The sequence below is a fragment of the Veillonella intestinalis genome, assembly GCF_943193155.1.
GTDB classification, from domain to species: domain Bacteria; phylum Bacillota; class Negativicutes; order Veillonellales; family Veillonellaceae; genus Veillonella_A; species Veillonella_A intestinalis.
Genome location: NZ_CALPDB010000006.1, coordinates 1 through 57,671, shown reverse-complemented (window position 1 = coordinate 57,671; position 57,671 = coordinate 1). Strand labels below are relative to the sequence as shown.

60 protein-coding genes (1 of these 60 running past the window's edge) are annotated in these 57,671 nt (G+C 38.8%); 54 read left to right on the top strand and 6 right to left on the bottom strand.

Annotated features, from left to right (window positions below):
* The 31 genes from lpxB to NFR44_RS07870 form a co-directional block, all read left to right on the top strand.
* Positions 1–991: the 3' portion of a lipid-A-disaccharide synthase gene (gene lpxB, locus NFR44_RS08020; RefSeq protein ID WP_251443444.1), read on the top strand. The gene continues 173 nt to the left of window position 1, outside the view; the window shows 991 of its 1,164 coding nt (coding positions 174–1,164); its start codon lies off the left edge, out of view; it ends in the stop codon at positions 989–991.
* Positions 978–2,708, top strand: coding sequence for a lipid A export permease/ATP-binding protein MsbA (msbA, locus tag NFR44_RS08015; protein ID WP_251443441.1), 1,731 nt, complete (start codon positions 978–980; stop codon positions 2,706–2,708). The genes lpxB and msbA overlap by 14 nt, the downstream gene beginning before the upstream one ends.
* Before the next feature lie 2 nt (positions 2,709–2,710).
* A complete protein-coding gene (locus NFR44_RS08010; RefSeq protein WP_251443438.1) occupies positions 2,711–4,015 on the top strand; it encodes a 3-deoxy-D-manno-octulosonic acid transferase in 1,305 nt (434 codons plus the stop codon).
* 48 nt (positions 4,016–4,063) lie between these two features.
* Positions 4,064–5,200: a tetraacyldisaccharide 4'-kinase gene (gene lpxK / locus NFR44_RS08005; RefSeq protein ID WP_251443435.1), complete on the top strand. Its 1,137-nt coding sequence runs from the start codon at positions 4,064–4,066 to the stop codon at positions 5,198–5,200.
* Positions 5,197–5,931 (top strand): 3-deoxy-manno-octulosonate cytidylyltransferase, encoded by a 735-nt coding sequence (gene kdsB / locus NFR44_RS08000; protein WP_251443432.1) that lies wholly within the window; start codon positions 5,197–5,199, stop codon positions 5,929–5,931. Before lpxK ends, kdsB begins: the two co-directional genes overlap by 4 nt.
* A 40-nt stretch (positions 5,932–5,971) precedes the next feature.
* Positions 5,972–6,790 carry a 3-deoxy-8-phosphooctulonate synthase gene (kdsA, locus tag NFR44_RS07995; protein WP_251443429.1) on the top strand — a complete coding sequence of 273 codons (819 nt, stop codon included), beginning with the start codon at positions 5,972–5,974 and terminating at the stop codon, positions 6,788–6,790.
* A gap of 27 nt (positions 6,791–6,817) precedes the next feature.
* The gene (locus tag NFR44_RS07990; RefSeq protein ID WP_251443426.1) at positions 6,818–7,789 is read left to right on the top strand and encodes a KpsF/GutQ family sugar-phosphate isomerase; all 972 of its coding nucleotides are present in this window, start codon (positions 6,818–6,820) and stop codon (positions 7,787–7,789) included.
* On the top strand, positions 7,789–8,310 hold the full coding sequence (locus NFR44_RS07985; RefSeq protein ID WP_251443423.1) for a KdsC family phosphatase: 522 nt from the start codon (positions 7,789–7,791) through the stop codon (positions 8,308–8,310). Before NFR44_RS07990 ends, NFR44_RS07985 begins: the two co-directional genes overlap by 1 nt.
* 20 nt (positions 8,311–8,330) lie before the next feature.
* Positions 8,331–9,266: a lysophospholipid acyltransferase family protein gene (locus tag NFR44_RS07980; RefSeq protein ID WP_251443420.1), complete on the top strand. Its 936-nt coding sequence runs from the start codon at positions 8,331–8,333 to the stop codon at positions 9,264–9,266.
* Complete coding sequence (gene lptC, locus NFR44_RS07975) at positions 9,253–9,792, top strand: LPS export ABC transporter periplasmic protein LptC (protein WP_251443417.1); 540 nt, start codon at positions 9,253–9,255, stop codon at positions 9,790–9,792. Before NFR44_RS07980 ends, lptC begins: the two co-directional genes overlap by 14 nt.
* A 16-nt stretch (positions 9,793–9,808) precedes the next feature.
* On the top strand, positions 9,809–10,522 hold the full coding sequence (locus NFR44_RS07970; RefSeq protein ID WP_251443414.1) for an LptA/OstA family protein: 714 nt from the start codon (positions 9,809–9,811) through the stop codon (positions 10,520–10,522).
* 12 nt (positions 10,523–10,534) lie between these two features.
* Complete coding sequence (lptB, locus tag NFR44_RS07965) at positions 10,535–11,254, top strand: LPS export ABC transporter ATP-binding protein (RefSeq protein ID WP_251443411.1); 720 nt, start codon at positions 10,535–10,537, stop codon at positions 11,252–11,254.
* 18 nt (positions 11,255–11,272) lie between these two features.
* A complete protein-coding gene (locus NFR44_RS07960; protein ID WP_251443408.1) occupies positions 11,273–12,364 on the top strand; it encodes an LptF/LptG family permease in 1,092 nt (363 codons plus the stop codon).
* A gap of 194 nt (positions 12,365–12,558) precedes the next feature.
* A complete protein-coding gene (locus NFR44_RS07955) occupies positions 12,559–13,734 on the top strand; it encodes a DUF3084 family protein (protein ID WP_251443405.1) in 1,176 nt (391 codons plus the stop codon).
* 245 nt (positions 13,735–13,979) lie between these two features.
* Positions 13,980–14,438, top strand: coding sequence for a hypothetical protein (locus tag NFR44_RS07950; protein ID WP_251443403.1), 459 nt, complete (start codon positions 13,980–13,982; stop codon positions 14,436–14,438).
* A gap of 51 nt (positions 14,439–14,489) precedes the next feature.
* The gene (locus NFR44_RS07945) at positions 14,490–15,362 is read left to right on the top strand and encodes a YitT family protein (protein ID WP_251443399.1); all 873 of its coding nucleotides are present in this window, start codon (positions 14,490–14,492) and stop codon (positions 15,360–15,362) included.
* 89 nt (positions 15,363–15,451) lie between these two features.
* The gene (lepB, locus tag NFR44_RS07940; RefSeq protein WP_251443396.1) at positions 15,452–16,048 is read left to right on the top strand and encodes a signal peptidase I; all 597 of its coding nucleotides are present in this window, start codon (positions 15,452–15,454) and stop codon (positions 16,046–16,048) included.
* Between the two features lie 198 nt (positions 16,049–16,246).
* Positions 16,247–17,233 carry a glycosyltransferase family 2 protein gene (locus tag NFR44_RS07935; protein WP_251443987.1) on the top strand — a complete coding sequence of 329 codons (987 nt, stop codon included), beginning with the start codon at positions 16,247–16,249 and terminating at the stop codon, positions 17,231–17,233.
* A gap of 145 nt (positions 17,234–17,378) precedes the next feature.
* Positions 17,379–18,308: a C40 family peptidase gene (locus NFR44_RS07930; protein ID WP_251443393.1), complete on the top strand. Its 930-nt coding sequence runs from the start codon at positions 17,379–17,381 to the stop codon at positions 18,306–18,308.
* Between the two features lie 63 nt (positions 18,309–18,371).
* A complete protein-coding gene (locus tag NFR44_RS07925; RefSeq protein WP_251443390.1) occupies positions 18,372–19,082 on the top strand; it encodes a metal ABC transporter ATP-binding protein in 711 nt (236 codons plus the stop codon).
* A gap of 1 nt (position 19,083) precedes the next feature.
* Complete coding sequence (locus NFR44_RS07920) at positions 19,084–19,881, top strand: metal ABC transporter permease (protein ID WP_251443387.1); 798 nt, start codon at positions 19,084–19,086, stop codon at positions 19,879–19,881.
* A gap of 62 nt (positions 19,882–19,943) precedes the next feature.
* The gene (alaS, locus tag NFR44_RS07915; RefSeq protein WP_251443384.1) at positions 19,944–22,553 is read left to right on the top strand and encodes an alanine--tRNA ligase; all 2,610 of its coding nucleotides are present in this window, start codon (positions 19,944–19,946) and stop codon (positions 22,551–22,553) included.
* Between the two features lie 96 nt (positions 22,554–22,649).
* Entirely contained in the window at positions 22,650–22,907 is a 258-nt protein-coding gene (locus NFR44_RS07910) for an IreB family regulatory phosphoprotein (RefSeq protein WP_115310002.1), read from the top strand.
* Between the two features lies 1 nt (position 22,908).
* Positions 22,909–23,328, top strand: a complete 420-nt coding sequence (gene ruvX / locus NFR44_RS07905) for a Holliday junction resolvase RuvX (protein ID WP_251443381.1) — start codon at positions 22,909–22,911, stop codon at positions 23,326–23,328.
* A gap of 88 nt (positions 23,329–23,416) precedes the next feature.
* Positions 23,417–23,710 (top strand): DUF1292 domain-containing protein, encoded by a 294-nt coding sequence (locus NFR44_RS07900; protein WP_251443379.1) that lies wholly within the window; start codon positions 23,417–23,419, stop codon positions 23,708–23,710.
* Between the two features lie 109 nt (positions 23,711–23,819).
* On the top strand, positions 23,820–24,827 hold the full coding sequence (gene mltG / locus NFR44_RS07895) for an endolytic transglycosylase MltG (RefSeq protein ID WP_251443376.1): 1,008 nt from the start codon (positions 23,820–23,822) through the stop codon (positions 24,825–24,827).
* Complete coding sequence (locus NFR44_RS07890; RefSeq protein ID WP_251443373.1) at positions 24,817–25,419, top strand: O-methyltransferase; 603 nt, start codon at positions 24,817–24,819, stop codon at positions 25,417–25,419. Before mltG ends, NFR44_RS07890 begins: the two co-directional genes overlap by 11 nt.
* A 3-nt stretch (positions 25,420–25,422) precedes the next feature.
* Positions 25,423–26,658, top strand: coding sequence for a peptidase U32 family protein (locus NFR44_RS07885; protein WP_251443370.1), 1,236 nt, complete (start codon positions 25,423–25,425; stop codon positions 26,656–26,658).
* A 38-nt stretch (positions 26,659–26,696) separates the two neighbouring features.
* Entirely contained in the window at positions 26,697–26,924 is a 228-nt protein-coding gene (locus NFR44_RS07880) for a DUF4911 domain-containing protein (RefSeq protein ID WP_251443367.1), read from the top strand.
* Positions 26,925–27,530: 606 nt separating this feature from the next.
* Complete coding sequence (gene thrS / locus NFR44_RS07875; RefSeq protein ID WP_251443364.1) at positions 27,531–29,441, top strand: threonine--tRNA ligase; 1,911 nt, start codon at positions 27,531–27,533, stop codon at positions 29,439–29,441.
* Positions 29,442–29,692: 251 nt separating this feature from the next.
* Positions 29,693–31,078 carry an amino acid permease gene (locus NFR44_RS07870; RefSeq protein ID WP_251443361.1) on the top strand — a complete coding sequence of 462 codons (1,386 nt, stop codon included), beginning with the start codon at positions 29,693–29,695 and terminating at the stop codon, positions 31,076–31,078.
* A gap of 47 nt (positions 31,079–31,125) precedes the next feature.
* Here NFR44_RS07870 and NFR44_RS07865 read toward each other — a convergent pair whose 3' ends face one another.
* The 3 genes from NFR44_RS07865 to NFR44_RS07855 all read right to left on the bottom strand — a co-directional run bounded on the left by NFR44_RS07865 (position 31,126) and on the right by NFR44_RS07855 (position 33,302).
* The gene (locus NFR44_RS07865; RefSeq protein WP_251443359.1) at positions 31,126–31,401 is read right to left on the bottom strand and encodes a glutaredoxin; all 276 of its coding nucleotides are present in this window, start codon (positions 31,399–31,401) and stop codon (positions 31,126–31,128) included.
* 156 nt (positions 31,402–31,557) lie between these two features.
* Positions 31,558–32,448, bottom strand: coding sequence for a LysR family transcriptional regulator (locus NFR44_RS07860; protein WP_251443356.1), 891 nt, complete (start codon positions 32,446–32,448; stop codon positions 31,558–31,560).
* A gap of 221 nt (positions 32,449–32,669) precedes the next feature.
* Positions 32,670–33,302 (bottom strand): YigZ family protein, encoded by a 633-nt coding sequence (locus NFR44_RS07855; RefSeq protein ID WP_251443354.1) that lies wholly within the window; start codon positions 33,300–33,302, stop codon positions 32,670–32,672.
* A gap of 353 nt (positions 33,303–33,655) precedes the next feature.
* On the opposite strand from NFR44_RS07855, the gene NFR44_RS07850 reads away from it, so the two are divergent.
* The 10 genes from NFR44_RS07850 (at position 33,656) to NFR44_RS07805 (ending at position 41,669) form a co-directional block, all read left to right on the top strand.
* Positions 33,656–33,925 (top strand): metal-sensitive transcriptional regulator, encoded by a 270-nt coding sequence (locus NFR44_RS07850; protein WP_251443350.1) that lies wholly within the window; start codon positions 33,656–33,658, stop codon positions 33,923–33,925.
* A 113-nt stretch (positions 33,926–34,038) separates the two neighbouring features.
* Complete coding sequence (locus NFR44_RS07845; protein WP_251443339.1) at positions 34,039–36,207, top strand: heavy metal translocating P-type ATPase; 2,169 nt, start codon at positions 34,039–34,041, stop codon at positions 36,205–36,207.
* A 476-nt stretch (positions 36,208–36,683) separates the two neighbouring features.
* Positions 36,684–37,034: a putative DNA-binding protein gene (locus NFR44_RS07840; protein ID WP_251443337.1), complete on the top strand. Its 351-nt coding sequence runs from the start codon at positions 36,684–36,686 to the stop codon at positions 37,032–37,034.
* Position 37,035: 1 nt separating this feature from the next.
* Positions 37,036–38,394, top strand: coding sequence for a signal recognition particle protein (gene ffh, locus NFR44_RS07835; protein WP_251443335.1), 1,359 nt, complete (start codon positions 37,036–37,038; stop codon positions 38,392–38,394).
* 36 nt (positions 38,395–38,430) lie between these two features.
* Positions 38,431–38,694 carry a 30S ribosomal protein S16 gene (rpsP, locus tag NFR44_RS07830; RefSeq protein WP_251443333.1) on the top strand — a complete coding sequence of 88 codons (264 nt, stop codon included), beginning with the start codon at positions 38,431–38,433 and terminating at the stop codon, positions 38,692–38,694.
* Between the two features lie 21 nt (positions 38,695–38,715).
* Positions 38,716–38,943: a KH domain-containing protein gene (locus NFR44_RS07825; protein WP_006556455.1), complete on the top strand. Its 228-nt coding sequence runs from the start codon at positions 38,716–38,718 to the stop codon at positions 38,941–38,943.
* Between the two features lie 13 nt (positions 38,944–38,956).
* Positions 38,957–39,364, top strand: a complete 408-nt coding sequence (locus NFR44_RS07820; RefSeq protein ID WP_251443332.1) for a YlqD family protein — start codon at positions 38,957–38,959, stop codon at positions 39,362–39,364.
* The gene (gene rimM / locus NFR44_RS07815; RefSeq protein WP_251443329.1) at positions 39,364–39,861 is read left to right on the top strand and encodes a ribosome maturation factor RimM; all 498 of its coding nucleotides are present in this window, start codon (positions 39,364–39,366) and stop codon (positions 39,859–39,861) included. Before NFR44_RS07820 ends, rimM begins: the two co-directional genes overlap by 1 nt.
* Before the next feature lie 97 nt (positions 39,862–39,958).
* Complete coding sequence (trmD, locus tag NFR44_RS07810; RefSeq protein WP_251443326.1) at positions 39,959–40,840, top strand: tRNA (guanosine(37)-N1)-methyltransferase TrmD; 882 nt, start codon at positions 39,959–39,961, stop codon at positions 40,838–40,840.
* 103 nt (positions 40,841–40,943) lie between these two features.
* Positions 40,944–41,669: a gamma-glutamyl-gamma-aminobutyrate hydrolase family protein gene (locus NFR44_RS07805; RefSeq protein WP_251443323.1), complete on the top strand. Its 726-nt coding sequence runs from the start codon at positions 40,944–40,946 to the stop codon at positions 41,667–41,669.
* Positions 41,670–41,813: 144 nt separating this feature from the next.
* Here the strand turns inward: NFR44_RS07805 and NFR44_RS07800 are convergent, their stop codons facing one another.
* From NFR44_RS07800 to NFR44_RS07790, 3 genes are read right to left on the bottom strand one after another with little or no spacing between them, the layout of a single operon-like run.
* The gene (locus tag NFR44_RS07800; RefSeq protein WP_251443320.1) at positions 41,814–42,158 is read right to left on the bottom strand and encodes a hypothetical protein; all 345 of its coding nucleotides are present in this window, start codon (positions 42,156–42,158) and stop codon (positions 41,814–41,816) included.
* Entirely contained in the window at positions 42,155–42,736 is a 582-nt protein-coding gene (locus NFR44_RS07795; RefSeq protein WP_251443317.1) for a DUF1700 domain-containing protein, read from the bottom strand. The genes NFR44_RS07800 and NFR44_RS07795 overlap by 4 nt, the downstream gene beginning before the upstream one ends.
* Positions 42,729–43,052 carry a PadR family transcriptional regulator gene (locus NFR44_RS07790; protein ID WP_251443314.1) on the bottom strand — a complete coding sequence of 108 codons (324 nt, stop codon included), beginning with the start codon at positions 43,050–43,052 and terminating at the stop codon, positions 42,729–42,731. The genes NFR44_RS07795 and NFR44_RS07790 overlap by 8 nt, the downstream gene beginning before the upstream one ends.
* A 245-nt stretch (positions 43,053–43,297) precedes the next feature.
* Here NFR44_RS07790 and ruvC point away from each other — a divergent pair, with 245 nt between their 5' ends.
* The 13 genes from ruvC (at position 43,298) to pepT (ending at position 57,040) form a co-directional block, all read left to right on the top strand.
* Entirely contained in the window at positions 43,298–43,798 is a 501-nt protein-coding gene (gene ruvC, locus NFR44_RS07785) for a crossover junction endodeoxyribonuclease RuvC (protein ID WP_251443310.1), read from the top strand.
* A gap of 140 nt (positions 43,799–43,938) precedes the next feature.
* Positions 43,939–44,547: a Holliday junction branch migration protein RuvA gene (gene ruvA / locus NFR44_RS07780; protein WP_251443305.1), complete on the top strand. Its 609-nt coding sequence runs from the start codon at positions 43,939–43,941 to the stop codon at positions 44,545–44,547.
* Between the two features lie 2 nt (positions 44,548–44,549).
* Complete coding sequence (gene ruvB, locus NFR44_RS07775; protein ID WP_371875196.1) at positions 44,550–45,596, top strand: Holliday junction branch migration DNA helicase RuvB; 1,047 nt, start codon at positions 44,550–44,552, stop codon at positions 45,594–45,596.
* Positions 45,593–47,101: a SpoIID/LytB domain-containing protein gene (locus NFR44_RS07770; RefSeq protein WP_251443302.1), complete on the top strand. Its 1,509-nt coding sequence runs from the start codon at positions 45,593–45,595 to the stop codon at positions 47,099–47,101. Before ruvB ends, NFR44_RS07770 begins: the two co-directional genes overlap by 4 nt.
* Positions 47,102–47,140: 39 nt before the next feature.
* The gene (gene queA, locus NFR44_RS07765; RefSeq protein ID WP_251443300.1) at positions 47,141–48,163 is read left to right on the top strand and encodes a tRNA preQ1(34) S-adenosylmethionine ribosyltransferase-isomerase QueA; all 1,023 of its coding nucleotides are present in this window, start codon (positions 47,141–47,143) and stop codon (positions 48,161–48,163) included.
* A gap of 197 nt (positions 48,164–48,360) precedes the next feature.
* Positions 48,361–49,470: a tRNA guanosine(34) transglycosylase Tgt gene (gene tgt / locus NFR44_RS07760; RefSeq protein ID WP_251443299.1), complete on the top strand. Its 1,110-nt coding sequence runs from the start codon at positions 48,361–48,363 to the stop codon at positions 49,468–49,470.
* Positions 49,471–49,522: 52 nt separating this feature from the next.
* Positions 49,523–49,804 carry a preprotein translocase subunit YajC gene (gene yajC, locus NFR44_RS07755; RefSeq protein ID WP_251443298.1) on the top strand — a complete coding sequence of 94 codons (282 nt, stop codon included), beginning with the start codon at positions 49,523–49,525 and terminating at the stop codon, positions 49,802–49,804.
* Between the two features lies 1 nt (position 49,805).
* A complete protein-coding gene (locus NFR44_RS07750; protein WP_251443297.1) occupies positions 49,806–50,369 on the top strand; it encodes a 5-formyltetrahydrofolate cyclo-ligase in 564 nt (187 codons plus the stop codon).
* 69 nt (positions 50,370–50,438) lie between these two features.
* Complete coding sequence (secD, locus tag NFR44_RS07745) at positions 50,439–51,695, top strand: protein translocase subunit SecD (protein ID WP_251443296.1); 1,257 nt, start codon at positions 50,439–50,441, stop codon at positions 51,693–51,695.
* Complete coding sequence (gene secF / locus NFR44_RS07740; RefSeq protein WP_251443295.1) at positions 51,695–52,594, top strand: protein translocase subunit SecF; 900 nt, start codon at positions 51,695–51,697, stop codon at positions 52,592–52,594. The genes secD and secF overlap by 1 nt, the downstream gene beginning before the upstream one ends.
* Positions 52,595–52,715: 121 nt before the next feature.
* On the top strand, positions 52,716–53,924 hold the full coding sequence (locus tag NFR44_RS07735; RefSeq protein ID WP_251443294.1) for an MFS transporter: 1,209 nt from the start codon (positions 52,716–52,718) through the stop codon (positions 53,922–53,924).
* Positions 53,925–54,187: 263 nt separating this feature from the next.
* Positions 54,188–55,762, top strand: a complete 1,575-nt coding sequence (locus NFR44_RS07730; RefSeq protein ID WP_251443293.1) for an AbgT family transporter — start codon at positions 54,188–54,190, stop codon at positions 55,760–55,762.
* Between the two features lie 12 nt (positions 55,763–55,774).
* Positions 55,775–57,040, top strand: a complete 1,266-nt coding sequence (pepT, locus tag NFR44_RS07725; RefSeq protein WP_251443292.1) for a peptidase T — start codon at positions 55,775–55,777, stop codon at positions 57,038–57,040.
* Positions 57,041–57,671 lie beyond the last annotated feature (631 nt).

Sequence of the window (57,671 nt, the reverse complement as noted above, 5' to 3'; positions counted from 1 at the left end):
AATTGTGGAGATTATTAAGCATTTGCCGTCTTTTTTCAAATTGCGTACCTTTTTAAAAGAGACTATGCTGCGTGAAAAGCCAGATGTTTTAGTCTGTGTTGACTATCCTGGCTTTAATATGAAATTAGCTAAGGTGGCTCATGATTTAGGCATTCCTGTTATTTATTATATTGCACCAACTATTTGGGCTTGGCATCGTAGCCGCGGTAAAGATATTGCCAAGACAGTGACTAAAGTAGCTTCTATTTTTCCTTTTGAAGCTAAGGCTTATCAAGAGTTTGGAGTAGATGTTGAGTTTGTAGGACATCCTTTAATTGATATAGTTAAACCCACTATGTCCTATGAAGAAGGGGTTGCGTATTTTAATATGCCCGCTCAAACAAAGCGTGTACTTCTTATGCCTGGAAGTCGTAAACAAGAAGTTTTGGGCTTATTAGACCGTATGTTAGCTAGTGCTGAACTAGTAATGGCTAAACATCCAAATTTGGCATTTTATTTACCACGGGCTCATACGATTGACAAAGAAGAATTAGAAAGCATTACTAAAAAATATAAAGTGCCTGTTACGATTACCGAAGATCATACCTATGATTTGATGCAATGCTGTGATGTTTGTTTAGCGGCTTCAGGCACGGCCACGTTAGAAACGGCACTCATGGAGTTGCCTACAATCTTATTGTATCGCTTATCTCCAATAACATATGGTTTGGGGAAATTATTAGTTAATTTGTCTCATGTAGGTTTACCTAATATTGTAGCAGGCCGTGAAGTCATTCCTGAATTGTTACAAGGGGCGGTAACCCCAGCTAATATTGCTAAGGAATTAGAATCTTTATTAGAGGATACAACTAGACGTGATACGATGATTGCTGATTTGCGTTCAGTTCGTGAAGCTCTAGGTGGGGATGGGGCGGTACAGCGCGTGGCTAAATTGATTGCTACGGTAGCACAGGCTAACGTGGCTACGGAGGATATGAATGGGAAGTTATAAACGATTATTAGTCTATGTAAGACCCTATATAGGCCGTTTAATATTTGGCTTGATTTGCATGATAATAGCTGCTGCCGCCTATTTAGTCGTACCTTGGTTAATAAAAAATGTAGTAGATGAAGTATTGCAGGCCAAAGATTTAGAAATGCTAAATTTAGTAGTTATTGCGATTTTAGCGGTCTTTTTAATTCGTGGCTTTGTTACTTATGGGCAAACCTATACTATGTCATATATAGGACAACGGGTCATTATAGATATTCGTGAAGCTCTATTTAAGCACTTACAGCGTTTGGATCAGGCGTATTTTGATCGCCGTAAAACAGGCGTAGTGATGAGTAATTTAACAAATGACGTAGGCGCTTTACAGACTGCGATTGTAGATAATCTAGTATCTTTTATTACTGAAGGAGTTACATTAATCGGATCTTTAGTATCCATGATTTTAATTGACTGGAAATTGACTTTAGTAACCTTGATTATTGTGCCGGTAGTACTCGGTTTAATTAATATTTTTGGGAAGAAACTTCGTTCTGCAGGGCATGATGTACAAGGCCGTATTGCTGATATTACGTCTTTATTACAAGAAGTTATTTCAGGAATTCGCGTAGTACGTTCCTTTGCCCGTGAAAATCACGAAGTGGCTCGTTTTGAAAAGGAAAATCAACGGAACTTTTTAGCCGCTATGCGTGCTACTAAATTATCCAGTTTGCTTAGTCCTTTGGTAGAATTTTCAGCCGCCATTGCTGTGACTGTCATTCTTTGGTATGGTGGCTATTCTGTTGTAACCGGTGCTATTTCAGCAGGCTCTTTGATTGCCTTCTTAATTTATGCTATCAATTTATCTAATCCTGTGAAACGATTGAGTCAAGTATATGGTAATATCCAAAAAGCTATGGCGGCTGGGGATCGTGTATTTGATATATTAGATACAGAGCCTGAAGTAAAAGAAAAGCCAAATGCAACTGTATTACCTGAAGTAGCAGGGCATGTAGAATTCGACCAGGTATCATTTTCCTATGATGGTGAGAAATTAGCCTTACAAAATATGAATTTAGATGTACCAGCTGGCCGTATTGTCGCTATTGTAGGCCCTTCTGGGGCGGGTAAAACGACAATTGCTAATTTATTGCCTCGTTTTTATGATGTTTCTTCAGGCGCGATTCGGATTGATGGTATAGATGTGCGTGATGTTACCTTTGCATCCTTACGTGAGCAAGTTGGTTTAGTGCCACAAGAAACTATGCTCTTCAATGCAACGATTCGTGACAATATTCTGTATGGTCGTTTAGATGGTACTGAAGCAGAAGTATATGAAGCAGCTAAAGCTGCGAATGCTTTGGAGTTCATTGAAAAATTGCCAGATGGGTTTGATACTTTTGTTGGTGAAAGAGGAAGCTCTTTATCGGGTGGTCAACGTCAGCGTATTGCAATTGCAAGGGCGATTCTAAAAGATCCGAAAATTCTCATTTTAGATGAAGCGACGTCAGCGTTAGATACGGAAAGTGAAAAATTAGTACAAGAAGCATTAGAACGTCTTATGAAAGGACGAACTGCTTTCGTTATTGCTCATCGTTTGAGCACTATTAAAAATGCCGGCCAAATTGTAGTCTTACGACAAGGTCAAATTGAAGAAGTGGGGACGCATGAGGAATTATTAGCGCAAGACGGGCTATATAAACATTTGTATTCGGTGCAATTTGCAAGTAAAGGACAATAAGGATGTATTGGGTATACAACATATTATTAATTATATATTGGATTGGGCTAATCCCAGTCATCCTATACCGCTTGGCCTTTGAAGAAGGGTTCTATGAGCGTATTCGGCAAAGTGCAGGTTTTATGCCAGATTCTTTGATGCGCAAAATTGAAGGTCGTCGTGCGATTTGGGTCCATGCTGCCTCCGTTGGTGAAATTGTAGCCACGAGTCCGATTGTAAAGGATATTAAGAAAAAATTTCCTGAAGCGGTAGTGGTAGTATCTGTAGTTACAGCAACTGGACATGCTATGGCACATCGTATTATTCCAGAAGCGGAAGGGATTATTTTCTTTCCCTTAGATTTACCATTTCTAACTCAGCGCATTTTAGATATGATTAAGCCTATTACTATTTTGTTGGTAGAAACGGAAATTTGGCCGAATTTCTTGCGTATTGCGGAGAAAGAAAAAATTCCAGTAATGATGGTAAATGGTCGTATTAGTGATCGTAGTATGAAACGGTATATGATGATTCGCTCTTTTACAAAAGAGATGTTAGCTTCCATTCAGTATTTCTGCATGCAGTCTAAGTTAGATGCTGAATATATTCAGGTCTTAGGGGCTGATAAGGATCGAATTACCATTACAGGGAATACTAAGTATGACCAAACGTATGCACAAGTTACGGAAGCGGAAAAGCGAGAATTGCAAGATGAGTTTGGCTTTGGGCGTAATCATCCAATTATCGTAGCTGGTAGTACCCATCGTGGCGAAGAAGAAGCGGTATTGACGGCTTTCAATGAAATTTTAAAAGCCTATCCAGAAGCTCGTTTGTTAATAGCCCCGCGTGAAATTATGCGAGGTAATGATGTGAAAGCGTTGGCTGAGAAAAATGGCTTACGAGCTATTTGCCGCAGTACCATGACAGGCCCTGTGCATGTAAAAACTCCAGTAGTAGTGTTAGATACTATCGGTGAATTAGGCCGTCTGTATAGTTTAGGTGATATTATCTTCGTAGGCGGTTCGCTAGTTAAAACTGGTGGTCATAATATATTGGAACCAGCAGCCCATGGTAAACCCATATTAGTAGGTCCTCACATGTTTAATTTTAAAGAAATTTATGCACTATTAAGTTCGCGTCATGCGTGCTTAATGGTAAAAGATACTAGAGAGTTAGTAGATACTATGTTGCTCTTATGTCGTGATAAAGAGTTACGGGATACAATGGGGCAGAATTGTTTAGATATTATCCATGAAAATCGTGGCGCTACACAGCGTAATACAGAAGAGTTGCGTAAACTCTTTGAATCACACCAGATTATTCCATAGATGACAGTTAAGGTATGAATGCTATCTATGGTAAAGGAGGTAAAGCTCATGAATGGAGAACGATTGTTTAAACAGATAGTCAGTGGTAAAGCGAAAGGACCGCTTGCTGGTATAGCACGCGTTGGTTTAGGCGTATTAAGTGCTGCTTATGAGCAAGGTGTAAAACAGCGAAACAAGAAGTTTGATAAGCAAGAAGGTGTAGTTCGTGCTACAGTACCAGTGATTAGCGTTGGAAATATAACGGCTGGTGGTACTGGCAAGACACCGATGGTTCGCTATATTTGCCAATATTTGGAAACAGCGAATTATGCACCGGCAATTTTAAGCCGTGGTTATCGGGCTAAAGATAATGAAGACACTATCATAGTGTCACGTCGTGGTCGCTTAGAAGTAACGCCTGCTGTTAGTGGTGATGAAGCTTGGCTTCTTGGTAAAGGCTTAGGTCATACGAGCGTAGTTATCGGTCGTAAACGGGCTAAGTCAGCACAGTTAGCGACTGCCACTTTAGGTAGTGATATACTAGTACTTGATGATGGCTTTCAACATCGTCAGCTTAGCCGTGATTTAGACATTGTTCTGATTGATGCAGCCAATCCATTTGGGTATGGTCATGTATTGCCACGCGGGCTATTACGAGAGCCATTGAGTGGTTTGCGTCGGGCGGATGTGATTGTCTTAACTAAGACAGATCAAGTTCCTAAGGATATATTATTTGGTATTAAACAGCAGTTATTAAAATGGGCTCCACAAGCACCTATTATGACAACGGTTCATCAGCCTTTGGGCATTCAAAGCTTAGCTTCTTGGACACGAAATGAAGCACCTCAAGTGACGTCTTTTGGCACTGAACCACTTAACTTCTTGACTGTTAGTGGGATTGGTCAACCTGATTCATTCCGCCATACTGTTACCTCTTTAGGCTATGCGGTGTGTCATAGTTTAGATTTTGGCGATCATCATGAGTATACGACAGACGATATTGTGCGCATGTGGAGTGAAGCTTTTGCTAAAGGGGCTAATGCCATTGTGACAACGGAAAAGGACGCCGTGAAATTAAGTCAATTACAAGCTGTACATGATTTAAAAATTCCTGTATATGTAATTCCTATTGGCATTACTTTTGTCGAAGGGGAAGAAGAATTTAAATCATATATTAGTAAGGTTGGAAAGAAGGTTACACTATGAAAATCGCTTGCGTCATCCCTGCGCGGTATGCATCAACTCGTTTACCTGGCAAACCGTTAGCTGATATTGCTGGTAAACCTATGATTCAGCGTGTATATGAACAGGTTTCTAAAGCAACTGTACCTGATGCAGTTATTGTAGCGACAGATGACCAGCGGGTTGCTGAGGTAGTAACGGAGTTTGGTGGTACTGTTGTTATGACTAAAGCCGATCATTTGACCGGGACTGATCGTTTAGCCGAAGTAGCACAATTGCGACCTGATATTGATGTGATTATTAATGTACAAGGTGATGAACCTTTAATCGAAGCCTCTTTGATTGATGAGTTAAGTGCCTTGTTTGCTGAAAATGGCCAGTTGCAAATGGCCACAGTAGGGGCGCCTTTACAAGAAGCGGAATATGATGAACCATCAGCTGTTAAAGTGATATGTAATTTAAAAGGGGAAGCTATGTATTTCTCACGTTCCCTAATTCCATATCCACGTAATGCTTTTGTCAGTCCACCGTTGAAACATATTGGTATTTATGCGTATACGCGTGATTTCTTATTAGAATTTGCTCAATTAGCACCAACACCAGCAGAATTAACGGAATCATTAGAGCAGTTACGAGCATTAGAAAATGGGGTAGCTATACGTGTTATTAAAACAGAAGCGCGCTTTGTCGGCGTAGATACACCTGAAGATTTAGCGGCTGTTAATGAGATTTTTAAAAGTCAGGAAATCAGATAATTATTTGAACCATACATGATAATTAATAAAGGAGATACCCATGAAAGAAGTAAAAGTAGGTAATTTAACATTAGGTGGCGGTAACGGTTTATTCTTACTAGCTGGGCCTTGTGTAATTGAAGATTCTGAGCGTACATTAGCTATTGGTCGTCGAGCAAAAGAAATTTGTGAACGCGTTGGTATTCCATATATTTTTAAAGCTTCTTTTGATAAAGCTAATCGCTCTAGCTTTGGCTCTTTTCGTGGTCCAGGACTTAAAGAAGGGCTTAGCATTTTGAGCCATATTAAAAAGGAATTACAAGTACCTATTGTTAGTGATATTCATTCCGTAGAGCAGATTGAACCAGCTGCTGAAGTATTGGATATTTTACAGATTCCTGCATTCTTATGCCGCCAAACTGATTTAGTCTATGGGGCAGCTAAGACTGGTAAATGCATTAATGTAAAAAAAGGTCAATTTTTAGCACCTAAAGATATGAGTAATGTAGTTAAGAAAGTAGAAGAAGCAGGCAATCAAAATCTAATGCTTACAGAACGGGGCGCTACTTTTGGATATAATAACTTAGTCGTTGATATGCGTTCCTTCCCTATTATGCGTAGCTTTGATTATCCTGTCGTATTTGATGCGACTCATAGTGTACAATTACCAGGTGGCGCTGGTACAAGTTCCTCAGGACAACGTGAATTTGTGCCTAATTTGGCTCGTGCTGCTGTGGCTGCTGGCGTGGATGGTTTATTCATGGAAGTTCATGATAATCCAGAAGAAGCCTTATCAGATGGGCCTAACATGGTTCGTTTAGATGATTTAGAAGCTATGTTGCGTGATTTGGTTGCTATTGATAAGATTGTAAAAGGTTAATTGACGAATAGAGGGGATGGATCATCCATGAATGTTTTAGAACAAGCAGCACAGGTGCTTCATGAAGAAGCGCAGGCTATTGAAAAACTAATTACTACCTTAGACAGTAATTTTACAGAAGCCGTTACTATGATTTTAAATGCCAAAGGTCGTGTTGTATGCACGGGTATGGGAAAATCAGGTCATATTGCTCGTAAAGTAGCGGCAACGCTCGCGTCAACAGGTACTCCAGCTTTATTTTTGCATCCCGGTGAAGGTGTGCATGGTGATTTAGGTATGGTCACATCGGAAGATATTGTGTTGGCTTTTTCTAATAGTGGTGAAACCAGTGAAGTCATTAGTTTATTGCCGTCCTTGCGGCGCATTGGGGCGCGCCTTATCAGCGTGGTAGGTAAACACAATTCTACCTTGGCTAAAAATTCAGATGTTGTTTTATTAGTAGAAGTGGAGCGTGAAGCTTGTCCATTAGGCTTGGCGCCAACTACGAGTACAACAGTAGCCTTAGCACTTGGTGATGCCTTAGCTGTTTGTTTATTAGAACGACATAAATTTACTCCTGAAAACTTTGCTATTTTCCATCCCGGTGGGTCTTTGGGGCGTAAATTATTACTTACAGTAGAAAACATTATGCATAGTGGTGAAGATAATCCAGTAGTATACAAGGGCGCTACTGTTCGTGATGCTCTATTTGTTATGACTGAAAAAGGTTTAGGCGCTACGAATGTTGTTGATGAGGATGGTCGCTTATTGGGATTAGTTACTGATGGTGATATTCGTCGTGGTTTAGATGCGGGCAGTAACTTTTTAGAATGGCCTGTAGAAGATATGATGACGGCTATGCCAAGAACGATTACTAAAGATAAATTAGCGGCTGAAGCCTTACATTTAATGGAAAAGAATCAACCTCGTCCAATTACGGTGTTGCCAGTAGTGGACGAAAAGAAATATTGTTTAGGGATTGTCCATATTACTGACTTATTGCGTCGAGGTATTGTATAATGAACATAAAATGTTTAATCCTAGATGTAGATGGTGTTATGACCGAAGGTGGCATTATTTATACGGCCAATGGTGATGAGCTTAAATGTTTTAATTCTCAAGATGGTTTAGGGTTAGCCCTAGCTCGTCGAGGTGGGTTAAAGTTAGCTGTTATTACTGGCCGCCATTCTGAAATGGTAGACCGTCGCACTAAGGAATTAAAATTTGATTTTGTCCGCATGGGCTGTCATAATAAGACAGAAGCCATTAAAGAATTAGCTCATGAATTAGCGATTAGTACAGAAGAAATGGCCTATATGGGGGATGACCTCAATGACTTAGGCGCTTTGTCTGTAGTGGGTTTGCCTATGGCGCCGGCCAATGGTGTGGCAGAAGTAAAGTCAGTGGCAAAGTTTATTGCTAATAAAGGCGGCGGCCATGGGGCTGTTCGTGAAGCTATCGAGTATATTTTTAAAAAAGCAGGTCGTTGGGATCAATTAGTTGATGATTATCGTAATGAAATATATAGTCAAGGTCAGTAGCGAAAGGAGGTACGTACGGTATGTCAAATGAGTGGCAATATAAGTTATTAAAAGGCATAAGCGCTTTAACTTGTAAGCTGTCGTATCGCACGATACTTCGTATAGGGGAGACGTTAGGGCCTTTATATTCGCTAGCTGCTAAAAAGCAGAAAAAGCGGGGAATTTACAATGTTATGAAAGGTCTCAATGTGTCAGAAGAAGAGGCTGCTAAAGTCTTAGACGAATTGTTTAAGAATTTAGGCCGTTCTGCGCTTGAAATCTTATACATGCCTAATTTAACGAAAGAGTTTATTGCTGAGCATGTTGAAATGCATGGTTTGGAATATTTAGATAAAGCGTTAGCCGAACAGCATGGGGTTGTTATTTTGACAGCTCATGTGGGCAATTGGGAATGGATGGGGGCAGCCCTTGCTGCCTGTGGCTATCCATCCACTACTATTGTAAAAAAACAACCAAATGCACAAGTAACTCGTTTACTTAATGAATATCGAGAAATGGTAGGCTTAGAAGTATTTGCTCGTGGTGGCTCTGAAATGATTCGTGCCGTAAAAGCTATGAAGCAGAAAAAGTTACTAGGTTTCTTAGCTGACCAAGATGGGTATATTCAAGGGCTACCAGTGGAGTTTTTAGGCCAAGAGTCATCGGCTGTTACGGGGCCAGCTACTTTTGCACAGAAGTTTAAGGCACCGGTTGTGCCTGTATTTACGCATCGTAAGGCGAGTGGTATTGGTCATGTAGTAGAAATTTTCCCACCTTTGTACTATGAAGATACGGGCAATGAAGCTGAAGACTTATATCGTCTAACAGAAGCTACTGTGCGTGTGACGGAAGATTTTATTAGACAGCATCCTACAGAATGGCTTTGGTTCCAACATCGTTGGAATACTAAATTGCATGAAATTGTAGACATTGAGGAAAAATTGAAGGTGAGGGACGCAGTACATGCTAAAGAATAAGAAAACAATCTTAGGTATAGCCATTGTGGCGTTGCTCATCGGTATTTTTACTTGGATTTTCTTAATTAGTAGAGGTGAAACCGAGGCGGATCCTACACAGCCAAAAGGTAATTTAGTTACCTTTGAAGGGTCTACCATTACGGAAGAACAAGCAGGTAAATTAGCTTGGTCTGTGACAGCGGAACAAATCAAGGTAAATCCAAAAACCAAGGAAGTATATTTAACCAATATGAAGGGTACCTTTTATGATGGTGATAAGACATTAGTGGTTACAGCACCACGTGGTTATATGACTGGTGACCATAGCAAGTTTCAATTAGCTGGTGGCGTAAAAGGCACTAATGGTGCAGACGTTGAATTGACAACAGAAGCAATTGCTTTTGATAATAAGACTAAAAAGTTAACTTCAGATACGCCATTTACCTTTAATAATGGAGAAGCGACTGTAACTGGTGATAAATTAGAAGCTGATACAGTACTTAATCAAGTGACTGCTAAAGGTAATGCTAAATTGATTAGAAAGTGATGGGAGGACTCATAAAATGAAATTGTCAAAAGTAATGGCTATTACAGCGTTAGTAGCCGGAATAGCTGTACCAGTATGGGCTGCTACGTCCAATATGACAATTACCGCTGATGTGTTACAATACGATGGTAATAGTGGCTTAGCACAAGCTAAAGGGAATGTAGTTATTATTAATGAAGATAAAACTATGACCGGCAAAGCAGGTTGGTATAATACGAAGACACAGGAAGCTCGTTTAACTGGTGGTATTAGTATGATTGGCACTAATACGTCTATGTCAGCGCAGGAATTACATAGCACTAATAATGAACAATTAGAGGCTAAAGGGAATGTGCGTTTACAAAAAGATAACAAACAAGTCTTTGGTGAAGTAGTTACGTATAATACGAAAACCGAATATGGTACTTCCCGTGGCAATGGTAAATTAGTTATGGATGATGCTGTTTTAACAGGGGACTATATTGAAGGTTGGTTAGGTCAAATCCGTGCTACCGCCCAAGGTAATGTTACGTTGCACAGTGCTAAACATAATTTAGATGCTAGCGCTGATAATGCGGTATATACTCAAACACCGGGTCAAGAAGATGGGGTGGCCTATCTTACGGGCAATGCACATGCCGTACAAAATGGCAATGTGCTTAATGCACCAGAGTTAAAATTGGAAATGAAAGATAATTCAGTACAAACTGTAGGTGGCCGTAGTACCTTAGTCATTACGCCACAACAGTAAGGAGTTGCCTTAATGTTTATTGAAACGAAGGATTTAGTAAAAACCTATAAAGGCCGTAACGTAGTTGATGGTGTTAGTGTCCGTGTAGATGAAGGCGAAGTAGTTGGTTTATTAGGCCCTAATGGGGCAGGTAAGACCACGACGTTCTACATGATTGTAGGGATTGAAAAACCAAATAAAGGAAGTATTACTATAGGCAACAAAGATATTTCGCATATGCCTATGTATAAACGGGCTGATCAAGGGATTGGTTATTTACCACAGGAAGCCTCAGTGTTTCGCTCTTTATCAGTAGAAGATAATATTCGCGCCATGTTAGAAACAACGGAAAAAAGCAAACAAGAGATTGAAGCTACGGTGGAGTCTTTGTTGCAAGAGTTCCATATTGAACATGTGCGTCATCGTCAAGGTATGCAATTATCTGGCGGGGAACGTCGTCGTGTAGAAATTGCTCGCTGTATTGCCTTGGCACCACGTTTTATCTTATTAGATGAACCATTTGCTGGGGTTGACCCTATTGCGGTAGCGGACATTCAATCGATTATTCGTCATTTGAAGGAACGTGGGATTGGCGTATTGATTACGGACCATAATGTGCGTGAAACGCTAGGTATTGTAGATCGAGCATATATTTTGAGTAATGGCAAAATCTTATTAGAAGGGTCTGCCGATGAAATTGCAAATAGCCCAGTGGCTCGTAAGCATTACTTAGGGGATAGTTTTAATTTATAGGGGTCAGGTGATACGAGAATGCGTATATTAGATAAATATATATTGAAAAGCTTTGTTGGCCCCTTTCTATTTGGTATTTTTGCATTTACCAGTATTTTTGTAGGAACGGGTACCTTATTCCGTATTGCTCAATATATTACGGAATATGGAGCCTCTTTATGGGCGGTAAGCCGTGCCTTTATTTTAGCTTTGCCAAGTATAGTAGTGCTTACATTTCCTATGGCTGTATTGTTGGCCTCACTATTAGCTTTTGGCCGTTTAAGTGGCACTAGTGAGATTATCGTTATGCGAGCTGGTGGGCTTAGTTTCTTACGCTTGGCTATGCCAGTTTATATTGCGGCATTTTTCATTTCTATAGGAGCCATTGCTTTTAATGAATATGTAGTGCCAGCAGCAAACCATGCGTATCAGAATATTATTCGCAATGAAATTAAAAAACAAGCAGAACCGCCAGCACAAGAGCATATTGTTCTTAAAACCATGGAAGGTGATGAAATTAGCACTCTCATGTATGCGAAGAAATATGACTCCAAAACGAAGTTAATTACTGGTGTAACAGCGCAGCTTTTTACTAATGGTAATGTAACACAAATTGAACATGCTGAAACAGCGACTTGGAATGGTACTTATTGGGTTATGCATAATGGGGTCATTTATGATTTAGCAGCTGATGGTAATGGAATTGAACGGACTTTGCGTTTTAAAGATCAAATTTTGCCAATTGCTAAAGATCCTGATCAGATTTCACAGGAACAACGAGGTCCTGAAGAAATGACGATTAAAGAATTGCGCGCTCAAATTAAAGCGCTCAAAGCGAGCCATGTAAAATCTACTAAATGGGAAATGGAAATGTATCAACGTTTTACAATCCCTATTGCTAGCTTTGTATTTGCTTTAGTTGGGGCCCCTTTAGGGCTACAAAAACAGCGATCTAGTTCATCGATTGGTTTTGGTCTCAGTGTTTTAATTATCTTTGTATATTATGGGGTAATGACCTTTACCGGTGCTTTGGGCAAAGGTGGCGCCTTACCACCAGTAGTGGCGGCCATGATTCCTGATACTTTGGGTATCATTGCTGGTTTATGGCTAAACTGGAAAGTATCTAAATAACATAATATAAACTATTTCGACCTTGATGAAAACTGTCAAGGTCGTTTTTGCATAATAAATGAAACTTTTTTCATAGTAATTCACTTTTTCTTTTTTTGAAAATAGAGTACAATAGAAACTGAACACAGTGTATTCAGTACCTTATATAAAGAAATTAAAAGATTTGATAGGATGAAGAAAGGAGTGCGCCTTGTATGTTAGTCGGTTTGAACATAATTTTAATTATCGCTATCATGGGCGGGGCCATTGCTTTCATCGGCGATAAAATTGGCTCAAAAATTGGGAAAAAGAAAATGTCTATTTGGGGATTGCGACCAAAGCATACGTCAATTATTATGACGATTATTACAGGCGTTTTCATTTCAGCTATTACCCTTGGTATCTTGACAGCTGCTTCGGAGAATGTGCGAACTGCTTTATTTGGGATGGAGCAATTGCAAGCAGAGATGGATCAGTTAAATAGTGATGTGGCAGCCAAGAACAAAGAATTAGAGGCAGGTAAAAAAGAGTTAAGTGAAAAGACGATTGCCCTAAATACGATGCGCAAAGATGTACAAGCAACGCAGGAAGAACTAGAAGAAGCGCGGGTAGCTCGCAATGCTATGAGTGAAGAATTAATTTCTGTGCAGGAAGCCTATCGTCAAGCTGATGCTCGATTGGCACAGTCAGCTAATGATGTAAAAGCATTGGAAACAACAAAACAAGAATTAGAATCTCATATTGAAGATTTAAAAATAACAACTAAACGTCTTGAAGAAGGGATTACTCATGTGCGCGAAGGCACTGTATTATTTCGTGTAGGCGAAGTATTGAGTGGTGCTTTAATTCGTCCAGGCCTTAATGAAGAAGAAAGTGGCAAAGCGATTACTAATGTTTTAAACGATACGAATGGTTTAATTTTGCGACGGTTAGGGATTGATGAGAATAGAGCTGTTATTTATGTTAGTCGTTCTAATTTAGAAGAGGTAGCTAAGCAAGTGGCAAATGCTTCTGAACCGATGACAATCCGCATAACAGCAGCGGCTAATATTATTTATGGTGAAGCCGCTTTAGCAGAGATTCATGCATATCCATATCGTAAAGTGTATAATAAAGGCGATGTCATACTGTCAACTATCGTACAAGGTGGCGGCGATGCGCAATTTGCTGTATTATCTTTCTTAAAGGATGTAAATAGTCAAGCAAAATCACAGGGGATTTTACCAGATCCACTTAGTGGTGATGTGGGGTCTATGCCAGGTGATGAACTATTCGATACGATTCGTGAATTGAACCGTATGTCTGGCTCAGTTCGTATTGAAGCGGTAGTTCGTGAGGATACTTATACGACAGGACCAGTTCAAATTGAATTGCACATTAGTCAAGAGTAAGATAGTAAATATGCATAAAAGGCATAAAAAATATTAAAATTTGTAACTAAGCCTTATTGACTTTATGGTATAATAAGTATATCGAATTTGTTCGCTCATATAAAAATTTGGCATATACGAGCTTTACTTAATGAGTGAAGTGCTTTCGATGCTTACTTTGCCGGAACAGATATAATGCTGCCGATAGCTTAGCTACCGACAGCATTTTTTGCGGACATTTCTAGGTGTAGAGGAGGCGTACTGAGATGAATAGTAATCTGGTGGGACTTGTCACAAGTGAAGCCTTACTATTGGCAGTAGATCCTGGCCGAGAAAAAAGTGGCGTTGCTATAATGACTTGCGGGCATGCTGAGTTGATTGAAAAAGCGATTTATCCAACTGATCAATTAAAGACCCATTTATTTGATCTTAGTGTACAGTATAAAGGGCAAATTAAAGAGTTCGTATGTGGTAATGGCACTAATCATAAGCATGTGTTTAATATACTTGAAGTGCTGGGGGCTGACTTAGATATAATTACTAATTTGGTCGATGAAGCACATACTACTGAATTGGCTAGAAAACGCTACTTTGAAGTTCATCCGCCAAAGGGGTTGAAACGTTTGATACCCAAGGGCATGTTATATCCACCAGTACCAGTTGATGATTTCACAGCTTGGATTATTGGTGAACAATATATTCTTAATAAGCCTAAGAGCTTATAGTTTATAGCAATGAAATAATGGAATTTTGAAAATGGAGAAAGGGGATAGGCAATGGCTGCTTATAAAAAAGCACAAAAACTAACTTGGAAGGATATTTTAATACGTTATATATGGATTGTAATCGGTGCCGCTATATATACCTTTGGTCTCGATGTATTATTAGTACCAAAGAGCATTATTGACGGCGGGGTAGTCGGCTTAGCCTTGATGGCAGCTGAATTAACGGGCATCTCTTTTAGTATTTACTTAGTATTGATTAATCTACCGTTTTTATATGTAGGTTATAAATTAATAGGTCGTAGTTTTACCATAGCTACACTATTTGGGGTTGTATGTATTTCTATTATGTCTTTGTTTATGCATAATGTGACACCTCCCGATATCGATCCCTTCTTAGCCTCTATTTTTGGTGGTGTTATCTTAGGTATCGGGGTAGGGCTTATTATTCGTAATGGTGGCTCCCTAGATGGGGTTGAGATTGTAGCTATCATTTTAGATAAGAAAAGTTCTTTCTCGGTTGGCGAGATTGTAATGATTTGTAATTTGTTTATTTTAGGCGCAGCAGGCTTCGTATATAGCTGGAATAGTGCCATGTATTCCTTGATTGCTTATTTTGTAGCGTATAAAATGATGGATATGACGATTACAGGTCTTGAAGAATCTAAGGGCATTATGATTATTACAGATAGCCCTGATGAAATTCGTGAAGTTCTTATGCATCGCTTAGGCCGTGGGGTTACCGTATTATTTGGTGAAGGGGGCTATTCAAAAGAGCCTAAAAAAGTGCTATACTCAGTAGTGACGCGTCTTGAAATTACCAAGATGAAAGATATTGTCTATGAACAAGATGAAAATGCATTTATTACCATCACTGATGTGCATGATGTATTTGGTGGTCAGTTTGGTAAAAAGACAATTCACTAAGCATCTTTGTAATGGTTCTTTGAAGAAAGGAGTCTAGCTTAGTGTTTGCATAGTTCTTAGGAGCCTTATGCAGATTGCTAGAAAGTTGTATGGCAGAAGAAAAGACAATTGGCAAACAAATTATACATGAAGTAGGAGAATGGTTATATGCCATTATTATTGCGTTAGCCATCGCCATTGTAGTTCATTTATTTGTAGGTCAAATTACACGTGTATCTGGTGAATCCATGGAAAATACATTTCACAATGGTGATTTTTTAGTAGTTTCAAAATGGGATCATGTACGTGGTAATATGCCTAATTATGGTGATGTTGTTATTATTGACAGCCGAGTTAATCGAGAACGTACTTGGCAAGATGATGTAACCGATGTGGTATCTAATTATTTGTCAGTATTTAGTAAATCCGCAGAACGACATGATGCGTGGGTAAAACGTGTTATTGGTTTGCCAGGTGATACTTTAGAGTTTAAAAATGGTCATGTATGGCGCAATGGGCAAGAATTAGAGGAGCCTTATACGAAAGAAGTAACTATGAATTACACACAAACTGCACCGGTAGTAATTCCTGATGGCTATGTTTTTGTAATGGGGGATAATCGAAATCACTCTAGTGATAGTCGTTTTATTGGTCCTGTACCCGCAAAGAATGTAATTGGCCATGTTGTGTATGACATTAGTTTTTAATGCTTTATAAGGATTAATAGTAGAATTTGATTTTACTAAATCGATTGAAGCGTATTAGTAGAGTATTAGTTAATAGCAGTTGAGTTTGGTTGAACTAAACTCAACTGTTTTTCTTTGTTTATTTTAAGGTTTGTTTATTTGCCAAAGTTTTAAAAATTTAGTAAAATGAAGTCGCAATCATGGAAACGGAGGCAGTGTATGTTATTGTCAGTAGTCGTGCCCGTATATAATGAAGAGGCAAATATTAAAAAATTTTATAGTTCAGTCAAAGCCGTATTAAATACATTACCGTATGAACAGGAAATTATTTTTGTTGATGATGGCTCTGCTGATGATTCGGCGACAATGCTTAAACACATTGCTGAGGAGGATGAAGCAGTAAAAGTGCTATTATTGGCGCGTAATTTTGGACACCAATTAGCGTTAACTTGTGGCCTTGACTATTCAAAAGGGGATGCGGTCATCACCATGGATGGGGATATGCAACATCCACCAGAGCTAATTCCTGAATTAGTTCGTTTGTGGGAAGAAGGTCATGATGTAGTCCGTACGATTCGTGATTCGACAGAAGATGCGAGCTGGGCAAAGGCATTTACTTCAAAATACTATTATAAATTAATGAATAAAATGGCTAATGTGCCTATTGTTGAGGGGGGCTCAGATTTCCGTTTGATGAATCGCAAAGCCTTAAATACTTTATTGCGATTCAGAGAACATGGCCGATTTTTACGTGGTATTGTTGGTGATATTGGCTATAATCAAGCAGAAATTCATTTTGTAGCACCACCTCGTTTTGCCGGTAAATCTAAATTTAGTGTTCGTAAAATGTTGCACTTTGCTTTAGATGGTATTGCGGCTTTTTCTAAAGTGCCATTACGAGCTGCTTTTTATGTAGGCTTACTTTCAGGCTTATTAAGCTTGATTATGATTTTACATATTTTGTTTGTTCATTTTTTCACAGACTCTGCTGTCAGTGGTTGGGCTACTTTAGGCGTGGCTATTTTTTTCCTCGGCGGGGTGCAATTAATTGGTATCGGCATTATTGGTGAATACGTGGGGCGTGTTTTTGAAGAAGTAAAGCATCGTCCTTTATATTGGGTGCGTGATAGTTTTAATTGTGAAAATAGGGATAAAGCCCTTATAAGCGAGGAGTCGTCCGACATGCAAGGGCATAGGCGGTCATAGGCAGCACCGTAATATACTGTATTTGAGTAGGATATAGCCAGCAAACTAAATTTTATGATATAATAAAGAGTAAACAGTTTGACTTTGCTTAGTCAGAACTGATGAAATAAGGTCTGTACTCAGAGATTAGTTTGAGGATGAAATTATGAAATCAATACAAAGAAAAGTTGCCTTAGCCGCAGCTATGGTATTAGTTGTAAGTGCTCATTGGAATGTGAATGCAGCTAGCTATACGTATGGAGCTAAAGGTGGCGATATTCCAGCGATTCAGAAGAAATTGATTGCAGCTGGTTATAATGCTCGTCTTAATGGCGAATATGATGCGAACACCAAGTGGGCGGTTCGTTTATATCAACAAGATAATGGGTTACCTGTTAATGGTGTGTTAGACGCAACTACTTATAAAAAGTTAATGGGTAAAGCGTTAAACGAAAAGACTGTTGCTCGTTTAGGGCGCATGTCAGATGAAAAAATTGCTGCTGAAATGGCTGCTGGCCGTAAAAGCACAAGTGCAGTAAAATCAGAAGATAATTCAAAATCAGAGACAAGTAAAGTAAGTAAAAAAGAAAACTCAAAAGCTGATAAGAAAAAAGATAAAGAAGCTAAAAAAGAGGCTAACAAAAATAAGCAGAGCAAGACCAATACTAGCTCTGGTTTGTTAGATCCCATAGAGTCAGACTTTATTTTTACTAAGACCGCTAATGTGTCTAAGTCTGTGCGAACTATTTTGAAAGAAGCTGAGAGCTATAGTGGCGTGCCATATCTTTTTGGTGGCACTACGCCAAAAGGATTTGATTGTTCTGGCTATGTTCGCTATGTATTTGCTAAATCGGGTATCACTTTACCTCGTAGTGCGGATGAGCAATATACAGTAGGGCAGAAAATTGGTAAACATAATTTACAGCCTGGTGATTTAGTGTTTTTCCAAACCTATGAACAAGGGGTATCTCATTCCGGAATTTATATTGGTGAGGGCAAATTTATCAGTGCGACTTCTAGTCGCGGGGTAACCGTAGCTAATATTAATGGTGGCTATTGGGGCGAACGCTATATTGGAGCGAAGCGTGTAATTTAAGGTGAATTTTAAAGAGGAGGCTGGAGCCTCCTCTTTTAGCCTATATGGCGCAAGGAGTATTACATGGGTGAAATTGTTTTACAAAATGTACAATTTAACTATGAACAAGAGAATACGTTGACGGATATTTCGGTAGCTGTGCCAGAAGGTCAATTTACAATTGTTGTAGGGCCTAATGGGGCTGGAAAAACTACATTTTTGCGTTTGGTAGCAGGTTTACTACAACCTGCCAGTGGTTCTATCCGCATTGATGGGCATACTGTTGGTGAAGCACAGCGGTTGGGGATACTTCATTTAGTGCCACAGATTTATAATAAAAATGCAGCCCAATTTCCTGCTACTTGTGGCGAAATTGTAGAGTTAGGCTTACGCATTCAAGGAATTAAGCGCAAAGAGCGGCAAGCCTTAGCCCATAAAGCATTAGCGCAGGTGGGAATGGCGGAATTTACCCATCGCCGTATTGGTGACTTGAGTGGTGGCCAACAACAGCGAGTAATGATTGCCCAAGCTTTGGCTAGAGGTCCTAAGTATTTATTGCTTGATGAACCTACCAGTGGCATTGATTATCAGGTCAGTGAACATATTATGTCTTTATTACGTAAACTTTGTGATGAAGGGATGACTATTTTAATGGTCACGCATGATATTATAGATGCCTGTGAAGTCGCTGATCAAGTAATTTGTATTAATCGTCATGTATGTTATGAAGGCGATAGCCAGGGCTTTTTAACAAGTCATAAGGGAACCTCCTTGGCTTGGCATGTAGGAGGTTAAGATGGATATTTTTTCTTATGAATTTATGCAACGAGCTTTTATGGCTGGTATGATTGTAGCCCTTATGTGTCCTTTAATTGGGACATTTATTGTTATTAAACGGCAATCCCTTCTTAGTGAAGGCTTGGGGCATGTGGCGTTTGCTGGTGTAACGGGGGCGTCTTTGTTACAAATATATCCGCCTTTAGGGGCAGCAGCCCTTACTGTTTTAACCGCTATAGGGATTGAACTGGTACGACGTCGTCAAAATCAGTATACCGATATGATTTTAGCCCTATTCTTCTATACTGGTTTAGCCTTAGCTGTTATTTTTGCTACCATGACTAAAATGCCAAGCACTGGTTTATTGAATTTTCTTTTTGGCAGTATTTTAACAGTTACAACTACTGATATTATAACTATCGCCATTGTGGCAGTGTTAGTGGCAATTGTTATATATGCCATATATTCACGTTTACTATTTACTGCCTTTGATGAACAAATTGCAGTTACTGCTGGCATTTCAGTAGGGCGAATTAATATGCTCTTTGCCATTTTGACAGCCTTAGTTGTTGTTATGGGGATGACTATTGTAGGGATACTTCTTATTGGGGCCCTTATGATTGTACCGGTGGCGACAGCTCATTTATGGCGTCAAGGTTTTGTAAGGACCTTATTGCTCAGTGAAATGTATTCACTAGGCAGTGTCTTCTTAGGGCTATTGGCAGCTTTTGAATTTGACTTAGCCCCTGGTGGAACTATTGTGTTAGTGGCGATTTTAGGATATGCGCTTACATTTCTCATTTTCATTAAAAAATAGACAAATATAGGGCTAAAGAAGTATAATAAGGAGTAATCGTATTTATTTAGGAGGCTGAACTCATGAAGGGTAATGAGCTGCGTCAGGCTTATTTAAAATTTTTTGAAAGTAAACAACATTTAATGTTAGATAGTTTTTCCTTAATTCCGGAAAACGATCCCTCTTTGCTACTTATTGGCGCTGGTATGGCACCATTGAAACCTTTTTTCACTGGTAAATTAGTGCCACCACGTACACGGGTAACTACTTGTCAGAAATGTATCCGCACAGGGGATATTGAGAACGTAGGTCGTACGGCACGTCATCATACCTTCTTTGAAATGTTAGGTAATTTCTCCTTTGGTGATTACTTCAAAAAAGAAGCCATTCATTGGGCTTGGGAATTTTTAACAGAAGTGATTAAACTAGACAAAAATCGCTTGTATGTTACAGTGTATCCTGATGATCAAGAAGCGTATGATGTTTGGCATAATGAAATCGGTTTGCCAGATGATCATATTAGTCGTTTAGAAGATAATTTCTGGGAAATTGGGGAAGGCCCTTGTGGACCAGATAGTGAAATTTTCTACGATCTTGGCGAATCTCGTGGCTGTGGTGAACCAGATTGTGCACCAGGTTGCGATTGTGATCGCTATCTTGAAATTTGGAACCTTGTATTCACTCAGTTCAATCGTACAGCTGAAGGTGAATATGTTCCTTTAGAAAAGAAAAATATTGATACTGGTGCTGGTTTAGAACGTTTAGCATCGGTATTGCAAAATAAAGAAAGTAATTTTGAAACGGATTTAATTTTCCCTATCATTGAAAAAGCGGCGGACATGGCTAAAGTGACCTATCATACAGATGCTAATACTGATGTATCCTTGAAGGTAATTGGTGACCATGTACGAGCTATTTCGGTGCTCATTAGTGATGGTGTATTGCCTTCTAATGAAGGTCGTGGCTATGTATTACGTCGTATTTTACGCCGTGCTGTGCGTCATGGTCGACTACTTGGTATTGAAGGTCGTTTCTTAACTGATTTAGTTGATGTAGTTATTGATATTTTAGGTTCTGGTGTACCAGGCTTAACTGAAAAACATGACTTCATCAAACGAGTTGTGGCTAATGAAGAAGACCGCTTTAATCAGACCTTAGCACAGGGCCTTGAATTATTGAGTGCATTAATTGATGATTTAAAAGCTAACAATGCTAAAGAAGTACCAGGTACTGAAGTATTTAAGTTATATGATACATATGGCTTCCCTTGGGAATTAACAGAAGAGATTGCTATGGAAGCAGGCCTTATTATCGACATGGTAGGTTTTGAAAAAGCCATGGACGAACAGCGTACGCGTGCTCGTGCCGCTCGTGAAGATGTAGATGCTAAAGTAGCAACGCCAGACATTACCTTCCTTCGTGACGAAGTTTTGACTGATGATGAAACGGCTACATCCTCTGAAATTCTTATGTTAGGGGAAGGGGCTAATCGCCTTGATAGTGCTTCTGATGGTATGGAAATTACTTTAATTGTACGCACTACGCCATTCCATGCTGAAGGGGGCGGTCAATTAGGTGATTCTGGTTTCATCGTAGGGCCAATGGGTAAAATGGAAGTTCATACAACTCGAAAATTACCAGAAGGTACAACTTACCATGTAGGTACGATTGTAGAAGGTAATTTACAAGTTGGTGATACTGTAAGTTTTGAAGTGGATACGAATCGTCGTTTAGCGATGGCGCGTAACCATACAGCTACTCATTTGTTGCATGCAGCTCTTAAACAAGTATTAGGTAGTCATGTAAACCAAGCAGGTTCTCTAGTAATGCCAGATCGTTTGCGCTTTGACTTTACACATTTCTCGCCAGTAACAGCTGAAGAATTGGCTCAAATTACTGATTTAGTAAATGGTGAAATTTTAAAAGCTAGCAATTTGACGATCCAAGAAATGTCCATGGATGAAGCTAAGCAGCTTGGCGCTATGGCTCTCTTTGGTGAAAAATATGGTGAACGTGTACGCGTAGTATCTGTCCCAGAATTTAGCGTAGAACTTTGTGGCGGTTCGCATGTTGTGAATACGGCTGTTATCGGTACATTCCGCATTCTTTCCGAAGGTGGCATTGGTTCTGGGGTACGCCGTATTGAAGCTGTAACAGGTGAAGCGGCGTTATTGTTAGCGCAACAAGAACAGGCTCAACTTCGTGAAGTGGCTACTATTTTAAAAACAAAACCAGAAGATGTTGTAGCTCGTGCTCAGCAGGTTGTGGCTGAAGCAAAACAATTAGAACATGATTTAGGAGCTGCTCGTAAAGAATTGATGTCTGGCGGTTTAGAAACTGTTTTAAGTAGCGCCTTTGAGGCTGGTCAGTTCAAAGCTGTTGTAGCTGAGGTAAAAGCGGCTGATATGGATGAACTTCGTAGCATTGCCGATATGGTACGCGACAAAGTGGCTTCTGGTATTGTTCTATTAGGTATGAAACACGAAGATAAAGTTAACTTCGTATGTATGGCCACTAAAGATGCTGTTAAAGGTGGATTCCATGCAGGTAACATCGTAAAAGCTACAGCTCAGGCTGCTGGTGGTAATGGTGGTGGTCGTCCTGACATGGCGCAAGCTGGTGGTAAAGATGCTAGTGCTTTAGGAGCGGCTTTAGAAAAAGGTAAAGAAACTATTCTATCTATGGTAAAATAGAAATGTGGTAAAATAAAAATAACCATGTCATTATTCTGTGTGTAGGCTATAGCGCTTAGGCGCTATGACCTATACCGTTGTAAAGGAGGCTTTTGCATGAGTGTATCTGACGAAACTATGATGTTTCAAAAAGTAAATGATGTTCCTTCCGCTGGTGAAGTATTACGTGATGTATATCACGCTTTGCAAGAAAAGGGATATAATCCAGTGGAACAAATTGTAGGTTTTCTTATCTCTGGCGAGCCTACTTATATTACAAGTTATAACAATGCACGTAGCATGATTCGCCGTTTGGATCGGGACGAATTGATTGAAGAACTTGTTGTAGAGTATGTAAAGGCTAAGAAACTGTAATATGAGAATAATGTCACTTGATGTGGGCAGTCGTACGATTGGTGTGGCTTGTAGTGATGCATTATATGTAACTGCTCAAGGCATTGAAACAATTCGGCGTACCTCATTAGAAAAGGATTTTCAACGATTGCAAGAATTGATTACTGAGTATGAAGTAGAAGAACTTGTAGTTGGAATGCCCAAAAATATGAATGGTACGAAAGGTGATCGAGCGATTAAGACTGAAGAATTTGTAGCTAAGCTACAGGAAGTGATTGCTATACCGGTAACGTTTTGGGATGAACGATTATCTACAGTTATGGCAGAACGCTCGCTCATTGAGGCGGATGTAAGTCGTAAAAAACGAAAAACTGTCATTGATAAAATGGCAGCTGTTGTCATATTACAAGGTTATTTAGATAGTCGTAGTCATCAACGCTAAATAGCTAATCTATAGTATTACTAGTCATAGTGATGGGCTAGCAAGTAGGCGTAGTATAACTACTTATATTAACCGTAAGGAGGTCCTCATGGTAGAACAAGGGTATGAAGGCGAAATGTCAGTTGTTGTCATTGATGATGGCGAAGGCAACGAAATGTATTATGAAGAAGATATGATCATTAATCATGAGGGTAAAGAATTTGCTGTTCTTATTTCTTTACCACCTGAAGAATGTGAACCAGGCTGTAAATGCCATGAAGAACCAGAAGTTATCATCGCTCGCATTGATGAAGAAGACGGCGAAGATGTATATGTAGCGCCTACAGATGAAGAATTTGAAAGCGTATTGGCCCTTTATGAAGCAGGTCTTGACGAAGAATAATTAGGTATTACAATTTAGGGAAAGAGGGGCCTAGCCCCTCTTTCGCCTGTTTATAAGCAGTTCTTGTGTATACTGCTTTGATTATTAACTATAAGGAGTTAGGTTGTCTATGAGCAGACGATTGAAGTGGATAGGTGCATCCTTTATAGGATTGTTGCTTATTCTTTGTATCGCCGCCGCCGTCATATATTTAAAACCCAATAGTATAGTGAGTAAGCCAGAAAATGTAGTATTTACGGTTGATAAAGATCAAACTGGTGCTGAAATTGGTGATATGTTATACGAGAAAGGGATTATTAGCTCGCCTACAACGTTTCGCTTAGCGTTACGTTTAACTGGCTCTATGGATAAACTACAGCAAGGGTATTATCAAATTCCACAAAATGTGAGTCTGCGAGATGTTATTAAGTTGTTGCAGAAAGGAAAGTTACAAGCTATTAAAGTAACGATTCCTGAAGGCTATACGATTCAACAAATTGCCGACGAATTGGAAAAAAATGGTTTAGGTTCTAAAACCGCTTTTTTAGAAGAAGCTAAAACCTATGTGCCTTACCAATATATGTATGGCCCTAGTAAAGTAGATTATCGTGTAGAAGGCTTTTTATTCCCTAATACATATGAGATTCCCGTGGATAGTAAGCCACAAGATATCTTAAAACGGATGGCAGGGGAATTAAATAAACAATTGACCCCAGCTATGCGTCAGCAGATTGCAGCGAGAAATATGACTATTTTTGAATTTATTACATTAGCTTCTTTAGTGGAAAAAGAAGCTAAGTTTGATGAAGATAGGCCGATTATTGCCGCTGTTTTTATGAAGCGCTTACAAATTGGTATGCCATTGCAGTCTTGTGCTAGTATCCAATATATTTTAGGGTATCCAAAACCTCATTTGTCCATTGAGGACACAGAGTTACCGAGCCCGTATAACACATACACTAACAAGGGCTTGCCTCCAGGGCCAATTGCAAATCCTGGCATGAAATCAATGGAGGCTGTGCTTAATGCACCAAGTACAGATTATTTATTTTTTGTAGCAGATAAGGAAGGGCGTCACCACTTTACGAAGACTTATGAAGAACATTTAGAAGTGGTGTCATCGATTTATGGAGATTAAAGAGATTTTAAATGAACAGCGCATTTATGCAGTCCTCAATAAGGTCCCAATTTTGCGCGAGTCAGAAGTACATTTATTTGAAGAACTCATTAGCTTGTATCGGCCTAATCGCGTGTTAGAAGTGGGAACGGCTATTGGTTATTCTACATTGTTATTAGCTAAACATGCAGCACCAGGGGCGGAGATTGTATCTATTGAGCTCGATGAAAAACGCCATGGCATGGCGCAGTATTATGTGAATCAATCCTCGTATAAAGAGAATATAACCCTTCATTTAGGCGATGCTAATGACGTATTAGCTAATTTGGATGGTACATTTGATTTGGTCTTTTTAGATGGGCCTAAAGGGCAATATGGGAAGCAACTGGAATTGATTTTGCCACATTTGGCACCGCAAGCTGTTGTACTAGCTGATAATGTTATTTTTAGAGGGTATGTACGTGGTGAGAAAGAAGCACCTCACCGATATAAGACAATTGTGAAACGACTGCGTGAATTTTTAGCCGTCGTGGAAGATAAAACGAAATTTAATACTACCATTTATCCTTTAGGAGATGGTATGAGTGTGAGTATTTGGAAAGGTAATAAGTAATACATGAATAAACAAATTGAAGTGTTGTCTCCAGCAGGCAATATGGATAAGTTAAAAATGGCCATTCGTTATGGTGCCGATGCGGTATATTGTGCCGGTCAATCTTTTGGTTTGCGTGCTAGTAGCTCAAACTTTAACAATGAGCAGTTAAAAGAAGCTGTTGAATTTGTACATAGTCATGGTAAAAAAATCTATGTAACATGCAATATTATCCCTCACAATGAAGATTTAGTTGGTTTAGAAGATTATTTGAAATTCCTAGAGTCTATTGGTGTGGATGCTATTATTGTGGCTGATTTAGGCATTTTCTTGTTAGCAAAACGAGTAGCCCCTAATTTGGAACGTCATGTAAGCACTCAGGCTAATACGACTAATTATTTAACGACTGAATTTTGGAAGGAACAGGGTGCTAGTCGTGTTGTAGTGGCACGCGAAGTAAGTATTGCCGATATTAAAACTATGAAGGAAGCAGCCGACATTGAGATTGAAGCTTTCGTTCATGGCGCTATGTGTATATCCTATTCTGGCCGTTGCTTATTGAGCAATTATTTTACCACTCGTGATGCTAATCGTGGGCAGTGTACACAGGCTTGTCGTTGGAAATATTCCTTAGTAGAAGAAAATCGTCCTGGTGAATACTATCCAATTGAAGAAGATCAACATGGTACCTATATTTTTAACTCCAAAGATCTTTGTTTGTTAAAATATATTCCTGATTTGGTAGAGGCTGGTGTAGATAGTTTAAAAATCGAAGGCCGTATGAAGAGTGTTCACTATGCAGCTACGGTAACAAAAGTGTATCGTGAAGCTGTGGATACTTATTTAGCTGACCCAGAGCATTATGAAGTAAAACCAGAATGGATTGAAGAATTAGAAAAAATTTCGCATCGTCCATACACCGAAGGTTTTTCAGTAGAAAAGCCTGATGAAACTGCGCAGAATTATGGTGCCTCTAGTAATACTCAAACACATGATTTTATTGGCCTTGTAGAAGGGTATAATGAAGAGGAAGGATATGCGTATTTAGAACAACGTAATAATTTTAAAGTAGGCGATGAAGTAGAATTTTGTCAGCCTCATGGCGAATTAGTGTATCATACGATTTCCAAAATGACAGATGAAGAGGGCAATGAAATTACGGTGGCACCACATGCTCAGATGAAAGTTCGTTTATACATTGATACACCATTAGAAGAATATGCTATGATGCGTCGTAAATGTAAGGTAAAAGGTCAGTAATAGTACAAGGTATAGGTTGCTATGAGGGGTGACTAATATTGGACGAATCATATGTATATTTTAAAATTTCACCAACTCATACGAATTACGTAAATCGTATTTTAGAAGGCTATGAATATTTAGGGGTTATGACCACATTACAGCGTGCTGAAGGACTTTGTATGGTTAGGAGCACATTTGATACGGCCCCTTTAGTACGTCAAGTTTTGGGAAGTTTAGATATAGAATTAACCTTCTTAGAAGTTGATCAAATTCATGATTTTTAGCTTTATTAAATTTTGTTGCCCAATTTTAGGTTTTATTATTGTTACTCTTTGGATTTAAGTTACCTGATTTTGCCTATGGTGGCTAGTCATGGATACTTGATTTTTAGAGACATAATAAGGGCTACAATTTGCTGTATTACTATATTTAGTTTTGAGGTTTGTGAAAATTTTGTAAAAAAATAATAAATTGTGCACAATGAGTATTGACACTATTGAAAATTTGGTGTACAGTGTATACATCAAATGAAACAGGTAGAGCGAAGGACATGATACCTAATCCACTGTGTGACAGAGAGAGATGGCTAGGCTGTGACCATCTTACACAAGTTAGTGTGTTACCCCCTTCAAACCGATTGGTTGAACTGTAGTATGCCAATCCGCGAGTAGGCGTTATCGACAATAAAGTGAGTTGTCTTTGCAGATGACTAACTAGGGTGGAACCACGAGACCTTCGTCCCTTGTCGGGAGGAAGGTCTTTTTTGATGCTTGTTTAGGAAAGCGCCTATTAGACAATAGATAGTGTAGCTAATTTTAAATAAGTATTGTATATGATGAATAGTTACAGCGTGTCCCGCCGGTGTAACTTAATTTTAAGGAGGAATAACCATGAGTGAAGTAAAAATTATTTTACCTGACAATAGTGAACGTTCTTATGCAGCGGGCACTACTTTAGGGGAGGCTGTTAAACAATTATCCAATAGCTTAGCTAAGAAAGTATTAGCAGCAGAGGTAGACGGTGAATTAACTGATTTACGTGAAGCAGTTAAAGATGGCTCTCATGTTAGCTTTTTAACATTTGAACAACAAGGTGGTAAAGACACTTTGCGCCATAGTGCATCTCATATTATGGCACAGGCTATTAAGCGTCTTTGGCCAGAAGCACAGCTTGCAATTGGGCCAGCGATTGAAAATGGCTTCTACTATGACATTGATATGGAACATGTGTTAGTACCAGAAGATTTAGCTAAAATTGAAGCAGAAATGCAGAAAATTGTAAAAGCTAATTTCCCGATTGAAAAAGAAGTAATTTCTCGCGAGGAAGCACTTAAATTATTCAAAGAAAAAAATGAAGCTTATAAAGTTGAATTAATTGAAGACTTACCAGCTGATGCTGAAATTTCTATGTACCGTCAAGGTGAATTCCTTGATCTTTGTGCCGGTCCTCATGTGGCTTCCACTGGTAAAGTGAAGGCTTTCAAACTTCAGAGTTTAGCAGGTGCGTACTGGCGTGGCGATGAAAAAAATAAAATGTTGCAACGTATTTATGGCACTGCTTTTGAAAAGAAAGAAGAATTGGAAGAATACTTACATTTATTAGAAGAAGCAGCTCGTCGTGATCATCGTAAATTAGGTAAAGAATTAGGTCTTTTTGTTATTAAAGAACAAGGCCCTGGATTCCCATTCTTTTTACCAAAAGGTATGGCACTTCGCAATGAATTAGAAAACTTCTGGCGCGAAGTACATCATGATTTTGATTATGAAGAAGTACGTACGCCAATTATCTTAAATCGTCAACTATGGGAACAATCTGGTCACTGGTTCCATTATCGTGAAAATATGTATACGACTATGATTGATGAAGAAGATTATGCGATTAAACCAATGAACTGCCCTGGTAGTATTTTAGTATATCAGAATGATATGCATTCCTATCGCGACTTCCCAATTCGTATGGCAGAACTTGGTCTTGTTCATCGTCATGAATTATCTGGTGCTTTACATGGTTTATTCCGTGTACGTAGCTTCACTCAAGATGATGCTCATGTATTTATGTTGCCATCCCAGATTAAAGAAGAGTTAATTAAAGTTATTGAACTCTTTGACCGTATTTACAGTCAATTTGGTTTAACTTACACTGTAGAGTTAAGTACTAAGCCAGATAATGCAATGGGTGATGATGCTATTTGGGAATCTGCTACTAATGCACTTCGTGAAGCAATTGAAGAAAAGCAAATTCCATATCAAATTAATGAAGGGGACGGCGCGTTCTACGGTCCTAAATTAGACTTCCATATTCGTGACTCCATTGGTCGTACTTGGCAGTGTGGTACTATCCAGTTGGATATGAACTTGCCTGAACGTTTCCAAATGGAATATATTGGTGAAGACGGGCAGAAACATCAACCAATCATGATTCACCGTGCTTGCTTTGGCTCGATGGAACGTTTTATTGGCATCTTGATTGAACACTATGCAGGGGCATTCCCAACTTGGTTAGCACCAGTTCAAGTTAAGATTTTACCTATTAGTGAAAAACATGTAGAATATGCTAAGAAATTGCGTGATGCTTTCAAAAAATCTTACATTCGTGTAGAATTGGATGATCGTAGCGAAAAAATTGGCTATAAGATTCGTCAAGCGCAAATGGAAAAAGTACCGTATATGTTAGTTGTAGGGGATAAAGAAGAACAAGACGGTACTGTAGCAGTTCGCAGTCGCTTAGAAGGTGAAAAAGGCGCCGTTAAATGGGAAGACTTCTTGGCTGACATTTTAAAAGAAGCAAAAGAACGTAAATAATAGCTGATAAATAGCTGACAAGTTACTAAGTAATAGAGATAAAAGGAAATTGCTTACTCTATTATGAGAAATTTATACAAACTATAACAAAAACCTAAGGTAAGAGTAATGATACTTGCCTTAGGTTTTTTGTATTATCATGTATATTGTATTTTTTGTTGTTTTTTATAGAAATAGGCCCATTAGAACTGCTATAATTAATAATTATTAATCAATTAATCCATAATTAGCCTAGAGGAGGGTGTTATTAGATGAATCAAGAACTAGAACCCGTAACGAGCTCAGCAAAGAATCAAGAACAAACCCTTGCCAGAGGGCTAAAAAATCGCCATGTGCAACTTATTGCTATTGGTGGCGCTATTGGCACCGGTCTATTTTTAGGATCTGGGCATTCAATTGCATTAACCGGGCCAGCTATTTTATTTGCCTATATTATTACTGGTGGTATTTGTTTTTTGATGATGCGCGCCTTAGGGGAGCTACTTTTATCGAATACGGATTATCATACATTTATTGAATTTGTACAAGACTATATGGGGGAAAAGGCGGCTTTTGTTACGGGCTGGACATATTGGTTTTGTTGGATTTCAGTTGCTATGGCAGATATAACAGCGGTAGGAATTTATGTAAAGTACTGGTTTCCTAGTATAGAGGCTTGGATTCCTAGTCTAGTAACTTTATTTATCTTATTGTTGATGAATTTATTAACAGTCAAATTGTTTGGTGAATTAGAGTTTTGGTTTGCTTGCATTAAAGTAGTTGCTATTATAGCTTTAATTGTACTGGGGATTTATTTTATTTTTACCGGTCAGCCAACGTCTGTAGGCGTGGCTAGTTTTAGTAATTTATGGAGTCATGGTGGTTGGTTTCCTAAAGGCTTTAGTGGTTTTATCCAATCCTTTCAGATGGTGGTATTTGCTTTTGCTGGGATTGAGTTAGTTGGCTTGACGGCGGGGGAGACAGAAAATCCTAAGAAAGTAATTCCGCAGTCCATTAATAGTATTCCCATTCGAATCATTTTGTTTTATGTTGGTGCGTTAGCCGTTATTATGAGTATTTTTCCTTGGGATTCTGTTAATCCAGATCGGAGTCCTTTTGTAGAAGTATTTTTAGCCATAGGTATTGTAGGGGCCGCTTCTATTGTAAATTTTGTAGTGCTTACTTCGGCTGCGTCAGCTTGTAATAGTGGTGTATTTAGCACAAGCCGTTTGCTGTATTCCCTAGCAAAACGAAGTCATGCTCCCGGAATTTTAGAAATATTGACGAATAAGCAAGTCCCTGCAAATGCTTTATTTTTATCTGTATTGGTTATTTGCTTAGTGGTGGCTTTACAATATGTAATTGCAGAAGGCGTATTTGTTATTATAACGAGTGTGGCTACTTTTTGTTTCTTATATATTTGGGGAATTATCACCATATGCCATATGAAATTTGTTAAAGCAAGACCTGATTTAGCAGCTAAAAGCAGTTTCAAAATGCCTTTGTTTCCTGTTTTTAATTATATAGTATTGGCATTTTTTGCGTTTGTTATCGTAACACTTGCTTTTAATCCGGCTACACGTGTTGCCTTATTTGTAACACCTGTATGGTTTATTATGTTATTATTAATCTATCAATTGAAAAAAGAAATTGTATAAAATTGTGTAAATAAAAAAGGCCCTTAAGGGCCTTTTTGTACTTTTAATTATAATGCTTTATCAAAAACAGCTTTAATTAATTGTTTTGTTTCTTCGTAGCTTTCACCTGGTTTAGCTTCATATTGTTTATCTAAGTCAAACCAAAGGTTTGGATAGTAATCATATGGATGTGTTTTAAATAATTCATGCGCATCCTGATCTTCTACCCAATTAATTTTAATATCACCATAAGCTGGATTTTCAGCTTTTAATTCTTCAATTGCTTTAAATGCATTTTGGCAATAAGGACAACCGTTTAAGTGGAAACCTAAAATTTCTTTCATAGTTATTCATCCTTTACGTATTATTAACACAAAAATAATGAAAGGGTAGTGGTTACAAGTACCACTACCCATAGTATACCATATAATTGCATAACATTCAATTTTTTAGATATAATTTGTATAATTTACAAAAGCCTATCGTTTAGTTGTGAACGGCTACATGATTCCTTGGTAAAACTCTAAAAACTGCTTGGCTACTAAGGATGGTGTATGACCTTTTATAGTAATAAAACTTTTGTGAAAGCCAGTAGCTAACTCGGGTAAACGAATACGGGTCATTTTACGGCCATGAACTTTCTCTTGTGAGTCCATGGGAATAATGGCGACCGTACGACCTAATTGTGCCCATTCAATGGCAGAGCTTTTGGTTGTTGTAACAGAGATGACATTTAAGTTATTGAATAGGCGACTGGCGCTTTGCATGAGCATTCGCACTGATCCACCAGATAAACTAAGGGGACAACGAGCAATTTCATCCCAAGTGAGGTTGTCTTTTTCTAGGGTACTCCAAAAAATATCATTACGAAATACTGCGTAGAGAGATTCTGGTTGGGTAAAGAGAATGTCAAAGCGACTAGTATCAACCATTTGGGAGTTGCACAAGCCAATTTCTGCTTGACCGTTTAAAAGTGACTCAGTAACATCACTCATTAAGCCTTCGTAAATTTCATAATGAACGGACGGATATTTATGAGAAAAATCTTGTAAATATTGTTGTATTAAACCTGTTGAGCGAGACGCAGAAGAACTGATTCGCAAAGTCCCTTCAACGGCCGAGTTTAAACGCTTTACATCGGCATAGGTAGATTCTTCAATGGCGCATAATTGCTGTGCTTTTTCATAGAAGATGCGACCAGCTTCAGTGAGACGAAAATTAGCCCCTCGCTGACCACGTTTTATATGCAAGAGGGGCGTGCCAAACTCGGCCTCTAAATATTTGAGTTGTTTGCTCAAAGCAGGTTGCGTGATGTGTAAAATATTCGCTGCTTGAGTCATATTACCGGTTTGTACTAAGATGATGAAATTGTAATAATATGATGTGTCCATGAGAATCCTCCCTGCCTATACAAGTAAGATTGTCATGACAATGTAGTGTGGGCGTACTACTTTAAATATATTTTTACATTATTATACCCTTATTGTACTATGTGTAACATCATTTGTCAGCCCCTAAAGGCATAAATGTTTAACAGGTAGTAAGGGAATGCTATGAGTTGGCTGGTGGGCAGAGTCTTAAAGTAAGTAGCCAATGGTCTATGGTAGATGGTTTAGTCTGTATAAGGCAGAGCTACTAATTTTTCTTCTAGTAAAGTCCAATTATGTTGCCCGCTAGTTATACTGGCTAAGGCTGTTTCTAATGGTGCTAAGCGTTCTGGTTCTACATAAATGATGACCGTAACTGTATCAGTAAAATTAGTTTCATAATAATACGTTTCATCTTGTAAATAACGTTCTACAGTGCCAAATAGGCCATAGTCAATGGTAATGGATATAAGCTGACGTGGTGCATGCAATGTTTTAGGGGCACTGTGAATGACTTCAGCAGCACTATGAGAATAGGCTCTAATGAGACCACCCGCACCTAGTTTAATGCCGCCAAAGTAGCGGGTTACTACAATGAGTGTATTGGTAAGACCGGTTTTTTTTAAGACTTCAAGCATAGGTTTACCTGCTGTACCTGAAGGTTCACCGTTATCTGATGAGCGTTGCTGCTCTTGTCTTGGGCCTAGGGCATAAGCAGTACAATTATGGGTAGCATCCCAGAATTCTTTGGTAATGCGGGCGATAGCAGCTTGTGCGTCTGTTTCTGTTGCACAAGGTATGGCAGTAGCAATAAAGCGTGATTTTTCTACAATATATTCTATGCGATGCTCTTGGCTAACTGTAATATATGACTCCATGTATACCCCCTGTTAAAATATATAAAAAGAAACTTATATGGATTGTAAGTAAGTTCTGATGCACTAACCTTAAAGTATTGCTATATAGCTAATTATCTGAGTATTAGCTATATAGACTTGTTATATTTTATGATACGGAATTTTGAAGAATTAGACAATACCCCTATGTTGACGTTCTTATTGAGAAGGTTTACTATTATAGTAGTTGTTGAAATACTCCCTGGGGGTATATTGAGGCGATGTATGTATTCTTATATTTAATTGTTTTATAGTTGAATGCATTGCTTACTGGCATAATCTGTTAGTAATTGTTTAATTATATATTTTTTATTTTTAATAAGTGAGGCCTTGATATGTTAAATGATATGGAGATAGATAAGTTAAGTCGTCGTTTACGGCGGATTAAAGGTCAAGTGGAAGGGATTGAAAAGATGATTGATGATCATCGGTACTGTGTAGAAGTTTTACAACAAATAGGTGCCGTACGAGCCGCTTTATATCAAGTAGGATTAATAATGCTAGAAAGTCATTCCCGCTCTTGTGTCGTTGATGCTATTAAAAAGGGCAATGAAGATGATGCTATTACAGAATTAATGGGCGTATATAAATCCTTGCATAAATAATGTATGAAAGATAGGCCTATGATATACATCATATACAGAAAGATAGTGGTGTGCGAGATTATCGTATAGGCAGTTATAGATGTAAAGAAAGAATTAGAAGGATGTGATTGGTTTTGAGTAGTCGAAGTAATGAATTTGATATTACAGGCATGCATTGTGCGGCCTGTGTTGCTCGTGTGGAAAAAGTAGTGAGTCGTTTAGATGGTGTAGCGGATGTGAAGGTCAATTTATTGACACGCAAAGGAAGTGTAACCTATACGGAGGATAGTTCTGTAACCCCTGATGATGTAGTTAAAGCCATTACTGATATTGGGTTCGGTGCGTCTTTGGCGGCTGCTGGGGCTCATACCTTAGAAAAAGTTAATTATAAACCTCAATTATATCGTATGATTATAGCGGCCTTTATGGCCGTGCCGATGATGGCTAGTATGGTAGGTCATCACCTGTTTGGTTGGCCTATGTTGCCCCACTGGGTAGAGCTAATTTTAGCTACTATTGCTCAATTTGGCCCTGGTTTAGTTTTCTATCAAGGAGCTTGGGGGGCTATTAAAGGCGGCTCTTTGACTATGGATGTATTAGTCGCTCTGGGCACAACAGTGGCATATGTATTTAGTATATACAATATGTATATTGGCAGTCATGACATGTATTTTGAAACGTCTGCTTGGCTTATAACCTTTATCTTATTAGGAAAAGTATTAGAAGAGGTGGCTAAGGGGCGTACGTCAGAAGCCCTTGAAAAGTTGATGAATTTGCAGCCTAGTATAGCACATGTACAGCGAGATAATCAGTGGATAGATATTCCTACAGCTGAGGTTCAAGTGGGTGATGTGCTACAAGTGCGAGCTGGTGAAAAAATTCCGGTAGATGGTGTTGTACTAGAAGGGCAATCTGCAGTTAATGAAGCCATGTTGACCGGTGAAAGTTTACCTGTTGAGAAAAGTACAGGGAGCAATGTTATTGGTGCAACAGTGAATGAAACGGGCGTTTTCACAATGAGAGCTGAAAAAATTGGTTCAGATACTATGTTGTCGCAAATTATTAAAGTTGTAGAAGCGGCACAGACTTCTAAGGCGTCCATTCAGCGCGTAGCAGATGTTGTAGCTGCTTATTTCGTTCCTACCGTTATTGGTTTAGCTATTTTAACCGCCTTAGTATGGTATTTTGGTTTTAATGCTACTTGGGGTGTAGCACTTATGCATGGCACAGCTGTATTGGTTATTGCCTGTCCTTGTGCATTAGGTTTAGCAACACCAACCTCGATTATGGTAGGGTCAGGCTTAGGGGCTGAGCATGGTATTTTAATTAAAAGTGCTGAATTTTTAGAACGAGCAGGTAAATTAAATGCTATCGTATTAGATAAAACGGGGACTTTGACTAAAGGGACTTTAATGGTTAGCAAAACTATGCATTTTACTGGAACGGAAAAAGAGAACATTGGTATCATGACTGCTGTAGAAAATTGCACAACTCATCCAATTGCAAAAGCAATGGCTACTTTTGGCGCTAATGAGTTAGGTGGTGGTGTTTTACCTACGGTAGCTAGTTTTAAAGAAGTACCAGGTCATGGTCTTGAAGCAGTTGTAAATGGACAACAGGTTCAGTTAGGGCACAGTCGTTGGATGAAACAGTTAGGCTATATGGTTGATCATATAGACGAGGCTGTATTGCAAGAGGAAGAACGAGGTGCTTCGGTATCTTTATTGGCCGTAGATGGCACTATTAGAGCTTTGTGGGCCGTAGAAGATGAACTTCGACCAGAAGTTCCAGCAGTTATTAAAACATTGCAAGAACGTGGTATTGAAGTATGGATGCTAACTGGTGATAATCGTCGTACCGCTCAATATATGGCGGAACGGGCTGGTATTTCTCATGTTATGGCGGAAGTATTGCCTCAAGATAAAGCTGGTAAAATTGACGAACTTCGCAAAGCGGGCTATGTAGTAGGCATGGTTGGTGATGGAATTAATGATGCTCCCGCTTTGACATTAGCTGATATAGGTTTTGCCATTGGTAATGGCACGGATATTGCGGTAGAAGCGGCTGATATTGTCTTAGTGCGCAATGATTTGCATACGTTAGTACAAGCAGTAACCTTAAGTCGTAAAACAATGGGCAATATTCGTCAAAATTTATTCTGGGCTCTTATTTTTAACTGTATTGGGATTCCATTGGCTGCTGTAGGACTTTTAACTCCCATTGTAGCTGGTACTGCCATGGCCTTTAGTTCAGTGGCAGTGGTAAGTAATTCCTTGCGCTTAAAACGAGCTAGTTTAAATTAAGTAATTATTTATAAATAATTACTTAGAAACTGATGATTTTAGTAATCAAGTAGTGTCAGTTTTTACACGTTTTGTTATCATTAAAACCATTGGTTATATTATTCTAGTTTTGTTATTGCTAAAAGTAATAACTGATATAAATAACTGAAATTTCACAAAATAAATATCTCGGTATATACTACTTAAAGAGAACGAAACTAAGAATCTGAAGCGAGCGGATTTTTAGTAAGATGTTCTAGTCCTCTTTATTAATGAGCGCTGCTAACTAAGTTACATTAATAAAGCTGAACTTCAATATTCACTACCGAGAAAGAAAAGCACCACGGCGAAGCGAGCGTCGTGGTGTTTTTCTGTGTAAATAGACGTGGATTATATTCTTTTTAAACTGTTAAGGGAAAAGCCTTGACACGTAGTAGTAACTTTGGTAGAATTACGTGTAAAGTTTTTTAGCTTGACACCGTGAAGGAGTGAGTCACATGGAAGAACGAGTATTAATTAGCTTGCTATTAGACTTCTATGGCGCTCTATTGACGGAGCGTCAGCAGCAATGTTTAGCATTACATCATGAAGCAGATATGTCATTAGGTGAGATTGCTGAGCAATTAGGCGTTTCAAGACAAGCTATTTATGATAATATTGAACGAGCTAGACAATTATTAGAAATGTATGAAAGCAAATTACATTTAGTAGCTCAATATGAGAAGCGAGAAACCGTAGTAGCTGCTATGCGTAAAGAGTTAGACCACTTACAAAGTCGTGCGAAGGATGCTGAGTTTCAAACTTCCACGAATACATTATATCAGTTAGTTGCACAGATGGAGGGATAAGATGGCTTTTGATAATTTAACACAAAAATTGGAAGAAGTCTTTAAGTCCTTAAAAGGCAAGGGAACGATTAGTGAAGACGATTTGAAACAAGCCTTACGTCAAGTGCGCCTAGCCTTAATTGAAGCGGATGTAAATTTAGGTGTTGTTAAGGACTTCGTTAATCGCATTAAAGAGAAAGCCATTGGCGAAGAAGTATATGGCTCACTGAATCCAGTACAGACTGTTATTAAAATCGTTAAAGATGAGTTAACAGAGTTATTGGGTGGGGTGCAAAGTGGCATTACTATTTCCTCTAAGCCACCAACGGTGATTATGCTCGTTGGTTTGCAAGGGGCTGGTAAAACAACAACAGCTGGCAAATTAGCAGTATATCTTCGTAAAAAAGGCAAGCATCCAATGTTAGTGGCCGCCGACGTGTATCGTCCAGCCGCGATTAAACAGTTGCAAGTTGTAGGTAAACAAATTGATATTCCTGTCTTTGCCGATGAAACACCAGGGGCTAATCCGGTAGATATTGCGCGCGATGCTATCAACGCTAGCACCTCTATGCTAAAAGATGTAGTTATTATAGATACGGCAGGTCGTTTAGCGATTGATGAAACGTTGATGACTGAGCTGGTTAATATTAAGCAATCTGTTCGACCTCATGAGATTCTTCTTGTAGTGGATGCTATGATTGGTCAAGATGCAGTACAAACAGCGCAAACCTTCAATGAACGGTTAGGCATTGATGGCGTGGTCATGACGAAGTTAGATGGCGATGCTAAAGGCGGTGCAGCCTTATCCATTAAATCGGTAACTGGACGTCCTATTAAATTTATGGGGACTAGTGAAAAGATGGATGGTCTTGAAGAATTCCGTCCAGAAGGTATGGCATCACGTATCCTCGACTTAGGCGACTTAGGCGTTTTGATTGATCGTACTAAGGAATTGGTGAATGAAGAAGAAGCTAAGGAATTAGCTATGAAAATGCAACGCAATGAGTTCACCTTAGATGATTTCTTAAAGCAGATGAATCAAGTCCGTAAGATGGGGAAATTCCAAGATTTAATTGGTTTAATACCTGGTATGGGTAAGATAAAAGACCAATTAAAAGATATTGATTTAGATAGTAAAGAAATTCGCCGTATTGAAGCGATTATCCAATCGATGACGCCAAAAGAAAAAGCGAATCCTAAAATATTGAACGGGTCCCGCCGCAAGCGTATTGCTATGGGGTCTGGTACTCGTGTGCAAGATGTAAACCGCCTCATTAAGCAGTTTGAAGAAGCACAAAAAATGATGAAAAAAATGGGATCTATGCGTAAAGGTAAAAAAGGTATGCTACCAAAACTACCAAACTTACCATTTATGGGTTGATCATAGAAGAGATTCTAATAAGGAGGTGAAGTATATATGTTGAAAATTCGTTTAACTCGTTTGGGTGCTAAAAAAGCTCCGTTCTATCGTATCGTTGTAGCTGACTCCCGCGCTCCTCGTGAGAGTCGTCCAGTAGATACTATTGGTCAGTACGACGCAACTAAGTCCCCAGCTATTATCAATATTGATGAAGAAAAAGCATTGACTTGGTTGGGTAATGGTGCACAACCAACTGACACTGTTCGCTCCCTTTTCAAACAGCACGGTGTTATGCAGAAATTTGCTGACGCTAAGAAGTAATTCATAGAGAGGCATACTGTGATGAAAGAATTAATTACATTAATTGCGAAGTCATTGGTTAAGCAGCCTGAAGCCGTTTCTGTTACCGTGACCGTAAAAGGTGATGTGGAAGTCTATGAAGTTCACGTTGCACCGGAAGACATGGGTAAGGTTATTGGAAAGCAGGGCAGAATTGCTAAAGCAATCCGAGCTGTCGCAAAAGCAGCAGCTATTAAAGAAAACAAAAAAATATCCGTTGATATTGTCTAAAGGGTGAGAAAACATGGAAGAAATGACGGTACGCGTCCCAGTGACGATTAAGTCGAAAGTTACAGAAGGGCTCAAAGCTAAGCTTGTTGCTGAGTTTCAGCAGCGTTTAGAGCTAGTTGAGCAAGACTTACAGCAAATTGAGTTTCAAGCAAAACGCTTATTAAGTGAACAAGCTAAACTTGATGCACAAGGCCTTATTCAATTACGCCAGCAGATTGAAGAAGAAAAGCAGAAACGTTTAAACTTTAAGGCGGAAGTAGCAGCCAAATTAAAGGATGCGGAAAAGCTTGAACTTGGTTCTGAGATTGCTCAGGGCACTATGGAACAGACTATTACGGTTAAAATCGGGGATAATCTCGATTCCTTAATGGGTTCTGAAATCTTGCTTGAAGATGGCAAGATTATCGCATTTCGCCAATAATGGATCGGAATGAGTTAATTACCATAGGTATTATTGTTGCCCCGCACGGTGTGCGGGGTGATCTTCGTATAATGCCGCAAACCGATTTTCCTGATCGGTTTTTGACGATGGATGTGTGCTACATTGATGGTAAGGAATACCACATTACATCTGCTCGTTTTCATAAGCAATTTATTTTAGCTACCTTTAATGAAGTGCCTGATCGCAATGCAGCAGAATTAATGGCTCGTAAAGAAATTCAAGTGCGTCGTGATGAATTAGTAGAACTTCCTGAAGGGCGCTATTATATCTTTGATATTATTGGTCTTACTGTGGAAGATACGAAAGGTAATATACTTGGCACTGTGTCTGAAGTATTACAGCCTGGTGCTAATGATGTATATGTAGTCAAACAAGAAGGGCAACCTGATTTATTGCTACCTGTATTAGAACATGTGATTTTAGACATTAATATTGAAGCTGGAAAAATTATTGCTGATCCACCAGAATGGATTTAAGAAGCAGCTAAGACTTAGGTATGTAAAACGCCTAGACAAAGTATTTCTTAGAATGAGAATTGCTAGCTAGTGGCGTTAGAAAGGATAATGTAAAACTATGAAAATTGACATTATTTCTTTATTTCCTGAGTTCTTTGCTGCTTTTTTTAATCACTCTATTATTAAGCGTGCTATGGCCGCTAATCGTTTAACTATGGCGGTTACGAATCCTCGTGATTTTGCACATAATAAGCATGGGCAAGTGGATGATACGCCTTATGGCGGTGGGGCTGGTATGCTTATGATGGCGCCACCCATTTTCGAAGCTGTGGAACATGTGTTACATAACACCGCACTAACAGTAGAAGACAGTTCTCAGGAGGGAATTGTTGATGTTGCTGATGTTGTTGGTAATGTGGATACCATTGATACGGCTGATATGGCTGATACTAGCCTTGTGGCTAATAGACTGTCACAAGAACCTGTTTCAGAGCTTCGCAAACGGGTGATTTTTTTAGGACCTACAGGTACTACTTTTAATCAAGCAAAAGCGCGGGAGCTTGCTACATATGATCAATTAGTATTGATTTGTGGTCATTATGAAGGCGTTGACTATCGTGTAGAAGAACATTTGGTGGATGAGACAATTTCGATTGGAGATTTTGTTTTAACCGGTGGTGAATTACCAGCAATGATTGTAGCTGATGCGGTAGCGCGTATGATACCAGGCGTGTTAGGGGCTGCGTCAGGCGCTATAGAAGACTCCTTTTATCGGCCTATTTTAGAAGGACCACAATATACTAAGCCACCAGTGTATCGTGACTGGGCTGTGCCTGAGGTATTGCGCAGTGGGCATCATCAAAACATTGCCAATTGGCGTTTGCAACAAGCTTTATTACGCACCTTACAGTTGCGTCCTGATTTATTGGAGCGAGAGCTAACTGGTGAAGAGGAACGAGCAATAAAAGAATTGAAAAAACAAGGTTTATGGAATCCGTAAGAAAAGGATATCATAGACCTTGTTTTTTTTTAGACTATTTGTTGTATAATGAAAGCAATGAAAGATTTACCAAGTCATTATATTTATAAAAAGGGTGATTATTATGAAACCACGCATTGCTATTACAGCCGATACATATATGGAGGCTACGCCGCGTACTAATTTACAGCGAGCCCCTTTTGTTTCAAGAGAATTAGTTGAAGTTATTGCTAAACTAGGTTGTATTCCTGTTATTTTGCCAGATGTGACAAATGCCATTGGGGAAGATTACTTAGCTTTGTATGATGGTTTAATTGTGCATGGTGGGCCTGATGTAGATCCTCATCTATTTGGTGAGGAGCCCATTCGACAAATTGGTACTATTAATTATAAGCGGGATTTGTTTGAACGAGAGTTAATTTTAGCAGCTGCAAAGGTCAAAAAGCCTATTCTTGGTATTTGTAAAGGGGCTCAAATGATTAACGTTGCCTTGGGCGGCACATTGTTTCAAGATATAGATACGCAATGTGAGGGGGCATATATTAAACATTCGCAAGATGCCCCAGGCGGTTACCCTACCCATACTGTCAATGTAACGAAAGATAGTTTTTTGCATTCTGTATTGGGTCTTACTACTTTGGTGAATTCTCGTCATCATCAAGCTATCCGTAATGTACCGGCTGGTTTTGCGGTTACGGCGACTAGTCCTGACGGCATTGTTGAAGGGATTGAAAATCGAGATGCTTCCATTGTAGGAGTACAGTGGCATCCTGAAAATATGTGGCAAGAGCATGAGGAGATGTATGCCTTATTTGAAGCTTTTGTAGCGAAAGTAAAAGATAGAATGTAAAGGTTGATATAGTTAACTCTGTTATATTTAAATTAAAAAGCTGTAACCTATGGGCAATAAAATGTCTCATGAGGTTACAGCTTTTAGTGTGTAAAGTAATTTAAATTTATTGTTGATTATTGTTGAATGGTTAGTGTTGGGGACTTATGGTTGAGGTGCCGGTGTAGTAGTTGGCACAGCTCCTTCATTGGAAGTCTGATTTGGTGGTGTAGGTGCCATTGGTGGCGCAGTTGCTTCTGGAGGCGCTGGTGGTACTGCTCTAGATTCGGCAGTCGGTGTATTTTTTTGCCACTCTTTAGATTGACGATTTTTCATATCCTCTTTGTGCATATCTTTATGCGTATCGCGATGTTCATCTTTGTGCATAGTAGGTCTTACCTCTGTTTGATACCATCGGTTTAAGTTTGATAAGTCATTTACTACTAAGGAAGTTAAACCAATACCAAAGCAGAAAATGGTGAGTAAGACTGTAATTAAAATTCGTTTCATCCGAGAACCTCCTTAACTTTTTTTTCCTTATATTGTTTGAAGCACTCTTGACCAATGAATAGACAAGTAAGGCCAGCGCCAACCCCAGTTAAGAAGAAGGCTCCTATTGTTACTAAAGATACCGCCGGTAATGGGGCTACATCAGCTAATGGCTGCCATTGAATACTTAATAGATAGGTTAGGATTAAGGTGATAAACCAGCATAGCGCAGCTAGGGCGTATGATAAGGTGCCACTGGTAATAAAAACAGCCTTAGAAGCTTCCTGCCAATAATGGGGCAGTTGAGGCTTCATGGTTGTGTGAAACTCTTCTTGGGCTTTATCTAACATATCTTTTATATCTTCTTTTAAATCCCCCTTTAAGAGTCCTTTCTTTTCTGTAATAATCCCTTCAGATAGGTAGGCTTCATAAATTTGCTTTGGCTCACCAAGCGCTTGAATAATAGCTTCATCAGTTAGATTTTGTTCATAGCCACTTCTAAAATGTTCTTCATAGTCACTAATGATTTCTTGCATATCTTCTGCCTTGGCGTGACGAAAGTAATAGCGTAATAAGTCTAAATATTGCTCTTTAGTCATGATGATTCACTCCTTCTAAAAATCGATTGACTGCACTGGAGAAATTTTGCCATTCCAGTAGCATTTCACGATAATTTGCTTTACCAGTGGGGGTAATTCGATAATATTTGCGTGGGGGACCACTGATGGATTCTTCCCAATAAGTTTCTACTAATGTATCTTTTTGTAAGCGTTTCAAAAGAGGATAGATAGATCCTTCTGACATTTCTACATAGTCTGAAATAGTATCAACGATTTCATAACCATAATGGTTTTTTTGAGTTAATAAACCTAATACTAATAGTTCTATAACTCCTTTCTTAAGTTGTGTTTTCATGGCAACTCCTTTATATCACTATTGTGTACTGACAACTACATAATAACACAAGGTATAAAACAATACAAGGTACTAAATATTAAAATATTGATGAAGAAAAAAGCATATAGTGTTTTATGTACTCGGTGTAAGCATATCAATAGGGTGCAAAACATAGGCTATTTTAATCGTATTTCTGTTTGGTCTATAGCGTAAGAAATGCTATAATAAAATGATAGTATTAGATAGAGTAAAGGAGTTTTACCGTGCGTATTATAGGCATAGATCCAGGGACTGCTATTTGTGGTTATGGCATCATTGATGTAGAAGGAAGTCGATTGAAAACAGTGGCTTATGGTGCCATTACAACAACTCCACAAGACACCGATGCAATGCGCCTTGAAATATTGTTTAACGATTTAAGTGATGTACTAGAAGAATATGAGCCAGATAAGTTCGGCATAGAAAAATTATTCTTTAATCGCAACGTAACAACAGCTATTACGGTTGCACAAGCTCGAGGTGTTATTTTATTGGCTGCTAATCAGCGGCGCATACCTATTTATGAGTATACCCCTTTGCAAGTCAAACAGGCTGTGGTTGGTTATGGTAAGGCGACCAAAGAACAGGTCATTTATATGACTATGAATATGCTTGGTATTCGAGAGAAAATCAAACCTGATGATACAGCGGATGCTTTGGCAATTGCTATCTGTACCGCACATAGCTCACATAGTGAAGATTTACGGCGCCGCATTCAAATATAAGAATAGCGTATTCAAATATAAGGATAGTGCATTTAAATATGATAAGAGTGGAGCCTAATAATAAATAAGATTATAATATAGACCCCATATAATAAATTAAGATTGTAATATAAATTTGTTAATTAGTAGGAGGCATATCCATGATTGGATTTGTGCGAGGTATAGTGAGCCATATTTTTGCGGGCTCCTGTTTTATTGATGTTCATGGCGTAGGCTATCGCTTATATATATCGGGCAGCACGCTAGATACTTTAGTAGAAGGAGCCGAAGTTTTATTATATACGCATATGAGTGTTCGTGAAGATGCCATTCAATTATATGGATTTGCGACACAAGATGAATATGAGTTATTTATGCTATTGATTTCGGTTTCTGGTATTGGTCCTAAAGTAGGTCTTGGAATTTTGTCAGGTCTCTCTGTAGATGGAATTAAAGTAGCTATTATGAATGGTGAGTTGACAACGCTTACCAAATTGCCTGGTATTGGTAAAAAATCAGCGGAGCGTTTAGTGTTAGAGTTAAAAGATAAAATTGGTAAGTTTACTACGGCTCCTAGTAGTACGGCTACAGATACAATTTCACCGACTGTTACGCGTCTCGGGGTAGCTGGTGAAGTTGCTGAAGCATTGCTCTCGTTGGGTTATAAAGAGTCCGAATTTACGGAAATCTTAACGCAACTGGATGATGGACAACAAGATGTATCCACCTTGTTGCGGCAAGTTTTATCTGAATTGGGAAAAGGTAGGTAACCATGAAAGAAGAAATACGAGTAGCTGATAGTGAAATGCGTATTGTTGGCAAAGAGGAGCAAATTGGCGACTCTTGGCAATTTAGTTTACGCCCACGATATTTACAAGAGTATATTGGCCAAACCGATGCAAAAAATAATTTAAAAGTATATATTCAAGCTGCCAAAGAGCGTAATGAAGCGTTAGACCATGTTTTACTTTACGGACCACCGGGTCTTGGTAAAACAACCTTGGCTGGTATTATTGCTAATGAAATGGGTGTTAATTTTCGCATTACTTCTGGTCCAGCTATCGAACGAGCTGGTGACTTAGCAGCGTTACTTACTAATCTACAGGCTCATGATGTGTTATTTATTGATGAGATTCATCGCTTATCGCGAACAGTAGAAGAAGTATTGTATTCAGCTATGGAAGATTATTCGCTTGATATCATCGTAGGAAAGGGGCCAAGTGCTCGTTCCGTGCGTATTGATTTACCACCTTTTACTTTGGTAGGAGCGACAACGAAAGCCGGCGCTCTATCAGGGCCTTTGCGTGATCGTTTTGGCATTATTAGTCATTTAGAATACTATAAACAAGACGAGTTAGAGTTCATTGTTAAGCGCGCCGCTGATGTGCTTAATACATCTATTACAGAAACTGGGGCTGCAGAAATAGCACGACGTTCACGGGGAACTCCACGAATTGCTAATCGTTTGTTAAAGCGTGTTCGTGATGTTGCGCAGGTGTTAGGAAATGGCGTCATTACCGATGTAATTGCTGATGATGCTTTAGAACGGTTAGACATTGATCAAATTGGTTTAGATCGTATTGATAGACGTGTATTAACGGCTATTATTGATAAATTTCAAGGTGGTCCTGTAGGGATTGACACAATTGCTGCCTCCATTAGTGAAGAACGAGATACAATTGAAGATGTATATGAACCGTATTTAATGCAATTAGGTTTTTTAGTGCGTACGAATCGGGGGCGAATGGCTACCCAATTAGCATATGATCATTTAGGAATTACGAATCCTAATGCTAATCGTGATAAGGGGGCTTTATGATAGGCAAGATTTGGCAAAAAGCGCTAGTAGCTACAGTTTTAACGTCGGCTCTTACTTGTAGTTTTGTAGTTGAGGCGGCTATGATTACAGTGACTAAAGAAGGTGGCAGTAGTTCCACGACTACAACGACTATAAAAACACCGACTAAGACCACCGAATCAACGACAACGGTAGTGACAAAGCCAAATAAGGATAAAAAGACGGCTACAACGACTAAGACTACAACTGTTACGACGACTAAAACGTCAACTACCACTGATTCAACTAAAGGACAGGGTGAGACTAAGCATACTGTTAAAGTTTCAAAAGTGCCCGCCTTTTCAGAAGGGGTGGAAGCTAGTGTGCCACCAGTTCGAGTGCTGTTAGGTAGCCGCACCACCTCTTGGGTTGCAGCTGGCAGCGGTAAAATGGCTGTATATACTTTAAATAAAACAGCTTTGCCAAAAGCCACGACTGGTGATGCTGTTGTGGTGGCTGTAAAAAACAATAAGATTACTGTAAATGGTAAAGCTGTAGAGGGTGGCATATATATTAAATCCTGGCAGGGAAATACGCCAGGCACTATGTTAGTCGATAGTAAGCCGTATCGAGGGGCTATTAAGGTAGTGCCAACTTCTTCGGGGGCTATGATGCTCATTAATGAAGTAGGCTTAGAGGATTATCTATATGGTGTTGTTCCTGCTGAAGTAGTGCCAAGCTGGCCGCAAGAGGCACTGAAAGCACAAGCTGTAGCAGCGCGGACCTATGCGTTATATAATATGAAGCAAAGTGTTAATAAAGCCTATGATGTGCAGCCTAATACAAATCATCAAGTATATAATGGGCAAGCAGCTGAGTTTGCCAGCACGACTAAAGCCGTAGATGACACGAAAGGTATGGTTATGAAATATAAGGGGCAGCTTATTGAAGCCTTGTTCCATGCCGATGGTGGCGGTTATACAGAAAATAGTGAAAATGTATGGGGCAGTGTAGTTCCTTACTTACGGGGCGTTAAAGATTATGCACAAAATGGTGATAGTTCGGCGTGGACAGTTAAACTCACTCGGTCTGCTATGGAAGCTAAATTAAAAGCGGCGGGCAAAGATGTAGGGACGTTAAAAGAAATTAAGCTTAGTACTTTGCGTAAGCGCCCGATTAAACAGGCTGATCGGGGCGTATCAGGACGAGTACTGACAGCTACTTTTGTAGGCTCTAAAAAATCTCTTACTTTGAGTGGTGATACCATTATGAAAATATTTGGTCTTAAATCCACTTTGTTTGATTTTTATGTAAATGTTAAAACGCCTGCCTCAGCGGATAGTTTTAAAAATCCAAAGGCATATCATACATTTAAAAAAGCAACTGATACGGTATCAATTCGTGGCTACGGCTGGGGACATGGGTTAGGCATGTCACAATGGGGAGCTGCGGCTATGGCTGCTAAAGATGGCGGCAAAGGAAAGGATTACTATAAGCAGATATTGACACATTATTATACAGGTGTGTCTGTTGAAAAAGAATATTAGAATAAAATATTAAAGGATTAGAAAGAAGGAACGTTTACCATGAAGGTAACAGATTTTGATTATGAATTACCAGAAGAGTTAATTGCTCAACATCCTGTAGAGCCACGTGATACGTCTCGACTTATGACGTTGGACAAAGTGACTGGGGAAATTGGGCATACACCACATTTTTATGATATTGTTGACGAATTATCTGATAATGATGTATTGGTGTTTAATGATACTAAGGTAATTCCAGCTCGTTTGTATGGGCATCGCAAAGGGAGTGGCGGCAAAGTAGAAGTGCTCTTATTGACTCCTTGTGGTGATGATAAATGGGAGTGTTTGGTAAAACCAGGTAAGAAATGTCCTATTGGCCAAGAGTTGGTTTTTGATGACCGATTAACAGGGACTGTAGTGGACAAAACAAGTTTTGGTGGCCGAATTATTCAATTTGAAACACAAGGTGTATTCGACGACATTATTCAAGATATTGGTGAAATGCCATTGCCACCATATATTCATGAAAAGTTACAGGATAAAGACCGTTACCAGACGGTGTATGCTCGAGAAAAAGGATCAGCCGCAGCCCCTACAGCGGGTTTACATTTTACGCCTGAATTATTAGAACGAATTAAAGCTAAAGGAGTGACCTTGGCTTTTGTAACCCTGCATGTTGGCTTAGGTACATTCCGTCCTGTATCAGTCGAAACGATTGAAAATCATGAAATGCATAGTGAATATTATGTAGTCACTGCTGAAACGGCTCAACTTATTAATGAAGCGCGTCAAGCGGGTAAGCGAATTATTGCTGTTGGAACTACATCTGTGCGAACATTAGAGTCTGCTACGAAAGATGGGGTTTTACAAGCGGGTCATGATTGGACACAAATCTTTATTTATCCTGGATACGAATATAAGATGGTAGATGCGCTTATAACGAACTTCCATTTACCACAGTCTACCTTGTTGATGCTTATTAGTGCGTTAGCTGGCCGAGAACATTGTTTAGCGGCCTATGAAGAAGCTGTTAAGGAACGATATCGCTTCTTTAGCTTTGGCGATGCTATGTTTATACGCTAATCGAAGTGTTACTTTAACTTCGGAGATACCTTTATAGCCCTTGACACTTTAAGCTGTTAGTATCCAGATTTTACAATACATTTAGCTAGGTATTTAAGGGACTGTGATTGTGAAAAAATCTAGGTATGAGTAATAAATTGTGTTATAATAGTTACTTGATAGGTTACAGTTAGCTATAATTAGATAGGAGGATACGCTTGGTTATTACCTATGAATTGCAAAAAGAATGTCCCCATACAGGTGCACGAGCGGGACTTCTACATACACCTCATGGTACATTTAAGACTCCTATGTTTATGCCCGTAGGAACACAGGCTACGGTGAAAACAATGTCACCTGAGGAATTAAAAGAGATGGGTGCTCAAATTATTTTGAGTAATACTTATCATTTGTTTTTACGTCCTGGCCCAGAACTAGTTGAAGAAGCTGGCGGGTTACATCGTTTCATGAATTGGGATGGTGGCATCTTAACTGATAGTGGTGGCTTTCAAGTATTTAGTTTAGGTGATTTGCGTAAAATTACAGAAGAAGGTGTGGCTTTTCGCTCTCATATTGATGGTTCGAAGAAGTTTCTTTCCCCTGAAATCGCCACGAAAGTACAAGAGCAATTAGGTGCTGACATTGCCATGGCTTTTGATGAATGCATTCCGTATCCTGCTGATTATGCTTATGCTGACCGATCAACTGCACGGACGACTCGTTGGGCTGAGCGTTGTCGTGAAGCTCATACATCAGCAACTCAAGGTATGTTTGGCATTGTCCAAGGTGGTATGTATAAAGATTTACGTACTCGTAGTGCTAAAGAATTAGTAGCAATGGACTTTGATGGTTATAGTATTGGTGGTTTATCTGTTGGTGAACCTCATGATATAATGTATGATATTTTAGAGCATACTACACCGTTATTACCTACTAATAAGGCCCGTTATTTAATGGGGGTAGGTACTGCTGACTGTTTAGTCGAAGGCGTGGCTCGTGGCGTGGATATGTTTGATTGCGTATTTCCTACGCGTGTGGCACGTAATGGTATGGCCATGACACATAATGGCCGTGTAACTATTAAAAATGCTACATATGCTCATGACTGGGGCCCTATCGAAGAAGGCTGTCAGTGCTATGCTTGTCGTAATTACTCAAGAGCGTATATTCGTCATTTATATAAGGCGGAAGAAATTTTAGCATTCCGTTTAGTTTCGTATCATAATTTATATTTCTTGTTGAATTTCATGCGTCAAATGCGTGCTGCTATTTTAGAAGATCGCTTCCCAGCATTTAGAGATGAATTCTGGGCTGGTTATAAAAAGTAAGAGCTTACGACGTTGAAAGATATAGATAGATGTGTTTTGGAGGTGACTCAAAGTGGCAGATTTAGAACAATTGTTTCAAGCTGGTTGGCCGATTTTGTTAATGGTGGTAATTTTTTATTTCCTTTTGTATCGTCCACAGAAAAAACAGCAAAAAGCTCGTAATGAACTTTTAAATAGCTTGAAAAAAGGTCAAAAAATCGTAACGATTGGTGGCATTTATGGCACTATCAATTCTTTGACTGATGAAGTAATTATGCTTCAAATTGCTGAAAAAGTTGAAATTAAAGTGGCTCGTTCTAGCGTAGCACATGTGCTAGGCAAAGATGACAAATGATATGGATAAGCAAACGATGCGCCTTGCTTTTAAAGCAAGGCGCCAAGCCATGTCTGAGGGTGAATGCAACGAGCGAGGCCAAGCCCTTTGCGAACGTATTATGGCCAGTGCGGCCTATAAAAAGGCTCATACTATTATGGCGTATTTAGCGATGCCCAAAGAAGCTAATTTAGATAGGTTGATTGAAAAGGCCTTAGCAGCGGGTAAGAAAGTATATGTACCTGTTTGTGTTAGTAAAACAGAGATGATAGCAGCAGAACTAAAAAGTTTAGAGGCTATTACACTTGGTGTTTTACGGATTCGGATTCCAGCAGAACCATATGAATGTATAGCACCTACAGACTTAGACTTGATTTTAGTACCGGGAGTAGCTTTTGATGTAGCTGGTGGTCGCATGGGCATGGGAGCTGGTTATTATGATCGCTTTTTAGCTGATGTATCGGCTGAACGTTGTGTGGGTGTTGCTTGGGACACACAAGTTGTGTCGGAATCAATTCCCATGGATGTTCATGACAAACGGTTAGGTGCGTTGATTACAGACAAACAGAGTTTACAATTTAAGTAATTTATATTGTAAAAGGGTTACTTAAATTAACAATCTTTTAGATGTGTAAAATTAAGGAGGAGGCATATTTTGAACGGTAAGGCGCTGGCAAAATTTCTTGCGGCCATTGCCATTATTGTGGCTGCGTTTATTTATTTCATTGGGCCATTAGCTCAATCAATTAAACAAGGTCTTGATTTACAAGGTGGTACGCATATTGTTCTTGAAGCAGAAGATGCAGGAGAGAACAAAGTAACAGATGATGCGGTAGATAGAGCTCGTCAGATTCTCGAACGCCGTATTAATGAAATGGGCTTAGCTGAACCTTTAATTCAGCGTGAAGGTAAAAAACGTATTATTATTGAATTACCAGGGGTTAAAGATCCTGACCAAGCGATTAAAACTATTGGTAAAACAGCGGTTATGGAATTTAAAGATGAAAATGGTGTTGTTCATTTAACTGGTAATGATTTAAAAGATGCTAAAGAACAAATTGGCCAGAATAAACAGTTTATGGTTGGTATTGAATTTACTGACGAAGGGGCCAAGAAGTTTGGTGATTTGACAACTGCTAATGTAGGCCGTCATATTGGTATTTATTTAGATGGCGAACAGTTGACTAATCCTGTAGTTAATGAACCAATTACGGGAGGTAAAGCAGTTATTACTGGTAGTCAGACTTTAGATGATGCTAAGAACTTAGCTATTTTGCTTCGTTCAGGGGCATTGCCAGTGAAAGTAAATGTATTGGAAGTTCGTACTGTAGGTCCAACATTAGGTCAGGACTCTAAAGATAAATCGGTTACAGCTTTTGCTGTAGGGATTGGCTTAATTGTAGCTTTTATGCTTGTACTATATCGTGTGTCTGGTTTTGTGGCGACGATGGCACTGTTAATCTATGTATTAGCGTTACTTGCAGTGTTGCATTTCTTAGAGGCTACTTTAACGTTGCCAGGTATTGCCGGTATTATCCTTTCTATGGGGGTTGCGGTAGATGCGAATATCCTTATCTTTGAACGTTTTAAAGAAGAGGTACAAGTGGGGAAAACCTTGCGTATGTCTATGGAATCTGGTTTCCGCCGCGCCTTTGCAACTATCGTTGATGCTAACGTATCCGTTATGATTACGGCAGCCATCCTATTTGTGCTTGGATCTGGTTCTGTGCGTGGCTTCGCGGTTACTTTGGGCCTAGGTGTATTAATTAGTATGATTACCGCTGTTTTTGTAAGCCGATACTTATTACGGATGCTCATTGAATGTAATTTAACGAACCATCCATTCTGGTATGGTGCTAATGTATCGCCTACAGCTACTATGGAATTATATAAGAAAGGAGGCAAAAAATAATGCGTTTTGATGTTATTAAACATCACCGTTGGTGGTTTATTTTGTCTTCAATCTTAGTGATTGCTAGTTTAGCATCTATCTTTGTAAAAGGTTTTAACTGGGGCATTGATTATACTGGTGGTACGATTGTAGAAGTTCGGTTTGAACAACCAGTACAAGTGTCTCAAGTGCGTGAAGATTTGAAACAATTCGGTTTAGAAAATGCCATTATTCAGTTGTCTGGAGAAAGCTCTGCCACTGAAGGGGATGATGTTATCATTCGTACACGTAACCTTGATGCTAATGAAAGTGCGGCTATTGTTAATAGCTTAAATAAAAATGTGGGTCCTAATGAAGTTAAACGTGTGGAATCGGTAGGGGCTGTTATTGGCTCTGAAGTTACTGAACATGCGTTGATTAACTTGGCTATTTCGTTCTTGGTATTAGCGGCTTATATTTCCTATCGTTTTGAATATCGTATAGCCTTTTCTTCGTTGGCAGCTATCTTTCATGATTTGATTATGGTATTAGGTGTATTTTCCTTCTTCCAGTTAGAAATTGACGCCTCATTCTTGGCTGCGATACTTACTGTAATCGGTTATTCTATGAATGAATCTGTTGTTATATTTGACCGTATTCGAGAAAACACGCATACTCACAAACGGTCTGATACTTTTGCTGATTTAGCAAATGCAAGTATTGCTCAAAGTATTCATCGTAGTTGTTACACCTTATCAACTGTATTATTTGCATGTTGCTCCTTGTACTTCTTCGGTGGCGATACAACGAAGAACTTTGCCCTTTGTATGATTGTAGGTTTCGTTAGCGGCGCTTATTCTTCTATTTGTGTAGCTACTTCGATTTGGGCTATTTGGAAAAGTCGTAATAAAAAAGATATTCGTAATGCAGCTAAAGCTTAGTATCGGTAGTTAATTCTTTATTACGCAAGTCTGTTGTTAATAGACTAAATTGAGTTTTGACATTTGAAAACACAGTGGCCTTTTGGCTACTGTGTTTTACGTTTTCAGAAAGGAGAGAGATATGGAAGAACAGAATATGGCATTGGCTCACTCTGAAAAAGCGAATAAAATTTGGAGCGCTGAGTTTTTGGGCTGTGGACTTAGTAGCTGTTTATTTTATATGAGTCAGTATGTACTAATTGCAGGCTTGCCATTAATTATTACAGCAGTTTATGGGGGAACTGCGTTTCAAGCGGGCTTAGCTATGACATATTTTCAAATTGGTACTATTTTGTGTAGACCATTTGCTGGTGAAATTATAGATGGCTTTGATAAGCGAAAGGTATTGTTTTTAACAACAGGTATATTTTTGCTTATTATGATTGCTTTTAATTTTACTACTTCTATGGATTTAATTTTTCTATTGCGTTTGTTACACGGTATGATTTTTGCCATAGGTACGACGGCAGTAGCTGCAGTTGCTGTATTAGTCTTACCTAAACATCGTAAGGGAGAAGGGATTGGCTATTTTTCCGTCTTTGTTAATGTAGCCATGGTTATTGGCCCTTTCTTAGGTCTAACTATATTAGATTTATGGGGAACGGATGCATTTTTTATATTTTTGAGTATATCTGCTTTTTTAGGCTTCTATGCAGCTAATCGTAAGCGGTTGAATGAAGAGTTAGCTTTGCCACGGCTAGCTAAAAAAAGACCGTGGAATTTTGATCGTTTCTTTGAAAGAAATACTTTGCCTTGGGCTATCATTGGTGTATTTATTAGCTTTAGTTACTCTGGTGTTTTAGTATTTGTGCCTATTATGATGACTGAAATGGGACAAGGCACGATGGCTAGTATATTCTTTGTGCTATTTGCTGTTACCATTGTTGTTACGCGCCCTTGGGTGGGCAGAGCTTTTGACCAATTAGGAGCGAATAAGCTTATTTATCCGGGCTTTATCCTATATTTTATTGGGATTATTATATTAAGTTTGGCAACGTCTCCTTGGTGGATTATTGCTTCAGCACCTATTATTGGTTTAGGCTATGGTGCAATTAGTCCTGCATTTCAAACACTAGGAGTGCAAGCGGCAGCTGCTGAACGGGCAGGAGCCGCTAATGCAACGTATTTCTTATCTCTTGATATTGGTGTAGGTTTGGGATCTGCTATTTTAAGTTTGGTCATTGGTTGGGTTGGTTTTGCCATGATGTACCAAATTAATGCCTGTATTGCTATTGCAGGACTCTTTATTTATCACTTTTATGTGAAACGTTTTTATAAACAAGATATGTAAAGGCTTATAAGTTAACACGCTAAGATAAAATTCTTGGCGTGTTTTTTTTGTATACAGTATATATTGAAAACAAATGTATACTGTCAATTGACATAATATAGACGGATTGATAGTATGGTAGTAATACTAATAGATAGGTTAAATCCTAAAAGGGAGGTGGCTCTAGTTTGTGTGGATAATCTAGTAGTTATTACAAATAGTAGCAATGCTAATAGAATTCAACGCTAATGGCATTCATATATGGGTAAGAAAGGGGTGCTTGTATGGCTAATCAGCAATCAAATCAACCGAATATAAATGATGTACAACCGGTTGGTGGATTTTTAGGATGGCTAGAACGGATGGGGAATAAAATTCCCGATATTACAATGCTATTTATTGGCGCTTTTGTTATTACTTGTGTAACATCAGCGTTTTTCTCAACTATGCACTTTGGCTATATTCATCCAACTACTGGAAAAGAAATTATGGTCACTAATATGTTATCCGCAGAGTCGTTGGTAACATTGATGACAAAAATGGTTGGTAATTTTGCAGGGTTCCCACCATTGAGTATGGTTATTGTAGCTACTTTAGGGATTGGGATTGCTCAAGGATCCGGTTACATTAATACTGGTTTAAAGAAAATTTTGGTAATTACGCCTAAATTTTTATTAACACCAATTGTTATTATTGTTGGTATGCTTAGTCATTTGGCTCCAGATAGTGGTTATATGATTATTATCCCTATTGCCGCTTATTTATTTTACGCATCAGGGAAGCATCCGTTAGCAGGGGTAGCGGCTTCATTTGCAGGGATTGCAGGTGCCTTTGCAGCTAACTATACACCATCTGCAATTGACCCAGTTATTCAAGGTTTCACACAAATGGCAGCGCAATTAATAGACCCTTCTTATGAAGTGAATGTACTTTGTAACTACTTCTTTTCTGTAGTTGCTACAGTACCGGTTATTTTTGTTTGTTGGTGGGTTACAGAGAAAATTACAGAGCCATGGTGTCGCAAAGCTTGTCCTTTGGATGCTGATTTAGATGTATCCGAAGATGCAATGAAACCAATAACCGCCAAAGAAAATAGAGCATTTTATATTGCATCAGTTGTCCTCTTATTAATGCTAGTTGGCTTAGTGTTAGCCTTAATGCCAGCTGATTCTTTGCTTCGTGATCCAGATGGCAATATTGCAAGTTTTAAAGCGCCTATTATGCAATCGATTGTAGCAGTTATTTTTCTTTTAAGTGCCATTCCAGGCATTGTGTATGGGATTATTAGTGGTAATTTCAAGAGTTCCAAAGACTTTACTAAATCTATGGAAGAAATAACTCATACTTTAGTACAATTAATTGTATTCTACTTCTTTGCGGCTCAATTTATGTATGCGTTTGGCGCTTCCAATTTGGGTGCTTTAATTGCGATTGCTGGGGCTGAATTCCTAAAATCATTGGCATTACCACCACAAGTGACGGTTTTTGGCATTATCGTGTTTGTAGGTTTGCTCAATTTATTAATTACTTCAGCTTCTGCTAAATGGTCTATTTTGGCACCGATTTTTGTGCCTATGCTTATGTCAGTTGGTATTGCGCCTGAATTAACGCAAGCTGCATTTAGAATTAGTGACTCTGCTGTTAACGTATGCACACCTATGTTTGCATTCTATCCGTTAATCATTATTTATTGTCAAAAATATTACAAAAAAACCGGTGTAGGCACATTAAGTAGTTTGATGTTGCCACATACGATTGCCTTGTTAATTGCTTTAACAATAGTATTATATATTTTCTGGTGGTTAAACATTCCACTTGGTTTCCAAGCTGATTATGTATATCCACGTCAGATGTTTTAAGGAGGTTTCCTAATGTTGGTGAAACGAGAGGAATTAGTAGAACGTTTTTTGAAATATGTGCAGGTGCCTTCACAGAGTAAATCAAATGGAGGTGTACAGGTACCAAGTACAGACAGTCAATGGGATATGATTCATCTTTTGCGTGAAGAATGTGATGCCCTTGGTTTAGTTGATTTACATATCAGTGATAAAGCTGTTTTAACGGGGCGTTTACCAGCTCATTTGCCGGATAACTTTACTGGCACTGTGCCAGCTGTTGGTTTTTGTGCTCATGTAGACACTGTAGATGTGAGTTTATCACCAGAAGTACATCCACATATTGTTCACAATTATGATGGGGGCGACATTATACTAAATGAGTTAGCTTCTATTACGATGAAACGAGCTGAACATCCAGAATTAGCAGCTTATGAGGGACAGGATATTATCGTTTCAGATGGAACAAGTGTGTTAGGCGCTGATAATAAATCGGCAATTGCTAATATTATGACAGCTTTACATACCTTGGTAGATGATACATCACGTTATCATGGTGACATTTATGTAGCCTTTGTGCCAGATGAGGAAGTGGGCTTATTTGGCTCAAAAAATATGGATTATACAAAATTTCCAGTAGATTTTGCGTATACGATTGACTCTTGTGAATTAGGTGAAGTAGTTTATGAAACGTTCAATGCTGGCAGTGGTACGGTAACGATTCAAGGGGTTAGTGCGCATCCTATGAGTGCTAAAGGGGTATTGGTGAATCCTACATTAGTGGCGGTAGACTTTATTAATATGTTTAATCGTGAAGAAACTCCAGAATGCACAGAAGGTAAAGAAGGGTATATTTGGTGCCAAGGGGTGCAATCTAATCAGTCAACGGCGATAGTTTCACTGAATATTAGAGATCATGACAAAGTGAAATATGAAGCAAAGAAAGAATTGATTAAAGAAAATGTAGCGAAACTTCAAGCGCAATATCCGAGAGCTATGATTACTTGTGAATTAAATGATACCTATGGTAATATTGCTGATGCTATAACAGACGATAATAAAAAAGCGATTGATTATGTCTATGAGGCGATGGAACGGCTAGGAATTACACCGAAAACAATTGCTATGCGTGGTGGCACAGATGGATCTTTTATTTCAACAAAAGGCATCTTAACACCAAATTATTTTACAGGTGCTCATAATTTCCATTCTAAATATGAGTTTTTGCCAGTGGAATCGTTTTATAAGTCCTATGAAATGACATTGACCTTAATTCAATTAGTGTATGAAAAAGCTAATTAGAATATCTAGCAATTCTTTTTAAAATTTGGTAATTATTTTAGAATTCTATTTTGGTAATTATCTTAGAATTCCATTGGTTTTATTAGGGATTTAATAATTATCTCAAAAATTAAATTAAAATCACTTTTAAAGTTTAGATTTTAAGTAATAATTTAGTATAGATGTGATGTTATTAATAACATCACATCTTTTTTGTGAAAAATTGAAAAAAGGGCTTGACGTTTATGGTCTACTTTGGTAAGATAGTCAAGTCGTCACTTGAGGGTACTAATTATGAGGTAGCCAGAGGGTGAAGGCAAAGACACTTTCACTGCAATAGAATGTAATTAAATTCTGAGGGCATTGAAATGTGTTGCTAGTTGTAACTGATTTATTTCAAATTCGTCAAAAACTTGTAAAAAGTTGTTGACAGAATATAGTGATGATGTTACAATATAAAAACCGTCAGCGATGGTGGTGAAGAAAATGCAAACGAAATATGCAGAGATTGCAAGTTTTGTTTGATAGCAGATCTTTGAAAACTGAACAATGTAAGGTAATCATTTCTAACGAAATGAACATAGCCAGAGTGCGGGTTTCAACAACGTTGAAACCAACCAAATAAATTCTAAGTTAGATAACTTCGGTTAAG

Coding starts and splice junctions, on each gene's coding strand:
- NFR44_RS07800 (WP_251443320.1), bottom strand. CDS start 42,158: ATGAAACGAATTTTAATTACAGTCTTACTCACCATTTTCTGCTTTGGT.
- NFR44_RS07820 (WP_251443332.1), top strand. CDS start 38,957: ATGGAAGAAATGACGGTACGCGTCCCAGTGACGATTAAGTCGAAAGTT.
- lepB (WP_251443396.1), top strand. CDS start 15,452: ATGGCAGAAGAAAAGACAATTGGCAAACAAATTATACATGAAGTAGGA.
- NFR44_RS07840 (WP_251443337.1), top strand. CDS start 36,684: ATGGAAGAACGAGTATTAATTAGCTTGCTATTAGACTTCTATGGCGCT.
- NFR44_RS07750 (WP_251443297.1), top strand. CDS start 49,806: ATGGATAAGCAAACGATGCGCCTTGCTTTTAAAGCAAGGCGCCAAGCC.
- NFR44_RS08010 (WP_251443438.1), top strand. CDS start 2,711: ATGTATTGGGTATACAACATATTATTAATTATATATTGGATTGGGCTA.
- ruvA (WP_251443305.1), top strand. CDS start 43,939: ATGATTGGATTTGTGCGAGGTATAGTGAGCCATATTTTTGCGGGCTCC.
- lptB (WP_251443411.1), top strand. CDS start 10,535: ATGTTTATTGAAACGAAGGATTTAGTAAAAACCTATAAAGGCCGTAAC.
- NFR44_RS07825 (WP_006556455.1), top strand. CDS start 38,716: ATGAAAGAATTAATTACATTAATTGCGAAGTCATTGGTTAAGCAGCCT.
- msbA (WP_251443441.1), top strand. CDS start 978: ATGGGAAGTTATAAACGATTATTAGTCTATGTAAGACCCTATATAGGC.
- lpxK (WP_251443435.1), top strand. CDS start 4,064: ATGAATGGAGAACGATTGTTTAAACAGATAGTCAGTGGTAAAGCGAAA.
- NFR44_RS07870 (WP_251443361.1), top strand. CDS start 29,693: ATGAATCAAGAACTAGAACCCGTAACGAGCTCAGCAAAGAATCAAGAA.
- NFR44_RS07910 (WP_115310002.1), top strand. CDS start 22,650: ATGAGTGTATCTGACGAAACTATGATGTTTCAAAAAGTAAATGATGTT.
- NFR44_RS07990 (WP_251443426.1), top strand. CDS start 6,818: ATGAATGTTTTAGAACAAGCAGCACAGGTGCTTCATGAAGAAGCGCAG.
- NFR44_RS07855 (WP_251443354.1), bottom strand. CDS start 33,302: ATGGAGTCATATATTACAGTTAGCCAAGAGCATCGCATAGAATATATT.
- NFR44_RS07900 (WP_251443379.1), top strand. CDS start 23,417: ATGGTAGAACAAGGGTATGAAGGCGAAATGTCAGTTGTTGTCATTGAT.
- kdsB (WP_251443432.1), top strand. CDS start 5,197: ATGAAAATCGCTTGCGTCATCCCTGCGCGGTATGCATCAACTCGTTTA.
- pepT (WP_251443292.1), top strand. CDS start 55,775: ATGTTGGTGAAACGAGAGGAATTAGTAGAACGTTTTTTGAAATATGTG.
- NFR44_RS07730 (WP_251443293.1), top strand. CDS start 54,188: ATGGCTAATCAGCAATCAAATCAACCGAATATAAATGATGTACAACCG.
- trmD (WP_251443326.1), top strand. CDS start 39,959: ATGAAAATTGACATTATTTCTTTATTTCCTGAGTTCTTTGCTGCTTTT.
- NFR44_RS07955 (WP_251443405.1), top strand. CDS start 12,559: ATGTTAGTCGGTTTGAACATAATTTTAATTATCGCTATCATGGGCGGG.
- NFR44_RS07770 (WP_251443302.1), top strand. CDS start 45,593: ATGATAGGCAAGATTTGGCAAAAAGCGCTAGTAGCTACAGTTTTAACG.
- lptC (WP_251443417.1), top strand. CDS start 9,253: ATGCTAAAGAATAAGAAAACAATCTTAGGTATAGCCATTGTGGCGTTG.
- rimM (WP_251443329.1), top strand. CDS start 39,364: ATGGATCGGAATGAGTTAATTACCATAGGTATTATTGTTGCCCCGCAC.
- NFR44_RS07890 (WP_251443373.1), top strand. CDS start 24,817: ATGGAGATTAAAGAGATTTTAAATGAACAGCGCATTTATGCAGTCCTC.
- NFR44_RS07860 (WP_251443356.1), bottom strand. CDS start 32,448: ATGGACACATCATATTATTACAATTTCATCATCTTAGTACAAACCGGT.
- NFR44_RS07920 (WP_251443387.1), top strand. CDS start 19,084: ATGGATATTTTTTCTTATGAATTTATGCAACGAGCTTTTATGGCTGGT.
- mltG (WP_251443376.1), top strand. CDS start 23,820: ATGAGCAGACGATTGAAGTGGATAGGTGCATCCTTTATAGGATTGTTG.
- secF (WP_251443295.1), top strand. CDS start 51,695: ATGCGTTTTGATGTTATTAAACATCACCGTTGGTGGTTTATTTTGTCT.
- NFR44_RS07980 (WP_251443420.1), top strand. CDS start 8,331: ATGTCAAATGAGTGGCAATATAAGTTATTAAAAGGCATAAGCGCTTTA.
- queA (WP_251443300.1), top strand. CDS start 47,141: ATGAAGGTAACAGATTTTGATTATGAATTACCAGAAGAGTTAATTGCT.
- NFR44_RS07735 (WP_251443294.1), top strand. CDS start 52,716: ATGGAAGAACAGAATATGGCATTGGCTCACTCTGAAAAAGCGAATAAA.
- NFR44_RS07985 (WP_251443423.1), top strand. CDS start 7,789: ATGAACATAAAATGTTTAATCCTAGATGTAGATGGTGTTATGACCGAA.
- NFR44_RS07925 (WP_251443390.1), top strand. CDS start 18,372: ATGGGTGAAATTGTTTTACAAAATGTACAATTTAACTATGAACAAGAG.
- NFR44_RS07930 (WP_251443393.1), top strand. CDS start 17,379: ATGAAATCAATACAAAGAAAAGTTGCCTTAGCCGCAGCTATGGTATTA.
- NFR44_RS07850 (WP_251443350.1), top strand. CDS start 33,656: ATGTTAAATGATATGGAGATAGATAAGTTAAGTCGTCGTTTACGGCGG.
- NFR44_RS07935 (WP_251443987.1), top strand. CDS start 16,247: ATGTTATTGTCAGTAGTCGTGCCCGTATATAATGAAGAGGCAAATATT.
- NFR44_RS07865 (WP_251443359.1), bottom strand. CDS start 31,401: ATGAAAGAAATTTTAGGTTTCCACTTAAACGGTTGTCCTTATTGCCAA.
- ffh (WP_251443335.1), top strand. CDS start 37,036: ATGGCTTTTGATAATTTAACACAAAAATTGGAAGAAGTCTTTAAGTCC.
- NFR44_RS07795 (WP_251443317.1), bottom strand. CDS start 42,736: ATGACTAAAGAGCAATATTTAGACTTATTACGCTATTACTTTCGTCAC.
- kdsA (WP_251443429.1), top strand. CDS start 5,972: ATGAAAGAAGTAAAAGTAGGTAATTTAACATTAGGTGGCGGTAACGGT.
- rpsP (WP_251443333.1), top strand. CDS start 38,431: ATGTTGAAAATTCGTTTAACTCGTTTGGGTGCTAAAAAAGCTCCGTTC.
- NFR44_RS07970 (WP_251443414.1), top strand. CDS start 9,809: ATGAAATTGTCAAAAGTAATGGCTATTACAGCGTTAGTAGCCGGAATA.
- NFR44_RS07960 (WP_251443408.1), top strand. CDS start 11,273: ATGCGTATATTAGATAAATATATATTGAAAAGCTTTGTTGGCCCCTTT.
- NFR44_RS07790 (WP_251443314.1), bottom strand. CDS start 43,052: ATGAAAACACAACTTAAGAAAGGAGTTATAGAACTATTAGTATTAGGT.
- ruvB (WP_371875196.1), top strand. CDS start 44,550: ATGAAAGAAGAAATACGAGTAGCTGATAGTGAAATGCGTATTGTTGGC.
- NFR44_RS07885 (WP_251443370.1), top strand. CDS start 25,423: ATGAATAAACAAATTGAAGTGTTGTCTCCAGCAGGCAATATGGATAAG.
- NFR44_RS07945 (WP_251443399.1), top strand. CDS start 14,490: ATGGCTGCTTATAAAAAAGCACAAAAACTAACTTGGAAGGATATTTTA.
- NFR44_RS07950 (WP_251443403.1), top strand. CDS start 13,980: ATGAATAGTAATCTGGTGGGACTTGTCACAAGTGAAGCCTTACTATTG.
- ruvX (WP_251443381.1), top strand. CDS start 22,909: ATGAGAATAATGTCACTTGATGTGGGCAGTCGTACGATTGGTGTGGCT.
- NFR44_RS07805 (WP_251443323.1), top strand. CDS start 40,944: ATGAAACCACGCATTGCTATTACAGCCGATACATATATGGAGGCTACG.
- alaS (WP_251443384.1), top strand. CDS start 19,944: ATGAAGGGTAATGAGCTGCGTCAGGCTTATTTAAAATTTTTTGAAAGT.
- thrS (WP_251443364.1), top strand. CDS start 27,531: ATGAGTGAAGTAAAAATTATTTTACCTGACAATAGTGAACGTTCTTAT.